39 protein-coding genes and 2 pseudogenes are annotated in these 56,469 nt (G+C 74.2%); 22 read left to right on the plus strand and 19 right to left on the minus strand.

The window, feature by feature from the left end:
* The coding region (locus AB0O29_RS13210; protein ID WP_365150636.1) for a thiamine pyrophosphate-dependent enzyme at nucleotides 1-726 on the plus strand (726 nt) is incomplete at its 5' end.
* Between the two features lie 30 nt (nucleotides 727-756).
* On the opposite strand, the pseudogene AB0O29_RS13215 reads toward AB0O29_RS13210, so the two are convergent.
* Nucleotides 757-1,566 (minus strand): annotated as a pseudogene (locus AB0O29_RS13215) (helix-turn-helix transcriptional regulator); the annotation flags it as partial.
* A 171-nt stretch (nucleotides 1,567-1,737) separates the two neighbouring features.
* Between AB0O29_RS13215 and AB0O29_RS13220 the strand changes: the two are divergent.
* On the plus strand, nucleotides 1,738-2,082 hold the full coding sequence (locus AB0O29_RS13220) for a hypothetical protein (protein ID WP_365150639.1): 345 nt from the start codon (nucleotides 1,738-1,740) through the stop codon (nucleotides 2,080-2,082).
* A 250-nt stretch (nucleotides 2,083-2,332) separates the two neighbouring features.
* A complete protein-coding gene (locus tag AB0O29_RS13225) occupies nucleotides 2,333-2,644 on the plus strand; it encodes a putative quinol monooxygenase (protein ID WP_365150642.1) in 312 nt (103 codons plus the stop codon).
* A gap of 11 nt (nucleotides 2,645-2,655) precedes the next feature.
* Here AB0O29_RS13225 and AB0O29_RS13230 read toward each other — a convergent pair whose 3' ends face one another.
* From AB0O29_RS13230 to AB0O29_RS13255, 6 genes are all read right to left on the minus strand, one after another.
* Nucleotides 2,656-2,946: a hypothetical protein gene (locus tag AB0O29_RS13230; RefSeq protein WP_365150645.1), complete on the minus strand. Its 291-nt coding sequence runs from the start codon at nucleotides 2,944-2,946 to the stop codon at nucleotides 2,656-2,658.
* A 29-nt stretch (nucleotides 2,947-2,975) separates the two neighbouring features.
* Nucleotides 2,976-3,317 (minus strand): DUF6247 family protein, encoded by a 342-nt coding sequence (locus AB0O29_RS13235; RefSeq protein WP_365150648.1) that lies wholly within the window; start codon nucleotides 3,315-3,317, stop codon nucleotides 2,976-2,978.
* Complete coding sequence (locus AB0O29_RS13240) at nucleotides 3,314-3,583, minus strand: hypothetical protein (RefSeq protein WP_365150651.1); 270 nt, start codon at nucleotides 3,581-3,583, stop codon at nucleotides 3,314-3,316. The genes AB0O29_RS13235 and AB0O29_RS13240 overlap by 4 nt, the downstream gene beginning before the upstream one ends.
* Before the next feature lie 49 nt (nucleotides 3,584-3,632).
* Complete coding sequence (locus AB0O29_RS13245) at nucleotides 3,633-4,490, minus strand: alpha/beta hydrolase (protein WP_365150653.1); 858 nt, start codon at nucleotides 4,488-4,490, stop codon at nucleotides 3,633-3,635.
* The gene (locus tag AB0O29_RS13250; protein ID WP_365150656.1) at nucleotides 4,487-5,074 is read right to left on the minus strand and encodes a TetR-like C-terminal domain-containing protein; all 588 of its coding nucleotides are present in this window, start codon (nucleotides 5,072-5,074) and stop codon (nucleotides 4,487-4,489) included. Before AB0O29_RS13250 ends, AB0O29_RS13245 begins: the two co-directional genes overlap by 4 nt.
* A gap of 78 nt (nucleotides 5,075-5,152) precedes the next feature.
* On the minus strand, nucleotides 5,153-6,466 hold the full coding sequence (locus AB0O29_RS13255) for an FAD-dependent monooxygenase (RefSeq protein WP_365150659.1): 1,314 nt from the start codon (nucleotides 6,464-6,466) through the stop codon (nucleotides 5,153-5,155).
* 132 nt (nucleotides 6,467-6,598) lie between these two features.
* On the opposite strand from AB0O29_RS13255, the gene AB0O29_RS13260 reads away from it, so the two are divergent.
* The 3 genes from AB0O29_RS13260 to AB0O29_RS13270 all read left to right on the plus strand — a co-directional run bounded on the left by AB0O29_RS13260 (nucleotide 6,599) and on the right by AB0O29_RS13270 (nucleotide 8,984).
* On the plus strand, nucleotides 6,599-7,120 hold the full coding sequence (locus AB0O29_RS13260; protein WP_365150662.1) for a toxin-antitoxin system HicB family antitoxin: 522 nt from the start codon (nucleotides 6,599-6,601) through the stop codon (nucleotides 7,118-7,120).
* Nucleotides 7,121-7,226: 106 nt separating this feature from the next.
* The gene (locus AB0O29_RS13265; RefSeq protein ID WP_365150665.1) at nucleotides 7,227-8,066 is read left to right on the plus strand and encodes a DUF4097 family beta strand repeat-containing protein; all 840 of its coding nucleotides are present in this window, start codon (nucleotides 7,227-7,229) and stop codon (nucleotides 8,064-8,066) included.
* A 159-nt stretch (nucleotides 8,067-8,225) separates the two neighbouring features.
* Nucleotides 8,226-8,984: an LmbU family transcriptional regulator gene (locus tag AB0O29_RS13270; RefSeq protein ID WP_365150668.1), complete on the plus strand. Its 759-nt coding sequence runs from the start codon at nucleotides 8,226-8,228 to the stop codon at nucleotides 8,982-8,984.
* Here the strand turns inward: AB0O29_RS13270 and AB0O29_RS13275 are convergent.
* The 4 genes from AB0O29_RS13275 to AB0O29_RS13290 form a co-directional block, all read right to left on the minus strand.
* Nucleotides 8,981-9,781, minus strand: coding sequence for an arginine deiminase-related protein (locus tag AB0O29_RS13275; RefSeq protein ID WP_365150671.1), 801 nt, complete (start codon nucleotides 9,779-9,781; stop codon nucleotides 8,981-8,983). The two genes, AB0O29_RS13270 and AB0O29_RS13275, sit on opposite strands and share 4 nt — an antisense overlap.
* A 376-nt stretch (nucleotides 9,782-10,157) precedes the next feature.
* Nucleotides 10,158-10,604 (minus strand): hypothetical protein, encoded by a 447-nt coding sequence (locus AB0O29_RS13280; protein ID WP_365150674.1) that lies wholly within the window; start codon nucleotides 10,602-10,604, stop codon nucleotides 10,158-10,160.
* A 106-nt stretch (nucleotides 10,605-10,710) separates the two neighbouring features.
* Nucleotides 10,711-13,719 carry a BTAD domain-containing putative transcriptional regulator gene (locus AB0O29_RS13285; RefSeq protein WP_365150677.1) on the minus strand — a complete coding sequence of 1,003 codons (3,009 nt, stop codon included), beginning with the start codon at nucleotides 13,717-13,719 and terminating at the stop codon, nucleotides 10,711-10,713.
* A gap of 35 nt (nucleotides 13,720-13,754) precedes the next feature.
* Nucleotides 13,755-14,519 (minus strand): SDR family oxidoreductase, encoded by a 765-nt coding sequence (locus AB0O29_RS13290; protein ID WP_365150680.1) that lies wholly within the window; start codon nucleotides 14,517-14,519, stop codon nucleotides 13,755-13,757.
* Nucleotides 14,520-14,897: 378 nt separating this feature from the next.
* On the opposite strand from AB0O29_RS13290, the gene AB0O29_RS13295 reads away from it, so the two are divergent.
* Entirely contained in the window at nucleotides 14,898-17,162 is a 2,265-nt protein-coding gene (locus AB0O29_RS13295) for an MMPL family transporter (RefSeq protein ID WP_365150683.1), read from the plus strand.
* 148 nt (nucleotides 17,163-17,310) lie between these two features.
* The gene (locus AB0O29_RS13300) at nucleotides 17,311-18,219 is read left to right on the plus strand and encodes an aminoglycoside phosphotransferase family protein (protein WP_365150686.1); all 909 of its coding nucleotides are present in this window, start codon (nucleotides 17,311-17,313) and stop codon (nucleotides 18,217-18,219) included.
* Nucleotides 18,220-18,280: 61 nt separating this feature from the next.
* Here AB0O29_RS13300 and AB0O29_RS13305 read toward each other — a convergent pair whose 3' ends face one another.
* From AB0O29_RS13305 to AB0O29_RS13315, 3 genes are all read right to left on the minus strand, one after another.
* A complete protein-coding gene (locus AB0O29_RS13305; RefSeq protein WP_365150689.1) occupies nucleotides 18,281-19,123 on the minus strand; it encodes a tyrosinase family protein in 843 nt (280 codons plus the stop codon).
* Complete coding sequence (locus AB0O29_RS13310; RefSeq protein WP_365150692.1) at nucleotides 19,120-19,536, minus strand: tyrosinase family oxidase copper chaperone; 417 nt, start codon at nucleotides 19,534-19,536, stop codon at nucleotides 19,120-19,122. Before AB0O29_RS13310 ends, AB0O29_RS13305 begins: the two co-directional genes overlap by 4 nt.
* A gap of 75 nt (nucleotides 19,537-19,611) precedes the next feature.
* Nucleotides 19,612-21,507, minus strand: a complete 1,896-nt coding sequence (locus tag AB0O29_RS13315; protein ID WP_365150695.1) for a serine/threonine protein kinase — start codon at nucleotides 21,505-21,507, stop codon at nucleotides 19,612-19,614.
* Between the two features lie 238 nt (nucleotides 21,508-21,745).
* Here AB0O29_RS13315 and AB0O29_RS13320 point away from each other — a divergent pair, with 238 nt between their 5' ends.
* On the plus strand, nucleotides 21,746-22,564 hold the full coding sequence (locus tag AB0O29_RS13320; RefSeq protein WP_365150698.1) for an endonuclease/exonuclease/phosphatase family protein: 819 nt from the start codon (nucleotides 21,746-21,748) through the stop codon (nucleotides 22,562-22,564).
* 124 nt (nucleotides 22,565-22,688) lie between these two features.
* Here the strand turns inward: AB0O29_RS13320 and AB0O29_RS13325 are convergent, their stop codons facing one another.
* Complete coding sequence (locus AB0O29_RS13325) at nucleotides 22,689-24,035, minus strand: SidA/IucD/PvdA family monooxygenase (protein ID WP_365150701.1); 1,347 nt, start codon at nucleotides 24,033-24,035, stop codon at nucleotides 22,689-22,691.
* Between the two features lie 170 nt (nucleotides 24,036-24,205).
* On the opposite strand from AB0O29_RS13325, the gene AB0O29_RS13330 reads away from it, so the two are divergent.
* The gene (locus AB0O29_RS13330) at nucleotides 24,206-24,910 is read left to right on the plus strand and encodes an FMN-binding negative transcriptional regulator (protein ID WP_365150704.1); all 705 of its coding nucleotides are present in this window, start codon (nucleotides 24,206-24,208) and stop codon (nucleotides 24,908-24,910) included.
* A 63-nt stretch (nucleotides 24,911-24,973) separates the two neighbouring features.
* Here AB0O29_RS13330 and AB0O29_RS13335 read toward each other — a convergent pair whose 3' ends face one another.
* Nucleotides 24,974-25,561: an LmbU family transcriptional regulator gene (locus AB0O29_RS13335; RefSeq protein WP_365150707.1), complete on the minus strand. Its 588-nt coding sequence runs from the start codon at nucleotides 25,559-25,561 to the stop codon at nucleotides 24,974-24,976.
* Nucleotides 25,562-25,980: 419 nt separating this feature from the next.
* Between AB0O29_RS13335 and AB0O29_RS13340 the strand changes: the two genes are divergently transcribed.
* Nucleotides 25,981-27,096, plus strand: coding sequence for a serine hydrolase domain-containing protein (locus tag AB0O29_RS13340; RefSeq protein WP_365150710.1), 1,116 nt, complete (start codon nucleotides 25,981-25,983; stop codon nucleotides 27,094-27,096).
* On the opposite strand, the gene AB0O29_RS13345 is transcribed toward AB0O29_RS13340, so the two are convergent.
* Both AB0O29_RS13345 and AB0O29_RS13350 read right to left on the minus strand, forming a co-directional pair.
* Nucleotides 27,065-28,120 (minus strand): AfsR/SARP family transcriptional regulator, encoded by a 1,056-nt coding sequence (locus tag AB0O29_RS13345; protein WP_365150713.1) that lies wholly within the window; start codon nucleotides 28,118-28,120, stop codon nucleotides 27,065-27,067. The genes AB0O29_RS13340 and AB0O29_RS13345 overlap by 32 nt on opposite strands.
* Before the next feature lie 33 nt (nucleotides 28,121-28,153).
* Complete coding sequence (locus tag AB0O29_RS13350) at nucleotides 28,154-28,879, minus strand: alpha/beta fold hydrolase (RefSeq protein WP_365150716.1); 726 nt, start codon at nucleotides 28,877-28,879, stop codon at nucleotides 28,154-28,156.
* Nucleotides 28,880-29,315: 436 nt separating this feature from the next.
* On the opposite strand from AB0O29_RS13350, the gene AB0O29_RS13355 reads away from it, so the two are divergent.
* From AB0O29_RS13355 to AB0O29_RS13405, 11 genes are all read left to right on the plus strand, one after another.
* Nucleotides 29,316-29,531 (plus strand): MbtH family protein, encoded by a 216-nt coding sequence (locus AB0O29_RS13355; RefSeq protein ID WP_365150719.1) that lies wholly within the window; start codon nucleotides 29,316-29,318, stop codon nucleotides 29,529-29,531.
* A 100-nt stretch (nucleotides 29,532-29,631) separates the two neighbouring features.
* A complete protein-coding gene (locus tag AB0O29_RS13360) occupies nucleotides 29,632-30,360 on the plus strand; it encodes an LmbU family transcriptional regulator (RefSeq protein WP_365150722.1) in 729 nt (242 codons plus the stop codon).
* 83 nt (nucleotides 30,361-30,443) lie between these two features.
* Complete coding sequence (locus tag AB0O29_RS13365; protein ID WP_365150725.1) at nucleotides 30,444-32,009, plus strand: amino acid adenylation domain-containing protein; 1,566 nt, start codon at nucleotides 30,444-30,446, stop codon at nucleotides 32,007-32,009.
* Entirely contained in the window at nucleotides 32,009-32,227 is a 219-nt protein-coding gene (locus tag AB0O29_RS13370; protein WP_344161215.1) for a phosphopantetheine-binding protein, read from the plus strand. The genes AB0O29_RS13365 and AB0O29_RS13370 overlap by 1 nt, the downstream gene beginning before the upstream one ends.
* A 12-nt stretch (nucleotides 32,228-32,239) precedes the next feature.
* A complete protein-coding gene (locus AB0O29_RS13375; RefSeq protein ID WP_365150729.1) occupies nucleotides 32,240-33,433 on the plus strand; it encodes an NAD(P)/FAD-dependent oxidoreductase in 1,194 nt (397 codons plus the stop codon).
* A gap of 41 nt (nucleotides 33,434-33,474) precedes the next feature.
* A complete protein-coding gene (locus tag AB0O29_RS13380) occupies nucleotides 33,475-41,271 on the plus strand; it encodes an amino acid adenylation domain-containing protein (protein ID WP_365150732.1) in 7,797 nt (2,598 codons plus the stop codon).
* Nucleotides 41,268-50,033, plus strand: a complete 8,766-nt coding sequence (locus tag AB0O29_RS13385; protein ID WP_365150735.1) for an amino acid adenylation domain-containing protein — start codon at nucleotides 41,268-41,270, stop codon at nucleotides 50,031-50,033. The genes AB0O29_RS13380 and AB0O29_RS13385 overlap by 4 nt, the downstream gene beginning before the upstream one ends.
* A gap of 11 nt (nucleotides 50,034-50,044) precedes the next feature.
* A complete protein-coding gene (locus tag AB0O29_RS13390) occupies nucleotides 50,045-53,854 on the plus strand; it encodes an amino acid adenylation domain-containing protein (RefSeq protein WP_365150738.1) in 3,810 nt (1,269 codons plus the stop codon).
* 43 nt (nucleotides 53,855-53,897) lie between these two features.
* Entirely contained in the window at nucleotides 53,898-54,587 is a 690-nt protein-coding gene (locus tag AB0O29_RS13395; RefSeq protein ID WP_365150741.1) for an alpha/beta fold hydrolase, read from the plus strand.
* A gap of 81 nt (nucleotides 54,588-54,668) precedes the next feature.
* Nucleotides 54,669-55,625 carry an ATP-binding cassette domain-containing protein gene (locus tag AB0O29_RS13400; protein WP_365150744.1) on the plus strand — a complete coding sequence of 319 codons (957 nt, stop codon included), beginning with the start codon at nucleotides 54,669-54,671 and terminating at the stop codon, nucleotides 55,623-55,625.
* Nucleotides 55,622-56,383: an ABC transporter permease gene (locus AB0O29_RS13405; protein ID WP_365150747.1), complete on the plus strand. Its 762-nt coding sequence runs from the start codon at nucleotides 55,622-55,624 to the stop codon at nucleotides 56,381-56,383. Before AB0O29_RS13400 ends, AB0O29_RS13405 begins: the two co-directional genes overlap by 4 nt.
* 5 nt (nucleotides 56,384-56,388) lie before the next feature.
* On the opposite strand, the pseudogene AB0O29_RS13410 reads toward AB0O29_RS13405, so the two are convergent.
* A pseudogene (locus tag AB0O29_RS13410) lies at nucleotides 56,389-56,469 on the minus strand (response regulator transcription factor); the annotation flags it as partial.

A 56,469-nucleotide genomic window follows, 5' to 3' on the forward strand; every position in this document is an offset into this window, starting at 1 on the left:
CTCTCCATCGGCGGCAACCACCTCATCCACGCCCTCCGCCGCAACGTCAACCTCAAGATCCTCCTCTTCAACAACCGGATCTACGGCCTCACCAAAGGCCAGTACTCACCCACCTCCGAACTCGGCAAGATCACCAAATCCACCCCCATGGGCTCCCTCGACGCCCCCTTCAACCCCGTCTCCCTCGCCCTCGGAGCCGAGGCCTCCTTCGTCGCCCGCACCGTCGACTCCGACCGCAAACACCTCACCGAGGTCCTGCGCCAGGCAGCCGACCACCCCGGCACCGCCCTCGTCGAGATCTACCAGAACTGCAACATCTTCAACGACGGCGCCTTCGAAGCCCTCAAGGACAAGGACCAGGCCGAGGAAGCGGTCATCCGCCTCGAACACGGCCACCCGATCCGCTTCGGCGCCGACCGCGCCAAGGGGGTCATCCGCAACGCACGCACCGGAGACCTGGAGATGGTCACCGTCACTCCGGAGAACGAGTCGCGCATCCTCGTCCACGACGCCCACGCCACCACCCCCACCACCGCCTTCGCGCTCTCACGCCTCGCCGACCCCGACACCCTCCACCACACCCCGGTCGGCGTCTTCCGCGACGTCGAGCGGCCCGTCTACGACACCCTCATGGCCGAGCAGCTCGACACCGCCGTCGAGCGCCACGGCAAGGCCGACCTGGTAGCCCTCCTCACCGGCCCCGACACCTGGACCGTCGCCGGCTGACGACGACGCGCGGGCGGCCAGCGTGCGCAGGGCGGCCTCGGAGGGCGAGCCCGGTTCGGCGGTGTAGGCGATCAGGCTGATGTCCGGATCGGCGGCGGACCGGAAGCTCTCGAAGGCGAGGCTGAGCTCGCCGACGGCCGGATGCCACATGACGTACTCGCCGGTGATCCGGTCGGCGACCTCCCGCTCCGCCCACAGCGCGCGGAACTCCGGGCTGCGGTCCTCCAGTTCGGCGATCAGGGCGGCGAAGGCCGGGTCGTCCGGGTGCCGGCCGTGGTCGCGGCGCAGGTAGGCGACGGCGTTGCGGGCCTTGGCCTCCCAGTTCACGTAGCGGGCGCGCACGTCCGCGTCGAGGAAGGCCAGCCACGCCGTGTTCCGGTGCCGTGGTGCCACGGTGGTGAGGGAGGGGCCGAGCAGTTCGGCGTAGAGCCCGTTCCAGGCGAGCAGGTCGGTGCGCCGCCCGACCAGGTAGGCGGGGACGCCGGACATGGCGTCGAGCAGCCGGAGCTGCCCGGCGCTCGGCGTCTGCGCGGCGGGCCCCGCCGACGTCCGGCGGCGCACCGCGCGGGCCAGGTCGTGCAGGTGCGCGCGTTCGGGCCCGGTCAGGAACAGGGCGTCGGCCACGGCGTCGACGACCCCGTCGGAGACCTTCTCGTTGCGGCCCTGCTCGAACCGGACGTAGTAGTCGACGCTCACCCCGGCCAACTGCGCCAACTCCTCACGCCGCAGCCCCGGCACCCGCCGCCGCCCCCCGAACCCGGCCCCCAGCCGCGTCTCCTCGGGCCGCACACGGGCCCGCCGCGAGCGGAGGTACGCACTGAGTTCGGCCTTGGCGTTCATCAGCCCATCCTAGGAGGGCGTTCCGCGCCCCGAGGAATGAATGCGCCGGGGCGAAACGGTTGGCACCGAGGGCCTCCGGCTGGTGAAACTGCACGGGTGAACCACCCCGTACCGCGCCCTCTGCCCGTACCGGACCCACGTGCCGGTGACGTCGCTCCCGACTACGGGGGCATGGACGCCCCGCTGGCCGGCATGGCCGTGCCGCGTCCGCAGGAGGAGCGGCTCGCCAGGCTGTGGGAGGAGCACCGGTGCGCCCCGTACCCCGCCGGCTTCCGCGGTGTCGGCATCGCGGGGGTGGAGCTGATCCTCCTGGACGCGGATACCGCCGGCCTCGTACAGACGGAGCTGAACGGCGGGCTCGACGACCTTGGCGTTGCCGGCCTCTGGTCGTGCATCGCCCGGCTCGACAAGGTCGTTCCCCTGATCGACTCGGAGTACTGCGCCTCCTACTTCGCGAAACTCCGGACGATGGCCAGGCTCGCGGCAGCACGTTACGTACCCGCCGCCGAGATCTGACCGAGGGACCGGGCTCGGGCGTTCCGTCAGGGCGCCGGGTCCTCGGCCGGGCGTTCCCCCGTAGACCCACACCGTGAGCCGGTCGGGCGATCCTCACACGCATGACCTCCCGCCCTGAAAGGGGGTACCGCCAGACCCCCGGTCCGCCGGTTCCCGGGGAGAGCTTCGCCCTGGGTATCCGTGCGCCGTGGCGGAAGGATCTCCCTTGTCACCGGAACAACGAGATCGACCGCCTGAGGAGGCACCCCCCATGACCCTGACCGTCATCGCCGCGTTCGAGGCCAAGCCCGGCCGCGAGGACGACCTGCGCACCGCGCTCGAAGCCATGATCGAGCCGTCCGTCGAGGAGGAGGGCTGCCTGGCCTACGAGCCGTACGCCGACCCGAACCGGCCGGAGCGGATGGTGATCATCGAGGAGTGGACCGGCCCCGAGGCCCTGGAATTCCACTTCACCACCCCGCACTTCCGCCAGGTGGCCGGCCTCTTCGACGACCTGCTCACCCGCCCCGTCTCCATCCGCTACCTGTCCGCCGCGGCCCCGGTGCCCCTCCCGGCCCCGTGACCGCCGGCCGGCTACTGCCAGAAGACCTCTTCGACGACGATCTGCGGGTCGGCGGTGCGGCTGACGAACGTGTAGTGGAGCCATCCTCTGCCGTGGTCGAAGTGGCAGACGTGCAGGCCGTTCGGCACGGTCGACAGGAGTGGGGTGATCCGGCAGCCTGCCGGCAGGTCGGGCAGGTTGTCGATGCCTCGGAAGTAGGGGTCCTTGACCGTGACGAGTTCGGCGCGGACGGCGTCGATCAGATCGCGGACGTGCCCGGGCAGGGAGTCCCTGGCGGTGCGGGCCGTATCGACCCAGTCCATTTGCCAGGGCGGCCCCATGAACGCACCGCTCACCGGCCGGGCTCCGCCTTTCCCGCCTCGCGGCGGAGGTGCGCGGCCCGTGTGAGCAGCTGTCTGGCTTCGCCGCCGGTCGTCGCCTCGGCCGCACGGGACTCCAGGTCGTGCACGGTCCGGGCCAGCGCGGGGTCGCGGGCCAGGGCGAATTCGGTCCACCACTGGGCCATGAACGCAGGGACGGGTGCGAGGTCGTACGTCTCGGCGATGGCCCACTTCCAGTGGGCGTCGAAGTCCGGCAGCAGGGCCGGCGCGTATTCGGCGATCGCGGCGCGCAGGGCCTTCGGGTTCCGTTCGGGCATGGGCGGGATGCCCGAGGGTTCGGGGGCGGTCGTCATGCTGCGGCCTCCTCGTCCCGCTCGGGCACGGCGGTCCGCTGGGCCCGGTAGGCGAGGGCGAGGCTGGAGACGTGCTGGGGGGTGACGTCCAGATGTCTCGCCACGGCGGAGTTCCCGCCCCGGCCGAGCTCGACGGCGATGCGCCCCGCGGCCTCCGCGAACGCCTGCTTCGCCCCGGTGACGGCGGCCTGCAGCCGGTCCAGCTCGCGCCGCTGGGCCGGCGTGAGCTCGGCCTGCCTGGCGCGGGGGCGTGGTGTCTCGCTCATGCGTCGAGTGTGCCCGCCCCCGCACGTTAACTGCAACCTCTCCTTGCCATTAGGGCCTGGCCAGGGTTTCGAGGAGGCGGGTGGCGAAGGGGGTCGGGTGTTCGGCGCAGCCGACGTGGCCGCCCGGGAATTCCGTGAAGGGGGCGTTCGTCAGGGACGACAGGCGGGTTGCGGGGCCGTGCAGGGCGGGGATGCCGCGGGAGTCCTCGCCCGCCGCCAGGACGAGGCGGGCGGCGTGGGTGCGCAGGGCCGGTACGTCGGGGGTGTCCGACGTGAAGGGGACCAGGACGTGTTCCAGGAAGAACGGCTGGTTGGCGTACATGCGCGGGGCCATCTCCAGGATCTCCGGCGGAAGTTCGACGGGTTCCTCGCGCTCCGGGGTCCCGCCCAGGCCCTGGGCCATGTGGGCCATCGCCGCCGCCGGGTCCTGGGCGCGGGCCAGGTCGCGGACCTCGGTGAAGAGGGTGCGGTACGGCGCCGGGTCCTCCAGGACCTCCACCAGCGGCGGTTCGTGCGCCACCACCCGGCGGACCCGCTCCGGATGGCGGGCCAGCAGGCCGAGCGCGGCGACCGCGCCCGCGCTGCACCCGAGGACGTCCGCCGGTTCGCCGGGGGAGACCAGGTCCAGGATCCGGCGGGCGTCGTCGGCCCAGTCCGGCACCCGCTGGTCGGCGGCCGGGCCGTCGAGGGTGCTGCGGGACTGGCCACGGGGGTCGTACGAGACCACGGTGCGTCCGGCGGCGGCCAGGGCCGGGGCCATCCCCGCGTACAGGCCGGCGTCCGCCCCGCCGCCGGGGATGAGGAGCAGGACGGGGCCGGTGCCGCGCCGCTCGTAGTACAGGGTGGCGCCGGGGACGTCGAGCGTTCCGGCGGTGGGTGTGGATTCGGGTGTGGGTGTGGTCGTCATCGCGGGTCCCCCTCGGTGTTCGGCGGCCAGTTCTCCAGGGCGACGTGCAGTGCGTCGAGGCCGCGCGCCCAGGACGTCCGGACCTCGCGGGAGTGGCCGAAGGCCCCGCTCAGCTCCAGGTGGACGTAGCCGTGGAAGGTGGCGCGCAGCAGCCGGGCCGCGTCCGTCAGGTCCGGGTCCGCCAGGCCGTAGCCGCGCAGCATCCCGTAGGTCAGCTCCACGCTGCGCAGGAGCCCGGCCGAACCGGCCACCTCCTCCGGTTCGAACCGCATCTGCGAGGCGGCGTAACGGCCCGGGCGTTCCAGGGCGTACTCCCGGTAGGCGTCGGCGAACGCGACCAGCGCGTCCTTGCCGGACCGTCCGGCGACGGCGACCGCGATCCGCCCGGTCATCTCCTCACCGGCCAGCAGCGCCACCCGCACCCGCAGGTCGCGCAGACCGCGCACGTGCGAGTAGAGGCTCGCGTCCTTGACGCCGAACCGCCGCGCCAGCGCGGACAGGGACACCTTCTCGATCCCCGCCTCGTCCGCCATCTCGGCGGCCGCCTCCGTGAGGCGTGCGGCGTTGAGTCCTGCGCGCACCATGCGACGTCTCCTTGCTGGATGTCCTAGGGCAAAACCTAGAGGGTCTAGGTTCTGCTGTCCAGCCGGTTCCGGAGCGGGCTAACGGGCGGAACGGGCGGAACGGGCGGCCGGGGCCGCGGAGTAGTCGCGCAGGGTGATGTTCTCGGCCGCCTTGCGGGCCATCCTCGCGGCCATGTCCTTGCCCGGCAGGTACGGCATGACCTTGTAGTAGCGGTCGAGGAGCCCCGCCAGGAGCCGGCTCCCGGGGACCATCAGCCGGGCCACCCCGTCGCCCATCTTCTGGCAGCCCTCCGCGTACGCCCGCATCTCCCGCTCGTAGCGGGCGAAGGCGGTGCGGTGGTCGCCGTGCGCGGCGGCGAGTTCACCGGCGAGGACGTACGCGCCCACCAGCGCGAGCCCCGAGCCCATCCCCGACAGGGACGAGGGGCAGTACGCGGCGTCGCCGAGCAGGGCGACCCGGCCGCGCGACCAGCCGTCCATGCGGACCTGGCCGACGGAGTCGAAGTAGAAGTCCGGGGCCTCGCGCATCCGCTCCAGCAGCCGGTCGCTCTCCCAGCCGTTGCCCGCGAACCGCTCGCCGAGCAGCGCCTGCTGGCGCGCCACGTCGCGCCGGTCCAGGTCGAGCCGCGGGGAGCCGAAGTAGAAGACGGCCTTGGCCTCGGTGTTCTCGCGGGCGCTGTAGACGGCCACCAGCCGGCCGGCGGTGCGGTAGGCGTGCCCGGTGCGGTCGAGGCCGAGGTGGTTGTCCGTGGTGAAGACCGCGCAGTAGACGCCGAGGTGCTTGACGAAGCGCTCCTCCGGCCCGAAGACCAGGCCTCGGGTGCGCGAGTGCAGGCCGTCGGCGCCGATGACCAGGTCGAAGCGGCGGGGCGCGCCGCGCTCGAAGGTGACGTGGACGCCGTCGGCGTCCTCGGCGAGGGAGGCGACCGAGTCCCCGAAGACGTACTCGGTGTGCTCCTTCGTCGCCTCGTACAGGATCCGGGCCAGGTCCCCCCGGAGCACCTCCAGGTCCCCGGCGAACAGGTCGGCGGGCAGCTTCGCCCGCGGCCTGCCCGAGGCGTCGACGTACGACATGGAGCCGGTGCCGGTACGGGCGGCCCGGAGCTCGTCCAGGATGCCCATGCGGCGCAGCACCGTGAGGTGGGCCTCGCCTCGGAAGTCGACGGCGTAGCCGCCCTGGCGCAGGGCGGGGGCGCGCTCGACGATCGTGGGGGCGAAGCCGTGGCGGTGGAGCCAGAAGGCGAGCGCGGGGCCGGCCACGGAGGCGCCGGAGATCAGCACGGTCCGGGCGGGGCGGGCGCCGGCGGAGGTGCTCGCGGCGGCGTCGGCGGAGGTGTTCGCGGCGGTGTTCGCCGTGGTGTTCGCCGTGGTGTTCGTGGTGGTGTTCGTCATGGGGCACAGCCTGCGCGGGGGTGCTCACCGTGCGCTCACCGCCGGCTCACCGTCCGCCCGCGACCCCGTCCGCGCAGGACGTGGCACACGTCGAATCTGGTCATGGTGCCACATATGTGCCATAGTGGCGCCATGGATCTGAGGCCGTACGTAGAGAACCTCCGGCACGAGCTCGCCGTCGCCGCCGACGCGGGCGGGGACGAGGCCCGCGCCCTGGCCGGCCGGCTCACGGCCCCGCTGGAGTCGGCCGCCCGGCTGACCCTCCTGAACGCGCTGTCCGACGCGATGGACGAGGTCACGCGGGACCTGGCGCCGGGATCGGTCTCGGTCCGGCTGCGGGGCCTGGACCCCGAGTTCGTCGTCAGCGTCCCGGAGGCCGAGCCCCCGTACGAGGAGCGTCCGGCCGCCCCCGCCGCACCGCCGGCCGCCGTCCTCCCCGAGGGCGAGGAGGGCGGCACGGCGCGCATCAACCTCCGCCTGCCCTCCCACCTCAAGGCCCGCGCCGAGGAGGCGGCCGTCCGCGAGGGGATCTCCGTCAACTCCTGGGTGGTCCGCACCCTGTCCGCCGCCCTGGCCGGGTCCGCCGCCGAGCAGCAGCCCGCCGGGCTGCGCCGCACCCGGACCGGGCAGAGCTACACCGGCTGGGTGCGCTGACCCGCGCCCCTCGGGCCGACCCGCCGCCCGCGCCCCGCCCCCCGCACTTCCCCCTCGCCCGCCCGACCGGCGGGAACCCGCACCCCGTCATGAGGATCGGACCGTCATGCCCAGCTTCGAGACCCCCGCACCGATCGCCGTCTCCGTCGAGATCGAGGTGGGATCCGTCCTGCTCACGGCCGGCGGGCGGCCGGACACCGTCGTCGAGGTGCTGCCCGCCGACCCCGCGGACCCGGAGGACGAGCGGGCGGCCCGGGAGAGCAGGGTCGACCACACCGACGGCACGCTGACCGTACGCGGCCCGAGGAAGCGCCTCCCGTTCGGCCGGATCGGCTCGGTCGAGGTGCACATCGAGCTGCCGGCCGGCTCCCGCGTCCGCGCCTCCACCGGAGTCGGCGCCCTCGTCCTGGACGGGGCCTTCGGCGCGTGCGTCCTCAAGTCCGGCGCCGGTGACCTCCGGGTCGGCGAGGCCGGGCCGGTCACCCTGCGCACCGGCCACGGCGACGTCCTCCTGGACCGCTGCTCCGGCGACGCCGAGGTGCACGGCGCGGGCCGGATCGCCCTCGGCCGCGTCGACGGCGCGGCCACCGTGAAGAACCTCAACGGCGAGACCGAGATCGGCGAGGTCACCGGAGACGTACGGGCGAACAGCTCCAACGGCTCCATCACCGTCGAACGGGCGCACGGCTCCGTCGTCGCCAAGTCCGCCAGCGGCGCCATCCGGGTCGGCGGGCTGGCCCGGGGCAAGGCCGACCTCCAGACCGCCGCCGGCCGGATCGACATCGCCATCCGCGGCTCCGTGGCCGCCTGGCTCGACGTCACCTCCCGCCTGGGCAAGGTCCACAACTCCCTCGGCCCCTCCGAGGGCCCCGAGGGATCCGAGGGGGTCGTCGAGGTCAGGGCCCGTACCGCCATGGGCGACATCGTGATCACCCGCGCCGCCTGACGGGGCCCCCGCCTCCTCCGCAGGATCGCCCGGGTTGCTCAGATCGCCGTCAACTCCGTCTCAACCCCCGCGCCGGCCCGCTCCCGCGTGCCTAGTCTGGCCAGCCGGAGGGCCATGAGATGCCGAGTGGCCGGTCGAGCCGCAAGGGGATGATGCGAGATGTCCGGCATCCGCGCACGAGGAGAGCTGACCACCGTCCCGGGCCGGCGCGCCCCCGGCCACCGCAGGGTGACCCTCAGCCAGCTGCCCTGCCTGGAGACGCTGACCAAGTCGGGCATGACCTTCTCGCCGGCCATGCCGCAGCGCTCCTGGGAGGAGATCGGCAGCCAGCTCCGGGACCTGGCCAGCTCCTCCGCGTGGTGGCTGGGCGACTGGCTCCTGTTCGGGGAGACCGCCTACAGCGGCCGCTACCGCGAGGCGGTGGGCCGTACCGGGCTCGACTACCAGACCCTGCGCAACTACGCCTGGGTGGCCCGCAGGTTCGAGCACGGCCGGCGCCGCGACGCCCTCAGCTTCGCCCACCACGCCGAGGTGGCCCGCCTGGCCCGGCCCGAGCAGGACTACTGGCTGCGCCGTGCCGAGGAACAGGGCTGGTCGCGCAACGAACTCCGCAGGCAGCTCCGGGCCGGCCTCGCCGAACAGCGCGGTGACGCGCTGGAGTCCGCCGGGACGGGGCCGGGGGAGCAGGACGACGAGGCGGCCACGCTGCGGATCGCCCTGCCGAAACCGGACGTCGACCGGCTCCTCGCGGTGGCGGCCTCCTGCGGGCTGAGCCTGAACGACTGGGCGGCGCACGTCCTGCAGTCCGCCGTCACCGCCCAGGCCCCCGGACCCGGCACCCCCCAGGACTCCCCGGCCTCCCAGGACTCCCCGGCCTCCCAGGACTCCCGGGACTCCCCGGCCTCCCGCGCCTCCTAGGCCGGGAGGCGGTTGTCGAGGGTGAGGGCGGTGCAGCGGACCCCGCCGCCGCCCTTGCGCAGCTGCGCCGTGTCCAGCTCGACCACCGTGGAGCCCCGCTCGCGCAGGGTCGCGGCCAGCCGGGGCGCGCCGGTGGTCATCGTCACGGTGCTGCCGTCGCTGATCAGGTTGAGGGCGAAGGCCCGCGCCTCCTCGGTGCTCACCTCGATGAGCTCCAGTCCGAGGGAGTGCAGCACGCCGACGCTCTCCGGCTCCAGCGCGCCCGGGTAGTAGGCGAGCGTGTCCTCGTCGATCACCGCCACGGCCAGGTCCAGGTCGTACCACTCCTCCCCGGCGGTGCGCAGCGCCACCACCTCGTGGCCGGTCAGGTCCGCCAGCACCTCGTGCATCCGGCGGTCCGTGCGCTGGCCGTGGCCCGCCAGCAGCAGGTTGCCGCAGGCCAGGGCGTCGCCCTGGCCGCTGAAGGCGTACGGGGCGTCGAACACGTCGATGCCGTTCTCCTTCAGCCAGGACCGGAAGTACGGGATCTCCGCGGCGCGGGCGGCCGGCGGGTCGCCGAGCACGGCCCGGTCGCCGCACACCCAGGCCCCGTTGGCCGTGTACACCATGTCGGGGCACTCCGGCGCGGACGCCATCCGGTGGACCGTGCGGCCGGCCGCGACGTGCGCGGCGGCGATCGCGGCGTGCTCGCTGACGGCGGCCCGCGCGTCCGGCTGCACGCTCGTGTCCATGTACGGGTTGATGACGTAGTCGATGCGGAAGTGGGCGGCATCGGACATCAGCAGTTCGGTGTTCATCCGTGGGCTCCAGGGGCGGGGTTGGGGGCCTGGGGTGGCGGGGCTGGTCCGGACGGTGGCAGAGCCGGGCGGACCCGAGCGGAACGGAAGGCGACCACCGGGTGGTGTGCGCCCGGCGCCCGGACGGGCCGCCCGGGGCGGCGGGGCGCGGGCGCGCCTCCACGGCCGCACCGGGCCCGGTCCGCCGCCGTGCCCGGACGACCCGGGCTCCCGCGGGACCGGTTGGAGCGCCCGCCGGCCGGCGGTCCGGAAGCGGCCGGGGGCGGGCGCCGTCGCCGCGTTCGAGCATGGCAAGCACGGCCTCGATCGGGCAATGCCCCCGCCCCCGACCCGCCTCCCCCGCTGTCCCGCCGGCGGGACAGCCCCTGTGGACCCGCTAGCCGACCGGCAGGCCCAGGAACCTCGCCGGAGCCAGCGCGAGGAACCGCGACGTCGCGGCCGCGAGGCGGGCCGCCCCGGGGCCGGCGGGGTCGCCCTCCACGCTGCGGAAGGTCAGCATCGTCCAGGCGGCACATTCGGTGTACACCCGCCGCATGTCGGACATCCAGGTCACGGCGGCCCCCGGAGCCCGCTCCGAGACCCCCTCGTCCACGAGGACCGACCCGTCGGCGTCCATGAACGAGGTCCGGACCTCCCGCGCGGCCTTGTCGTTGAACGCCCGGTTCAGCAGGGCCGTGAGCTCCGGGGTCGCGGCGGTCATCGGCGGCGGGTCCTCGTCCGACGAGGGCGACGGCGGCTCGCCGAACCCGTCGAGGCCCGCGGGGGCGAGATCCACCGCGGTGACCAGCAGCTCCCGGAGCGAGTCGGAGGAAGGCATGCTCACGAAGTGGCCTTTCGTCAAGCGGTGATGGTGACCCGGAGAGCATCACGGGGCGACCGCTCGCGGCTCCAGCACGATCCCGGAGTCTGTCAACCAGGCCGTTCCCCCGTCAGGACGCGTGCGCCGCCACCCTGTCGACGACGTCCTGCGGCAGGCCCAGCAGCCGCAGCGCGTCGGGGTCCGCGCCGCCCACCACGGCCGTCGCCGACGCGGCGGCCTCCGCGTAGCGGGCCCGGGCCGCCGCCCGGTCCCCGCGCGACTCCGCGACCCGGCCCAGCCCGGCCAGGGCCCGCAGCCGGCTGCCCGCGCTCTTGACCCAGTGCGGGTCGATCCGCTCCAGCGCCTCCCGGTACAGCCGTTCGGCCCGCGCCGGGTCGCCCTCGCGCAGGGCCAGGTCGCCGAGGCCGCGCAGGGCCGCCGCCAGGGCGGCGGAGCCGCCGGCCCGGCGGGCGAGGGACTCCGCCCGGGCGTAGTCGGCGCCGGCCCGCGCCGCGTCGGCGTCCACCAGGTGGTCGGCCCGGTTGACCAGCAGGTCGGCGCTGTCCTCCAGGGCGCCGAGCCGCTCGGTCAGCGCCAGCGCCTCGTCGGTCAGGGCCACCGCCCCCGCCCGGTCCCCGCGCGCCGCCGCCATACCGGCCAGCACGTCCAGGACCAGCGCGCCGCCCCAGCCGTCGCCGACCGCCCGGAACCCGTCGGCGGCCTCGGCGAAGGCCCGTTCGGCGGCGGCCGGATCGCCCGCCCCGAGCGGCCCGAACCCGGACACGTACGCCGCCACCGCCCGCACCCACGGCTCGGGGCGCCCGCGCTGCGCCGACACCAGGGCGAACGCGTCCAGCGGATCGGGCTCCGTCGCGTTGCGCAGCATCCACAGCAGCAGCACCACCGGATACCGGCCGCCCGGACCGTCCCCGTCCCAGGCGGCGGCCAGCAGCTCCCCGGCCCGCGCCCGGTGGCGCCGCCACGGCGCGAGCCCGCCGGGCCCGCCCGCCGCCAGCAGCACGCATGCCGCGTACGCCTCGCCCAGCCCGGCCGGGGGAGCGTCCCCGACGGCTTCGAGCACCGCCGCGGCCCGCTCCGCCACCGACCCGGAGACCCCGCGGATCCACAGGTACGCCGAGGTGGCGGCCAGCAGTTCCAGGGCCGTCTCCCAGTCGCCGTCCCCGACCGCGCGGCCGAGCGCGGACAGCAGGTCGCCGTGGCCGGCCGCCAGCCGCTCCAGCCACTCCGGCTGCCCGGCGCCCCGCAGCAGCGGATCGGCCGTACGGGCCAGCTCCAGCACGTACCGCGTGTGGGCCCGTCCGGCGGACGCGGTCTCGCCGGCCTCCTCCAGCCGCTCGGCGCCGTACGCCCGTACCGTCTCCAGCATCCGCAGGCGCCCGCCGACGAGCTCCAGCAGCGACTTGTCCACGAGGGACTCCAGCACCTCGGAGTCCAGCACCTCGGAACCGGGCGCCCCGGCGCCCGGCACCCCGGACTCCAGCACCCCGGCCCCTGGCACGCGGGCGCCCGGCACCCCGGCCCCCGCCGCCACGCCCCCGCCCCGGCACACCGTCAGGGCCGCCCCGGCCGTCGCGCCGCCGGGGAACACCGTGAAGCGCCGGGCGGCCCGCTGTTCCTCCCCGGACAGCAGGTCCCAGCTCCAGGCGACCACCGCGCGCAGGGTGCGGTGGCGTTCGTCGGCGCCGCGGTTGGCCCGGGCGGCGGCCAGCCCGAGCCGGTCGTCCAGCCGTTCCGCCAGATCCGCCACGTCCATCGTGCGCAGCCGGGCCGCCGCCAGCTCGATGGCCAGCGGCAGGTTGTCGAGCGCCGCGCAGATCCGCTCCACCGGCCCCGGCGCGGCCGTGAACCCGCGCCGCACCGCCGAGGCCCGCTCGGTGAACAGCCGTACCGCCGCCTCGTCGTCGAGCGGCCTCACCTGCCACAGGTGCTCCCCGGTGACGGCGAGGGGCTCCCGGCTGGTGGCCAGGATCCGCAGCCGCGGGCAGACCGCCAGCAGCCGCCCCGCCAGCGCGGCGGCCTCCCCGGCCAGGTGCTCGCAGTTGTCCAGGACCAGCAGCAGCACCCGGTCGGCCAGGGCCGTCGCCAGCCGGTCCACGGGGCCCTGCCCGCCGCCCGGCCGCAGCCCGCTCTCGCGCAGCCCGAGCGCCGTCAGCACCGCCTGCGGCAGGCCGGAGCCCTCGCGCAGCGAGGCCAGTTCGACGAAGCACACGTCATCGGCGGCGGCCCCCGCCGCCTCCACCGACAGCCGGGTCTTGCCCACCCCGCCCGGGCCCACCAGCGTCACCAGCCGGGCCACCCGCAGCATCCCGGCCACCTCGGCGGCCTCACCGTCGCGGCCCACGAAGGAGGTCAGCTGGGCGGGCGGGCGGACCTGCGCGGGGGCGGGGTCGGACTCCAGCAACTCCCGGTGCAGGGAGACCAGTTCGGCCGAGGGGTCGCTGCCGAGCTGATCGGCCAGCCGGCCGCGGGTCTCCTCGTACGCGGCGAGGGCCTCCGCCTGCCCGCCCCCGGCGGCCAGGGCCCGGATCAGCAGGGCCGAGAGGCGCTCGCGCAGCGGATGGAGGCCGGTCAGCTCCCGCAGCTCCGCCACGGCCTCCCGGTGGCCGCCGAGCCGCAGCCCGGCCTCGATCCGGTCCTCGACCGCCCCGAGCCGCAGCTCCTCCAGCCGCACCCGGACCGCCCGCGCGGTGTCGCCGCCGGGCAGGTGCGCCAGGTCGGCCAGTGCCGGTCCGCGCCACAACTCCAGTGCCTCGCACAGGAGTTCACGGGCCCGCTCGGGTTCCGCGGCGGCCAGCGCGGCCCGTCCCTCGCGGGCCAGCCGCTCGAACCGGCCCGCGTCCACGTCCTGCGGGTCCACCGCCACCCGGTAGCCCGCCCCGGCCCGCTCGATCACGTCCGTCCCCAGGGCCGCGCGCAGCCGGGACACCTGGGACTGCAGCGCGTGCGCCGACAGCGAGCCGTCCGGGGCCATCTCGTCCGCCAGCCGCTCGGCCGTGACCACCTCCCGGGGGCGCACCAGCAGCAGGGTCAGCAGCGCCCGCCGGGCGGGTCCCCCGAGGGGGACCGCGGTGCCGTCGTCGTGCCGGGCCAGAGTCTCGCCGAGGATGGAGAACCGCATGCCGTGATTATCCACGGGAGTCGATCATTCGAAGATCAGCCCAGGGGGCCGAGCCAGGTGCCCCCGGAGACGTCCACGGTCTGCCCGGTCATCCACCGTCCCTGCGGCCCCGCCAGGAAGCCGACCACGTCGGCGACGTCCTCCGGCTCGCCCAGCCGCCCGAGCGCGGTGATCCCCTCCAGCGCGGCCACCACCTCCGGGACGGCCGTGTAGCCGGCGGTCATGTCGGTGCGGACGGCGCCCGGCGCGACCGTGTTCACGGTGATGCCGCGCCGCCCGAGCTCGTTGGCCAGTGAGGGGGCCATCGCCTCCAGGGCCGCCTTGGTGACGGTGTAGCCGATCTGGCTGGTCACCGCGAAGCGGCTGGCCGTCGAGCCGATGTTGACGATCCGCCCGCCGTCGTTGAGCAGCGCCAGCGCGCGCTGGATCACGAAGAACGGGGCGGTGACGTTGACCGCCAGCAGCCGGGCGAACTCCTCCTCCGTGACCTGGCCGATCGAACTGCCCGAGCCGATGCCCGCGTTGTTGACGAGGACGTCCAGCCCGCGCCCGCCCAGCCCGGCGGTCAGCCCCTCGAACAGGGCGTCCACCGCGCCCTCCTCGCCGAACCGGGCCCGCACCGCGAAGGCGAGGCCGCCCGCGTCCTCGATCCGCGCCACCGTCTCCCGGGCCGCCTCCTCGCCGCCGCCGTAGTGGACGGCCACCAGGGCGCCCTCGGCCGCCAGCCGCAGCGCCACCGCCCGGCCGATCCCCCGGGAGGCGCCCGTCACCAGTGCCGTCTTGCCGTTCAGCGTGCCCATGACCTGCTCCTCGTGCCGGGCCGGACCCTCGTGGTCCGGCGACGTGAACCACGGTCGCCCGGCCCGCTCACCGCGCGCTCACCGTGCGCTCACCGCTCCCGGTGGAGTCGTGGTGGTGCCACGGTGGCGCCTGCGTGGAGTCACCTTGATCAACTGGTTATTCGGGGCTACCACGGGAAACATCTGCCCGGATTCGAGGGTTTTTGGCGCCATCCGGGCGCCTGAGTGACATCAGGAAGTGTGCTCTCGTGGCTCCCTATAGCGCCACTCGTGTGCCATAGTGGTGCCATCGATCGGGCCGGTGCCGTACGGGACCGCCCCCTTTCTCCGCCGCTTGCTCTCCTTGCTCGCCGCACCCCGACGGGAGTCTGTTTCGCCATGGCCACCTTCCTCTACAAGACGGGCCGCTTCGCCTTCCGGCGGCGGGGTCTGGTGACCCTGCTGTGGCTCGCCGTCCTGGTCGCCGTCGGTCTCGCGGCCTCCACCGCCCCGCCCCCGCCCGCCGACACGTTCTCCATGCCGGGCACGGAATCCCAGCGGGCCTTCGACGTGCTCAAGGAGAAGTTCCCGGCCGCGAGCGCGGACGGTGCCACCGCCCGCGTGGTGGTCCGGGCGCCGGCCGGACAGAAGCTCTCCGACCCGGCCCAGAAGGCCAAGGTCGAGGGCCTCGTCGCCGCCCTCGCCAAGGCCCCCGACGTGGTCTCGGCCTCTGACCCCTTCACCACCGGCACCGTCAGCAAGGACGGCACCACGGCCTACGCCGTGGCCGGGTACAAGGTGTCCGCCCTCAAGCTGACCGACGCGGCGCACGACGGACTCGACGCCGTACTGGAGAAGGGCCGGGCCGACGGCCTGACCGTCGAGGCCGGCGGTGACGCCGTCAAGGTCGAGGCGCCCATGGGCGGTGCCGAGGGCATCGGCATCCTCGTCTCCGCCGTGGTCCTGCTGCTCACCTTCGGCTCCCTGGTCGCCGCCGGCATGCCGCTGCTCACCGCCGTGATCGGCGTCGCCGTCGGCAGCGCCGCCGTCACCGCCCTCGGCAGCACCCTCGGCCTGTCCGCCACCACGGCCACGCTGGCCATGATGATCGGCCTCGCGGTCGGCATCGACTACGCCCTCTTCATCATCTCCCGCTACCGCGCCGAGGTGTCCGAGGGCCGCGACCGCGCCGACGCCGCCGGCCGCGCCGTCGGGACCGCCGGCTCGGCCGTGGTCTTCGCCGGCCTCACCGTCATCATCGCCCTGGCCGGACTCGCCGTCGTCAACGTCCCGATGCTCACCAAGATGGGCCTCACCGCCGCCGGCACCGTGGCGATCGCCGTGCTCATCGCGGTCACCCTCGTCCCCGCGCTCCTCGGCTTCGTACCCGTCAAGGTCATGCCCCGCCTGGAGCGCAAGGTCATCTACGGCAAGCCGCTCACCCCGCGCCTCCAGCGCCGGGCCGACAAGCTCGCGGCCCGCACCAAGCCCAACCTCGGCACCCGCTGGGCGCGGTTCGTCGTACGCCGCCCCCTGCTGGTCCTCGCCGTCGGCGTCCTCGGCCTCGGCGCCCTCGCCGTGCCCGCCGCCAGCCTCCAGCTCGGCCTGCCGGGCGAGGGCACCATGGCGCCGGACACCACCCAGCGCAAGGCCTACGACATGCTGTCCGAGTCCTTCGGGCCCGGCTTCAACGGCCCGCTGACCGTCACCGTCCAGGCCAAGGACGCGGCCGCCGCGGCCGGCGCCGTCGGCAAGGAGCTCGCACAGGTCCCGGGCGTCGCCACGGTGACCCCCGCGACGCCGAACGCCGCCGGGGACACCGCCGTCCTGAGTGTCGTCCCGTCCTCCGGTCCCACCGAGCACCGCACCGAGGAACTGGTCGCCGCCATCCGCTCCAGGGCGGGCGCCATCGGGGCGGACACCGGGGCCACGATCCTGGTCACCGGCCAGACCGCCCTGTTCATCGACTTCTCCCGGACCCTCGACGACGCGATGCTGCCCTACCTGGGCCTGGTCGTCGGCCTCGCCTTCCTGCTCCTGGTCCTGATCTTCCGTTCGCTGCTCGTCCCGCTCAAGGCGGCCCTCGGCTTCCTCCTGTCGGTCTCCGCCGCCCTCGGCGCGGTCGTGGCCGTCTTCCAGTGGGGCTGGCTCGCCGACGTCCTCGGCATCGAGCAGCCCGGCCCGGTCATGAGCACCCTCCCGATCTTCATGATCGGCGTGGTGTTCGGCCTCGCGATGGACTACGAGGTCTTCCTCGTGACCCGGATGCGCGAGGCGTACGTCCACGGCGCCCCGCCCACCGAGGCCGTCGTCACCGGGTTCCGCTACGGCGGACGGGTCGTCAGCGCCGCCGCGATCATCATGACCAGCGTCTTCTCCGGCTTCATCCTGGAGACGAACGACTTCGTGAAGATGGTCGGCTTCAGCCTCGCCACCGCCGTCCTCTTCGACGCCTTCGTGGTCCGCATGGCCCTGGTCCCGGCCCTGTTCACGCTCCTCGGCAAGTCCGCCTGGTGGCTGCCGCGCTGGCTCGACCGGGTGCTGCCGAACATGGACGTCGAGGGCGAGAAGCTGAACCGGTCGCACTCCGTCCCCGTCGCCCAGGGCGGCCCGGCCCCGCAGCCCGCCCGCGAGCGCGAGGCCGCGCACGACTACTCCGCCTGACCCGCGCACCCGCACCGCCCACGCGCCCGTACACCGGGGGATCCGACCCCCGGCGTACGGGCCGCGGCGTGAAAAGCCCTGGCCCCGGGCCTGCGCCGCCGCCTAGGCTCCCGGGCGTCCGTACCCCCGCCCCACCCCGAGGAGCCCCATGGCAGCCGGTGCGAAGATGCACGCCGACGAGGCCGACACCGACGAGGCCCTGGTCGGCGCGCTGATCCGCGCCCGGTTCCCCCGGTGGGCGGGGCTGCCCGTCACCCGGGTCGACTCCGCCGGCACGGACAACGCCATGTACCGGCTGGGCGACGCCATGGTGGTGCGCCTGCCCCGGATCGAGGGCGCCGCCGCCGACGTGGCCAAGGAGCACCGCTGGCTGCCGCGCCTCGCGCCGCACCTGCCGCTGGCCGTGCCGGAGCCGCTGGGCCGGGGCTCCGCCGGCGAGGGCTTCCCGTACCCGTGGTCGGTGTACCGCTGGCTGGAGGGGGAGAACCTCTTCGACGGGCCCGTCACCGACCTCCACGACACCGCCGTCCGGCTCGGCCGCTTCGTGGCGGCCCTGCGGGGCGCCGACGCCGCCGGCGCGCCGGCGTCCTTCCGCGGCGGACCGGTCGCCACCCGCGACGAGGGCGTCCGTGCCGCGATCCGCGACCTCGGCGCCGACGGGACGCACGACGCGGACGCGGCGACCGCCCTGTGGGAGGAGACCCTCGCCCTCCCGCAGTGGCGGGGCGCCCCCGTCTGGCTCCACGGCGACCTCCTTCCGGGCAACCTGCTGGCCCGGGACGGCCGGCTGGCGGCCGTCATCGACTTCGGCGGGCTGGGCGCCGGTGACCCCGCCTGCGACACGATGGCCGCCTGGACCCTCCTGACGGCGGGCACCCGCGGCGCGTTCCGCGAGGCGGCCGGGGCGGACGAGGCCACCTGGGCGCGCGGGCGGGGCTGGGCCCTGTGCTTCGGCCTCACCGCCGAGCACTACTACCGGGAGACCAACCCCGTCCTGGCCGCCGTCGCGCACCGCACGACGGCGGAGGTCCTCGCCGAGTACCGCCGCGACGGCTGAGCGGGCCCCGCGCGCACCAGCCCCGCGCACCAGCCCCGCGCGCCCGCCCCGCGCGCACGCCTCAGTAGCGCTGCGCGCCCTTCTCCGTGTCGAACGTGTAGAACCTGTGGTGGTCGAGCATGTCGGCCGGGGTCACGTTGTTCCACGGGCTCAGCACGGACCGCAGGTCGACCACGTTCGGCGTCCGGCCGGCGGGCAGGTAGCCCGACTTCGGGTTCTTCGCCTGCCACTCCGCCCACAGCTTGTCGATGAAGGCGTGGTGCAGCCAGAACACCGGGTCGTTGGGGGAGGCCGCGGAGGTCATCTGGCCGCCGACCCACATGTGCACCCGGTTGTGCAGGTTGACGCCCCGCCAGCCCTCCAGGGCGTTGCGGAAGCCGCCGGAGGCGCTGTTCCAGGGGGCGGTGTCGTACACCGGTATGGCGATCACGGAGTCCACGTCCGCCCGCGTCGGCAGCTGCGGGGTCCCCGAGCCCAGGCCGCGCCGCAGGTAGGTGCGGCGGTCCACGCCCACCGACAGCACCCACTTGCCGTTCTGCGCGCCGAAGGGGCCGTCGAGCACCTGGCCGTCGCGCCCCCGGCGGGTGCCGCCCATGAAGTCCGAGGCCCACAGGGAGGCGTCGGCCGTGCGGTCCTGCGTCCAGTCCCAGTAGGGGAGCGAGACGTTCCGGTCGATCCGCTGGAGCGCCGCCTCGAAGTCCAGCAGGAACCGGCGGTGCCAGGGCAGGAAGGACGGGGAGCGGTGGCCCACCCGGTCCCCGAAGTCGGAGTCGTTCAGCAGGTACCAGTTGTGGGCGTTGACGTAGCGGTCGTAGACCCCCGTCCGCTTCAGCTCGAGCACCGCGTTGACGAAGGCCCGCTTCTCGTCCGGGGTGAGGGTGGCCTGGTTCTTGCGGACGGTCACAGCTTGGCTTCCTTGGCGATGAAGGGGACGAGGTCGGCGCCCTGGAGCTCGCGGACGGCGGCGCGGGCGGCCGAGATGGGGTCCGGGAAGGTCTGGTAGTGGTTGACGACGGTGACCCAGGTGCCGTCGGCGTTGGGCATGATGTGCAGGTCGTTGCCGTCGATCTTGACGACGGGCATCGGCATGCCGTGGTGGCCGCCGGGGCCCACGGTGATCTGGATGCGGTGGCCCTCGAACGTCTCGTCGATGGTGCCGGTCGGTATGGACATCGGCGCGCCCGACGCCGCCGCCTTCCCGGACGGGCCGGCCGCCGGGGCGGCGGGGTCCTTCTTGGACGAGCAGGCGGCCAGTCCCAGGGCTGCGGCGGCACCGGCGCTGAGCCCCAGCGCCTGCCGTCGAGTGATCATGTTCATGGCTTGAATTGGTATCAGAGACGCCTGAACGGCCGATCGGTGCCCCGCGCATCCACTTCTCTCGCGGGGCGTTCCTCAGGCCTGGCGCGTCCAGCGCTGCGAGGCGTCGCCGTCGCAGGCGGAGGTCGCCAGGCCGCCGCCGAAGCCCAGGTCGAGGCAGTACCCGGCGGTGTCGCGCAGGCTGCCGTTCGCCCCCGCGCGCCACAGCCGGCCGATGTCCTGGGCGCAGTCGCCCACGAACACCGCCTGGTTGGGGCCGTTGGAGTACAGGCACTGGCCGCTCTGCTCGTTGACCAGTTTGAAGCTGCCGTCCGGGCGGGAGCGCACGGCCCACCGCGCGGAGCCGTTCCCGCAGTCGCCGGAGTCCGAGGAGCCGAAGACCTGGACGACGCACTCGCCGTTGTTCCCGTTGCGGTAGCGCCCGGCCCCGGCGGGCGCGGGCGGGGGCGGCGGGGCGGCCGTCGCGGGCCCGCCGCCGCCCGAGGGGTTCGACCCGCCCGCGGAGTTGCCCGCGCCGTTGCCCGTACCGGGAGCCGGACCGGTGCCCGTCCCGGGTCCCGTCCCCGTCCCGGGACCGGTGCCGGTGCCGCCGGCGCCCTGGGGGGCGCCCGCCGCGCCCTGCCCCGTACCGGCGGGGGCCTGTCCGGCGCCGGGGGAGGGCGCGCCCGCCTGCGACGGCGCGCCCGAGGGGGCGGAGGCGGAGGGCGAGGGGGCCGACGGGGACGGGGCCGGGGACGAGGCGCCGCCGGGCGGCGCGGACGGGGCGGGTCCGCTCTCCCGGGGCGTGGCCCCGGCCTCCGCCTTCGTCTGCGGGGAGGAGCCGAACGGCAGGTTCTGGATGGCGAGCGTCGTACCGCTCGCGACCACGACCACGGGGAGGACGGCGAGCAGCACCCGGGCGCGCCGGCCCCGCCCGGCCGGCTCGGCCGGTCCCGTCGGCGAGGGAGCGTCCCCGGGCGCCGCGCCCGCCGGGCCGTCGGCCTTCCCGGCACCGTCCCCGGCGTCCTCCCCGCCGTCCTTCCCGCCCAGCGGCAGGGTCGGCAGGTCGATCTCCTGCACCCGCGCCGCGAACGCGGCCCGCTCCGCCAGCCGCTCGGTGACGCCCTCCGGCCACAGGGGGCCCTCGTCCGGGACGTGCCGGGAGGCCCGTTCGAGGAGTTCGGCGGCGCCGGGCCGGTCCGCGGGATCCTTGGCGAGGCAGGCCCCGACCAGCTCGGCGAGTTCCGCGTCCAGCTCCCGCAGCGGCTCCAGGCCGGGCTCCTCGTGCACGATCCGGTACAGCACCCCGTGCCCGGACTCGTCGCCGAACGGCGGCTGCCCGCAGGCCGCGTACGCGAGGACGGACCCCAGCGCGAACACGTCGGTGGCGCCGCTCAGGGCCCGCGCCCCGGAGGCCTGCTCGGGCGCCATGTACGCGGGCGTGCCCACGACCATGCCGGTGAGGGTCAGCCGGCTCTGCTCGGCGGCCCGGGCGACGCCGAAGTCGATGAGGGTGAGCCCGTCCAGGGTCAGCATGACGTTGGACGGCTTCAGGTCCCGGTGCACCATGTCCAGGGCGTGCACCGGCGCCAGGCCCGCGGCCGCCTCCCGCAGCAGCCGCCACAGCGAGGGCGCGGGCAGCGGCCCGCCGTGCGCCTCCACGGCCTCGCGGAGGGTGAGCCCGGGTATGTAGGCGGTGGCGAACCACGGGGGCCGCGCGGTGCGGTCGCTCGCGAGCAGCGGCGCGGTAGCCTCGGCGGGCAGCCGGGCGAGGTTGTCCAGTTCGTGCCCGAACCGCCGTACGAAGTCCTCGTCCTCGCCGACCACGGAGGCCAGCAGCTGCTTGACCGCGACGTACCGGCCCTCCGAGACCCCCAGGAACACCCGGCCCATGCCCCCGGCCCCGAGCCGGCCGGCCAGCGCGATCGCCCCGATCCGGCGCGGGTCGTCCGCCTCCAGCGGCTCGGCCCCGCTCCCGTCCAGCTCCACCACGTCAGCCCCAATGGGATCGAGATCAGTTCCCGGAAAAGTACCTGACACCCCCACCGGGGCGACAGGCGCTCCCCCGCCTACTCCGCCTGGCGCTCCGCCGTCTACTCCCGCCCGGCGCACGGCCGTTGGCCCCGCGCCGGGGGCGCGCACCGGCCGGTGCGCGTATGCGCGCCGGTGCCGGGGACCTGACCGGTGACAGTCCCGCCCGACCGCCGTCAGCCCGACCGGGAGCCCCGCCATGCGCTGTCGCCCTCCGCGCCCCCTCCGCGCCGCCCTCCTCCTCCTCCTGCCGCTGTTCGCCCCGGCCCTGTCCGCCCCGGCCGCCCACGCCGCCGAGGCGCCGCCCCTGCGCGTCGTCACCTACAACATCTGCGGCAACATGTGCGGCGCCGCCCCGTACGACAACGGCAAACGCCTCGACAGCGTGGTGGCCCAGGCGTCGGCCTCCGGCTGGAACGCCGACCGGCTCTTCCTCCAGGAGGTGTGCGAGCCGCAGTACGACGCGATCCTCGCCCGGCTGGCCCCGTCGGGCTTCCACGGGCACTACGGCCCCACCCTCTCCGGCCTGCCGAAGGTCTGCGGCGGCCACCCCTACGGGAACGCCGTCCTGGTGCGGGGGACGGTCGACGCCACGGCCGACCTGGACCTGACCGTCGGCGGGGAGTCCGAGCCGATCCGCGTGCCCTGCGTACGGGCCGCGGTGAACGGCCTCACCAGCTGGTCCTGCTCCGTGCACCTCTACTGGGACGACGGCACCCGAGGCGCCCCGGAGGCGCGCCGGCTCGCCGAGCGGGCCGCGGCCTGGCGGGACGAGGGGATCCCGGTCCTGCTGGCCGGGGACTTCAACCACTCGCCCCACACGGACTCCACGGCCCCCTTCTACGACGCCGGCTTCGTCGAGGCCGACCCCGCGAACACGCCCACCTTCAACGAGAAGAAGATCGACTACGTGTTCTTCGGCCTCCCCGACCTCACCTGGCGCGAGGCCGAGGTCCTCCCGCTCGACCCGGCCGTCTCCGACCACCGCATGCTGCGCGCCGTCGGCGGCAGGGCCTGACCGACGGGAACCGCCCCGAACGGCCGGGAACCGCCCCGGAACGGCCGGGGGCGGGCCCGCAACGGCCGGGGGCGGGCCCGGTACCGCCGCCGCGGTACCGGACCCGCCCCCGGGGCGTGCCGTATCAGGCGGCCCTGGACGCCTCCTCCGCGTGGCGGCCCAGCTCCCGCTCGGTGCGCCGCAGCACGATCGAGTCGGCGATCTCACCGCTGCGGATGGCGATGTTCGACAGCAGCGCCGAGGTCAGGCCGTGGCTGTGCTCGGTGCCGCCCTGGAGGTAGACCCCGCAGCTCAGCCCCGAGGTGGCGACGAGCCGGTAGTCGCGCTCCACCCGGTGGCGGCCCGCCGCGTCGCGCTGGAAGTGCCGGTCGAAGTCCTCGCCGAGCAGCCGGGCCGGGTCCAGACCGTCGTAGCCGCTGGCGAACACCAGCGCGTCGACGGCCAGTTCCTCCCGGCTGTCGTCGAGCAGCGAGCGCAGGACCAGCCGCGCCCCGTCGGCGGACCCCTCGACCGCGTCGACCCGGGTGAGGTTGCGGAAGTGCAGCCGCTGGACCCCGCGCACCTGCTCGTCGTACGAGCGCTGGTACAGGGAGCGGATGACGTCGGCGTCGACCACCGAGTAGTTGGTGTTGCGGTGGTAGCGCCAGAACGCGTCCCGCGCCCCCTGCGTGCCGAAGTAGTACTCGTCGACGGTGTCGGGGTCGAACACCTGGTTGGCGAAGGGGGTGTCGTCGGCGACGGAGTAGCCGTACGAGGGGATGACCGCGGACACCTCGGCGTGCGGCAGCGAGTCGTAGAGGAACCGGGTGACCTCGGCCGCGCTCTGCCCGGCGCCGACCACCACCACGCGCTTGAGGTCGCGCGGGTCCTGGGCGTTGAACCGGCTCAGGAACTCCGAGCTGTGCCACACCCGCTCGCCGGCGCTCACGCCCTCCGGCAGGCGCGGCACCAGCCCCGTCGAGACGACCACGTTGCGGGCGGTGACCGTGCTGACGGTGCCGCCGGAGCGGACCTCCACCTCCAGCAGGTCGGGGGTGCGGGCCCCGGGCCCGGTGACGGGGCGGATCGAGGTGACCTCGGCCCCGTAGGTGACCTGGTCGCTCAGGCCCGCGGCCGCCCACTCCAGGTACTGGTGGAATTCCTGCCGGGTCGGGATGAAGCTCTGGTTGTTGACGAACTGCACCAGCCGGTTCGAGGCGTGCAGGTACGAGACGAAGCTGAACCGGGACATCGGGTTCCTGAAGGTCGCCAGGTCCTTGAGGAACGAGATCTGCATGGTCGCCGACGGGAGCAGCATGTTCCGGTGCCAGCCGAACGTGGGCTGCCGCTCGAAGAAATGGGACTTGACCGGGTGCTGAGGAGCGCCCGCTCCATGCTCCTTCAAGGCGATCGCGAGTGACATGTTCGACGGGCCGAACCCGATGCCGACCACGTCGTAGATCTCTTGGTCGCGCCTGCCCGTTATGCCCATAGGATTTCTCCCCCTTGCGTCTGGAAAACTCGGCCGGTGGCCCGAGAGACCTTTCAGAAGTGTTGCCCGGAGGGTGCTCCGAGGCAACTCGAAAACTGCATGAAGAGCATGCGAAGACTTATCGGGAGCTGCTGCACCGGGAATCATTGTCCTGTCGCCGGGACGCCGGTATGGTCGGCGCAGATTTCAGGAGCCAATTGTCGAAAGGGGGAATCCCGGTGTTCGTCCCCAGCTTTTACCGTGAACCGGACAGTTCGTGGATGATCGACCTGATCCGCGGTAATCCGATGGCGCTCGCGGTGGCCAACGGCAGCCCCGAGGACGGTCCGTTCGCCACGCACCTCCCGGTCATCCTCGATCCCGAGAGCTCCGGCGAGAGCTCCGGCGGAGCCGCCGGCGAGCTGCCGGGGACCGTGCTGCTCGGCCACATGAACCGGGCGAACCCGCACTGGGACGCCCTGGAGACGGGCGGCCTCCTGCTGCTGACCTTCACCGGCCCGCACTCCTACGTGTCGCCCACCGTCTACGCGAAGAGCCCGGCCGCTCCGACCTGGAACTTCACCTCGGTGCACGTCCGCGGCATCGTGGAGAAGATCGAGTCCGTCGAGGAGACGCTGGAGGTGGTGCAGTCCACCGTGCGCGCCTTCGAGGGGGCGTTCGGCGAGGGCTGGGACATGACCGGGTCGCTCGACTACTTCCGGAAGATCGTCCCCGACGTGGGCGCCTTCCGGTTCACGGTGACCGGAGCCGAGGGCATGTTCAAGCTCAGCCAGGAGCAGCCCGAGGAGGTCCGCGACCGGGTGCGCGAGTCGTTCGGGCAGAGCGGGTGCACGTACAAGCGGGAGACCGCCGGACTGATGAGCCGGCTGCCCTGACCCGCCCGTGCCCCGGCCCGCCCGCCGCCGGCCGCGCCGGGGCCGGGCACCCGCGCCGGGGCCTCAGGCGCTGACGGCCTCCTTGTGCTCCTCCCGCTCGCCGCGGTCCTCCAGCGCGTTCGCCGCCGCGCTGTCCAGGGTGGTCATCACCCACTGCTCGAAGTCGACGCCCTCCTGTTCGGCGGCCTTGTGCCAGCGCTGCACGCGGCTGCCCGGGACCTCCAGGCGCCGGCTCGGCTCCAGCGGAGGGCGGGCCGGCTCCCCGCCGCCCTGGCGCGCGGCGCGCAGGGCGGCGCGCAGCTGCTTGGTGGTCCACTGCCGCCGCTCGGCCCGGTCCAGCCAGACCTCCTGCTCCCCGGTCGGCATGGAGGCCAGCTCGGCGTGGTGCTGGAAGCTCAGGGCGGACCGGCGCCGGGCCAGGTCGAAGCGTCTGGAGACCCACGCGTAGTTGCGCAGGGTCTGGTACGAGAGCCCGGCGGCGCGGATCCCGCGCTGGTACCGGTCGGTGTAGTGGTCCTTGCCGTACTTGAGCCAGTCGCCCAGCCACCAGCAGGACGAGTCGAGGACGCCGACGAGCTGGTGCCCGGCCCGCTCCCACTCGTCGTAGGCCATCTGCGGCGGCATCTGCAGGCCCACCTTGGTCGTCAGCACCTGGCCCCTGCGCGGGCCGGTCCCCGCGGTCTGCGGCTGCCACGTCGGGGGCCCCGGGGGGCCGGCTGCCGGGCCGCCCTGCGACGCCGCGGTGTGACCGTCCTGACGTGCCATCGTGCCTCCAGGAGAAGGGGCGTACACAACCGGCGAGAACTGTTGCGGGGCGGGCTGGAGCGTTGCCGGAGCAGCGTTCGAACGGCCGCGCGCCGAGAAGCGCAGGGGCTGTCCCGTCGACGGGACGGCCCCTTCCGCCGTTCCGGGTGCAATTCGGCCTCCCGTTGCGTCTGGAATTCGGCCTCCAGGACCTCGAAAAGAACCTATGGGCAGGTATTTTTTGGCCAGATGAATTTCCGGAGAGGGGTATGAGGATGCGGAAAAGACCGAGAACCGGAGTGATCGCCGCGGCGGCGGTCGTGCTCATGGCCACCGCTTTCACGGGCCCCGCCCGGGCGGCCTGGGAGAAGCCCCGTCCGGTGGCCGCCCACCAGGCGACGCAGCGCGCGGTCGAGGCGGCCGTCGCGGCCGGCGTCCCCGGCGTCGCGGCCGAGGCGAGGGACGCCGCGGGCGTCTGGAAGACGGCGGCGGGCGTGGCGGACCGGACGACGGGGGCCCCGCGCACCAAGAACGACAGGTTCCGCATCGGCGGGATGACCAACACCTTCGTGGCCACGGTCCTCCTCCAGATGGAGGCCGAGGGCAGGCTGAGCCTCGACGACAGCGTGGACCGCTACCTGCCCGGCCTGGTCACGGGCAACGGCAACGACGGCCGCGCGATCACCGTGCGCCAGCTCCTCAACCACACCAGCGGGCTCTTCGACTACTTCGCCGACCCGCAGTACGCGGCGACGTACCTGACGGGCCAGGCGTACCTCGACCACCGCTTCGACACCGTCACGGCCGAGCAGCGCGTGAAGGTGGCCCTCGCCCACGAGCCGCCCTTCCGGCCCGGCGTGCGGCACTGGTACTCCAACACCAACGACGTACTGGCCGCCATGGTCCTGGAGAAGGCCGCCGGGAAGCCGTACGCGTACGAGGTGCGCAAGCGCGTCATCGAGCCCCTGGAGCTCAAGTCCACCTCCAACCCCGGCACCGCCGTCGGCCTGCCCCAGCCGAGCGGCCGCGGCTACTCCCGGCTGTTCGCCGCCCAGCCCGACCGGATCGACGACGTCACCGAGGCGAACCCGTCGCAGAGCTGGGGCAACGCCGACCTCATCTCCAGCACGGCCGACCTCAACCGGTTCTACGAGGCCCTGATGGGCGGCCGACTGCTGCCGCCGAAGCAGCTGGCGGAGATGAAGACGACCGTGGACAACCCGGACTGGCCGGGCTCCTCCTACGGCCTGGGCATCGAACGGCTCACGCTCGGCTGCGGCACCGTCCTCTGGTACCACGACGGGGGCGCCCTGGGCTGGATCTCCCTGGCCGCCTTCACCGAGGACGCCCGCCACCAGCTCACCTTCAGCTACAACGCGAACTGGGGGGCGGAGACCATCCTCCCCCTGGTCAACGCCGAGTTCTGCCCCCAGACGCCCTGACGCCCGGGCCGTCCGCGGAAGCGACGGCCCAGGGCACCGCCGACCCGGCCGCCACCGGACGGGCGGTGCCCGCCGTCAGCTCGTTGAACCGGCACAGGAGCTGGTTCTGCTCCTGCTGGAGCCGCTCGATGCGGCCCTGGAGCCGGGCGATCTCCTCGAAGAGGGGCAGCACCGACCCCTCGGCCTCCACCGCCGCCGGCCCGGTCCGCGGCGCGGCCGCCGGGAGCGCGCCCGGCGCCGTGACCAGGGCCGGGTCATGGTGGAGGATGGCCTGCATCAGCCCGCGCAGGACGGGGCCCGGCTCCACGCCGAGGTCGTGCACCATGCGGTTGCGCGCCCGCTCGTACACGCCGAGCGCCTCCGCCTGCCGGCCGCAGCGGTAGTAGGCGACCATCAGCAGGTCGTAGAACCTCTCCCGCATCGGGTGGTCCGTGGTGAGCACCATCAGCTCGCCGGTGATCTCACCGTGCCGCCCGGCGCGCAGGTACGCGTCGTACATCGTCTCCAGCGCGGTCAGCCGGTGCTCCTCCAGCTGGGCGGCCCGGCCCGCGCAGATCCCGCCCAGCACACTGCCCTCCAGGGCCGGGCCGCGCCACAGCGACAGGGCCCGGCGCAGCAGTTCGCCGGCCTGCCCCGGATCCTCGGGCAGGATCCGCCGCGCCGTGTCGGTGAGCTGCTGGAAGCGGGCGGCGTCCGTCTCCACGGGGGAGGGCCGCAGGGTGTAGCCCCGCGAGGTGGTCGTGATCCACGGCGGGTACGCCCGCGCCCGCCCGGCGGCGCGGCCGCCGTCCGGGCCGGACAGCAGCCGGCGCAGCCGGCCCACGTGCACCTGGAGCGCGTTCGCCGCGTTCGCGGGCGGCTGCTCGCCCCACAGCTCGTCGACGAGCTGCCGCACGGAGACGCTCTGCCCGGCCTTCACCACCAGGCACCCCAGCAGCGCGCGCTGCTTGGCACCCGTGGGAAGGAGGTGCAGGCCCGCCTCGTCGTCGCGCGCCTCCACCAGACCGAGAATGCGGAACTGCATGTCTTCTCCTCGCACGGACCGGCAACGCAAGGGTCAGGACGACCGCGCCGCGCCCGCCGCGTCGAGCGCCGCGGTCGCGTCCCGTTCGATCCGCCGCAGCAGCGGCCGGGGATCGTCCTGGAAGTAGAAGTGGCCGCCGTCGAGGACCCGCAGGCCCAGGAAGCGCTCGGTGTGCGCCGCCCAGCCGGCCATCCGTTCCGCCGAGGCGTGCCGGTCGCCGGCGCCCGCGTACGCGGACAGCGCCACCGGCAGCGGACCGGCCCCCGGAGCCGGCCGCCACTCCTCCACCAGGCGCAGGTCGGCCCGGATGACCGGCTCGAACACGGACCACAGCTCGGGGTCGTCGAAGATCCCGTCGGGCGTGCCGCCCAGCAGGTTCAACGCTCTGCGCAACTCGGCGTCGGGCAGCTCGTGGTACGGCTCCGCGGGCCCCGCCGGCTGCGGCGCGGTGCGTGCCGAGACCCCGATCCACACGGGCAGCGGCAGGCCCCGGGCGGCGGCCCGCCGGGTCATCTCGTAAGCGACGAGAGCACCCATGCTGTGGCCGAAAAGGGCATACGGGCACGTGAGTTCGGCCTCGACTGAGCTCAGCAGGAAGTCGGCGAGCCGGGCCGCGTCCGTGAACGGCGGCTGGTCGAGGAGGAAGCCGTGCCCCGGGGCGTCGAGCAGCCGCACGTCCCAGGTGTCCGGCAGCCCAGCGGGCCAGTGCCGGTACGGCAGGTGCGATCCGCCCGCGTGGTGCAGGACGAACAAGCGCAAGGCAGGACGTGTGCTGTCCATCTCTCTCCCTCGGATCGGGCCGCGCACCCTCGCACCATAGAGCCGCCCCCGGCCGGCGGCGCGCACGCATCAGGTGACCTGTGCCGAGGGTCTGGCGGGGCTCCAACGATCCTCAGGCGGCGCCGCGCGTACGCCCCGCCCCGGCCCCCGGCGGGCTCGCGAGCGGGACTCGACCGTGTCTCAAAAGGGCCGTGGGTACAGTGGGCGCCGAGCCGGGCCGGTCACCCGGGCAGCCCAGCCCGGACGACCCGCGATCCGGCCCGCCAGGCCGGGCACCGCACCACCGCTCGAACCGGGGCGCCCGCACCCGCCGCACGACGCCGATCGGCGCCCGGCGGTCCCGCGCCCCGCTTCCCCTGCCGGCCCCGGCGATCCACCTTCCCGGTCACCCCAATGACAGTTAAGGAAGTGTCACGTGAGCACGAACCCCTTCGACGACGGGGACGGTCGCTTCCACGTCCTGGCCAACGACGAGGACCAGCACTCCCTGTGGCCCGTGTTCGCCGACGTGCCCGCCGGCTGGCGGGTCGTCTTCGGCGAGGCGGACCGGGCCGCGTGCCTGGAGTACGTCGAGCGGAACTGGACCGACCTGCGCCCCCGGAGCCTGCGCGAGGCGATGGCCTCCGACTGACGCCGCCGCCCGCCGCCACGGGCCCGCACCACCGCGTCCCGCCGGCGCTCGCTCGGACGAGTGGCCGGCCGGCGCGCAGGCAGACACTCTGAGTTGGGGGATGAAGATGGTCAGCGGCGCTGCGAGAACCGCGGGCGGGCACCGGGCCCGGCCGGCCGGCACCGGCGGCGAGGCGGTGCGGGGCGACGTGGTCCTGTCCTTCGTGGGACCACAGGCCGAGGTGCGCAAGTCGGGGATGATCCTCCCGGCGAACCTGCCGGAGCGGTCCTGGGAGCAGATCGGGACCAACCTGCGCGAGCTCGGGAACTCCTCCGCCTGGTGGCTCGCCGACTGGCTCCGCTTCGGCGAGGCCACCTACGGGTGGCGCCGCTACAAGGAGGCGATCGAGCGCACCGGGCTCGACTACCAGACCCTGCGCAACTACGCCTGGGTGGCCCGCCGGTTCGACCACCACCGCAGGCGCGACGGCCTCAGCTTCGCCCACCACGCCGAGGTGGCCCGCCTGGCCCCGCCCGAGCAGGACTACTGGCTGCGCAAGGCCGAACAGCAGAAGTGGTCGCGCAACGAACTGCGCAGGGCCGTCCGCGCCAGCCTGGCCGTGCAGAACGACACGGCGGCCCTCCCCGAGGGCACGGCCGGCGAGGAGCCCGGGGTGTCCCGGCTGCCCGGAGCCGCCGGCACCGGCCGGAGCCGCCCGGTCACGAAGCTCACCATCGAGCTCTCCGCCGACCAGCTGGACCACCTCTCGCAGGCGGCCGCCGCCCACGGCCTGCCCGTGGACAAGTGGGTGGCCCGGCTCCTGGAGACCGCCGACCGGAAGACCGCCTAGCGGCGCACCGCCGACCGCGCGGGGCGATCCCGTGGCGCGCCGGCGGCCGTCCCGCCGGACACCTCTCACACCGGAGCCAGTTGATGATCCTTCAGGGAAAGCGGGTCGCCCTGCCCTCGGCGCCCGTCGTCCACCGACAGTTCGAGGCGCACGCCCGGGCCACCCCCGACGCCGTCGCCGTCTCCTGCGCCGGCCGGCGGACGACCTACGCGGAGCTGGACGCGCGGGCGAACCGGTTCGCGCGGTACCTCACCGCACGCGGAGCCGGCCGGGGCGCCAAGGTCGGCGTGTGCCTGGACTACTCCGCCGACCTGCTCGTGGCCATCCTCGGCACGCTGAAGGCGGGCGCCGCCTACGTCCCCTTCGACCCGGCCTACCCGCCGGCCCGGCTGGGGCTGCTGCTGGACCGGGTCCCCGGCCTCGCCCTGATCGTCGCCTCCCCGGCGACCTCCGGGCTGATCGGGTCCGCGCCCGTGGACGTCGTCGGCTTCGAGGAGCTGTCCGGGCAGCTGGACGCCCTCCCGGCGACCGCTCCCGCCGTCGAGGTCACGGGCGACGACCTGTGCTACGCGGTCTTCACCTCCGGCTCCACCGGTACGCCGAAGCTGACCGCCGTCCGGCACGCGGGCTGGTTCAACCTGATGAACTGGCTGAGGCTCGAATACGGCCTGGACCGGGGCTCGCACAACCTGGTCGTCAGCGCCTTCGGCTTCGACCTCTCCCAGCGGGCCCTGATGACCCCGCTGTTCTGCGGCGCCACCCAGCACCTCATGGCCAGCCGGAACTTCGACCCCATGCTGGCCTACCGGACGCTGAACGAGAACGACGTCCGCACCGTGCACTGCGCCTCCAGCACCCTGTACCTGCTGGTCGACTGGGAGACCGCGCGCGGCGGCGACGCCCTCACCCGCCTGGACTACGTCCTCTTCGGCGGTGAGCCCCTCAAGGCCGAGCGGCTCGCGGACTGGGCCCGGCGCGAGGGCAACGGCTGCACCCTCCTGCACCAGTACGGCGTCGCCGAGTGCACCGACGTCGCGACCTCCTTCGACCTCGCCGGATACCGGCCCGGCGAGCACGAGGTCCCGCCGGTCGGCAGGCCGGCCCACAACACGGACGTCCACCTCCTCGACGAGGGGCTGCGCCACGTCGCGCCGGGGGAGCAGGGCGAGATCTGCATCGCCGGGACCGGCGTCGGCGCCGGCTACCTGGGCGCCGACGGCCCCGAGAACCAGAAGTTCACCACGGTCGACTCCGGCGGGGTACCGCTGCGGCTCTACCGCACGGGCGACCGCGGCTACGTCAACGAGGACGGTGACCTCGTCGTCCTCGGCCGGATCGACGCACAGGTGAAGGTGCGCGGCATGCGCATCGACCCCTCCGACGTCGAACGCGCCCTCGGCCGGCTCGCCGGGGTCCGGGAGGCCGCCGTCGCGGTCACCCACGACGCCTCCGGCGACGCCGAGCTGGCCGCGTTCGTCGTCCCGGCGGGCGCCGACCTCGCCGCGGACGACCTGCGCACCCGCCTCCTGGAGACCCTGCCGCGGAACATGGTGCCGGCCCGGTTCACCAACGTCCCGCGGATCCCGCTGAGCCCGCACGGAAAGGTCGACCGCGCGGCGCTGGTCGACGCAGAAGCGAGAGGACAGTGATGATTGCCGACGGTGTGCGCGCCATCTGGTGCCGGGAGTTCGAGCGCGACGACATAGCCCCCGACGACGACTTCTTCGCCCTGGGCGGCCAGTCCCTGATCATGACCAAGATCCAGGGCGCCTACATCGAGGAACTGGGCGTCGAGGTCCCGATGGACCAGATGTTCCTCAACCCGACGGTCGCGTCGATCTCCGCCTACATCGAAGCCAACCGGTAGAGGGGGGACGCCGTGGAAGACTACGACGTCATCGTCATCGGTGCCCGCTGCGCGGGTTCGCCGACGGCCATGCTCTTCGCCCGGCAGGGCTACCGCGTCCTGCTCCTGGAGAAGGCCCGCTTCCCGCAGGACACCCTGTCCTCGCACTACATCCACATGCAGGGCGTGGCCCTCCTCAACCGGTGGGGCCTGCTGGAGCGGATCCGCGACACCGGCTGCCAGCCGATCACCCACGAACGCTACGAGGGCCCCGGCGTCCGCATCGACGGGTTCTCCCTGCCGATCGACGGCCTGACGACCACGTACGCCCCGAGGCGCTACGTGCTCGACCCGATCCTCGCCGAGGGCGCCGTGGCCGCCGGAGCGGAGTTCCGCGAGGGCTGCGCCGTGGCCGACCTGCTGTGGGAGGACGACCGGGTCACCGGGGTGCGCTACACCACCCCCGGCGGCGCCGAGGCGACCGCCCGCGCCCGCCTGGTCGTCGGCGCCGACGGCATGCGCTCGCTGGTGGCCCGCAAGGCCGGCGCCCCCTACGTCATCGAGCACCCGCGCGCGACCTGCGTCTACTACAGCTACTGGTCCGGGGTCCCCTCCAGCTTCGAGCTGTACGAGCGGCCGGGCCGCTGGGTCGCCGCCGTCCCCACCAACGACGACCTCAAGCTGATCATGACCTACTTCCCGCAGGCCGACTACAACCAGGTCCGCAAGGACGTGGAGCCGGCCTACCTGGAGGCCGTCCGCACCACCGCCCCCGACCTGTACGAGCGGATGGGCGCGGGCAGCCGCGAGGAGCAGATGTACGGCACGGGCCACCAGGAGAACTTCTTCCGCAAGGCCTACGGCCCCGGCTGGGTCCTGGTCGGCGACGCGGTCAACCACAAGGACTCCATCACCGCCCGCGGCATCACCGAGGCCTTCGTCCAGGCCCAGTCCCTCACCGGCCTCATCGGGGAGCGGCTGCACGACGAGTCCGCGCTGAAGTCCGCCCTGCGCCGCTACGAGAACAACCTGGGCAACGAGGCGCACAGCCAGTACCAGGGCGCCCTCAACGTCGCCGAGCTCAAGCCCGAGGGCCGCACCGACATGCTGCGCAAGCTGGTCGGCCACCAGGACCACATCGACCGGTACTTCTCCACGCTGTCCGGGGCGATCTCGATCGACGACTTCTACAACGAAGAACTCTTGACCTTGCTCGACCAGAGCTGAGCCGACGACCTGCTCCCTGGTTCGCCGAATTTGGAGACACAATGATCCCGTTGTCGTTCGCGCAGCGCCGGCTGTGGTTCGTGGACCGGTTCGAAGGTCCTTCGCCGACCTACAACGGCGCTTTCGCCCTGCGGCTGACCGGTGAGCTGGACGCGGACGCGCTGGAAGCGGCGCTCCGCGACGTCGTCGACCGGCACGAGGTCCTCCGCACGGTGATCGCCGAGGGCGACGACGGCATCCCGCACCAGCGGGTGCTGGCGTCCGGGGAGCGCCCGCCGGTCCTGCCGGTCCTGGACACCGCCCCGCAGGACCTGGCGGCGGCGGTGGACCGGGAGGCGAAGGCCACCTTCGACCTGGCCGCCGACGTGCCGATCCGCGCCACGCTCCTGCGGACCGGCCCGGACGCGCACACCCTCGTGCTCGTCGTGCACCACATCGCCCTGGACGGGGAGTCCCTCGGCCCGCTGCTGCGCGACCTCGCCGAGGCGTACGCGGCGCGCAAGGGGGGCTCGGCCCCGGAGTGGGAGCCGCTGCCCGTCCAGTACGCGGACTACACGCTGTGGCAGCAGGACGTGCTCGGCGACGAGTCCGACCCGGAGAGCCTGGCCGCCGGACAGCTGGCCTACTGGCGCGAGGCCCTGGCCGACATGGCGCAGCCGCTGGCCCTGCCGACGGACCGCCCGCGCCCCCAGCGCACCGGCCCCGAGGGCGGCCTGGTCCGCTTCCCGATCGAGCCCGGGCTGCTCGCCGCCGTGGAGAAGCTGGCCGCCGAGCGGGACCTCACCGTCTCCATGGTCATGCACTCGGCGCTGGCGGTGCTCCTGCACCACCTCGGCTGCGGCGACGACATACCGATCGGCGCCCCCATCGCGGGCCGCACCGACGAGGAACTGCGCGACCTCGTCGGCTTCTTCGTCAACACCTGGGTGCTGCGCGTCGACCTCTCCGGCAACCCCACCTTCCACGAGCTGCTCCAGCGGGTACGGGACCGGGCGCTCGCCGCCTACGACAACCAGGACATCCCCTTCGAGCGGCTGGTGGAACTGCTCAACCCGGACCGGTCCATCGCCTACCACCCCTTCTTCCAGGTGATGCTGGCCTGGCAGGAGCCCCTGGGGAGGCTGGAGTTCGCCGGCCTCGACGCCGAGTCGCAGACCCTGGAGACCGGCACGGCCAAGTTCGACCTGTTCTTCAACATGATCCCGGACGCCTCGGGCGGCGCGGAGGTCCGGCTGGAGTACGCCGTCGACCTGTTCGACGCCGGCACCGTCGAGACCCTCGCGGCCCGGTTCGTCCGCGTCCTGGACGCCCTCGCCGCCGACGCGGACCGCACCGTCGGCGGCGTCGACGTGCTCGACGCGGCCGAGCGCGAGCTGCTGCTCCACCGGTACAACGACACCGCCGCCGAGGTGCCCGCCGGGCTGACGGTCCCCGAGCTGTTCGAGGCGCAGGCGGCCAGGACCCCGGACGCCCCGGCGCTGGTGTGCGACGGCCGGACGCTGAGCTACCGGGAGCTCGACGAGCGGGCCGAGACCCTCGCGCGGGAGCTGAACCGGCGCGGGGCCGGACCCGAGGACCTCGTGGTGCTGGCGCTGCCGCGCACGGAGGAGCTCGTCGTCGGCCTGCTCGGCATCCTCAAGTCCGGCGCCGGCTACGTGCCGCTGGACCCCCAGTACCTCGCCGGACGGGCCCGCACCGTGCTCACCGAGGCCCGGCCCCGGTTCGTGCTGACCGACACCGCGACCGCCCGCGAGCTGCCGGAGCACGGCGTCCCGGTCGTCAACACCGACGACCGCGCCGCCTGGGCGGCCCCCGAGGGGCCGCGGGACGCGGCCGTGCGGCCCGCGCCGGACAACCTGGCGTACGTGATGTACACCTCGGGCTCCACCGGCAAGCCGAAGGGCGCCGCGATCACCCACCGCGGCGTGGTCAACGGCGTCCGGGAGCTCGTGCGCGTCCTCGACGCCCCGGCCGGCTGGAAGATGCTCTCCGGCACCTCCGTCAACTTCGACGTCTCCGTCTTCGAACTGCTGACCACCCTGTCCACCGGCGGCACCGCCGAGGTGGTCGACAACGTGCTGGCCCTCGCCGAACGGGACGCCTGGGACGGCCACGTCCTCAGCGGCGTCCCCTCGGTGCTCGGGGAGCTCGTGGGCCACCTGGACAAGGCGCCCGACGTGCGCACCGTGGTCTTCGCGGGCGACGTGCTCCCGGCCCGGCTGGTGCGCCAGGTGCGCGAGGCCCTGCCCGGCGCGCAGATCGTCAACTCCTACGGGCAGAGCGAGAGCTTCTACGCCACCGCCTTCCCCCTCGCCGCCTCCGAGGAGTGGACGCGGGGCGAGGTCGCGCCCATCGGCACCCCGCTCGGGAACATGCGCGCCTACGTGCTGGGCCCGGGCCTCGCCCCGGTCCCGCAGGGGGTCATCGGCGAGCTGTACGTGGTCGGCACCTGCCTGGGCCGCGGCTACCACGACCGCCCGGCCCTGACCGCCGAGCGGTTCGTCGCCAACCCCTTCGGCCCCGCGGGCGAGCGGATGTACCGCACGGGCGACCTGGCCCGCTGGAACGCCGACGGCCGGCTGGAGTGCGTCGGCCGCGGCGACGGCCAGGTCAAGGTGCGCGGCTTCCGCATCGAGACCGCCGAGGTCGAGGCGGCGCTCACCGCGCACCCCGGCATCAGCGAGGCCGTGGTCATCGGCCGCGAGGCGCCCACGGGCGGCAAGCGGCTCGTCGCCTACGTGGTCCACACCGGGGACGGGGCCGTCGGCGACGACGGGGCCGGCGGCATCGGCGACGTCGACGTCCAGGCCGGCGCGTCGGCCGCCGAACTGCGCAAGTTCACCGCGGCCCGGCTGCCCGACTACATGGTGCCCTCCGCCTTCGTCGCCGTCGGCCGGCTGCCGCTGGGCCCGACCGGCAAACTGGACCGCTCGGCGCTGCCCGAACCGGAGTTCCAGGGCGGCGCCTACCGCGAGCCGCGCACCGAGGCCGAGAAGATCATCACCGCGGCCTACGCGGACGTGCTCGGCGTCGACCGCGTCGGCGTCGACGACGACTTCTTCGCCGTCGGCGGCGACAGCCTGCGCTCGATCCAGGTCGTGGCCCGGGCCCGGGCCCGGGGCCTGGACCTCACCACGCGGGAGATCTTCGAGTGCCGCACGGCGGCCCGGCTGGCCGAGGCGGCCGCCGACCGCGGGGACCGGGCGCCCGTGCTCGCCGAGCTGGAGGGCGGCGGCGTCGGCCCGATGCCGCTCCAGCCGGTGGCGCGGCACGTGTTCGAGCACGGCGGCGGGCTGAACCGTTTCGCCATGTCGATCGTGCTGGAACTCCCCGAGGGCATCGACGAGGCCGGGCTGGCCGCCACCCTCGACTCCGTCCTCGACCGGCACGACCTGCTGCGCGCACGGCTCGTGCACGGCTCCGGCGAACCCTCCCTCGACGTGCGCCCGCGCGGCGCCGTCCGGGCCGCGGACCTGATCCACCGCGTCCCCGTCCCCGGCGGCTGGGAGGACCCCGAGGCGCTCCGCACGGCCAAGGCCGAACTGGAGGCCTCCGCCGGCCGGCTCGACCCCGCCGCCGGGACCATGGCGGACTTCGTCTGGTTCACCGCCGGCTCCGGCGCGGGCCGGCTCCTCGTCGTGCTCCACCACCTCGTCGTGGACGGGGTCTCCTGGCGCATCCTCATGTCGGACCTCGCCGAGGCCTGGCAGGACGTCCGCTCCGGCCGCACCCCCGAGCTGCCCGCCACCGGCACCTCCGCCCGCCGCTGGGCGGCCGCCCTGGAGGACGAGGCCTTCTCCCCGGAGCGGGAGGCGGAGCTCGACCACTGGCGCGACGTCCTGGAATCGCCCAACCTCCCCCTCGGGGAGCGGGCGTTCGACCCGGCCGCCGACACCATGGGCACCCTCGACACCGTACGGGTGCAGCTGCCCGCCGAGGTCACCGAGGCGGTCCTCACCCGGCTGCCCGCCGCGTTCAAGGGCACCGGCACCGACGTGCTGCTCGCCGCCCTCGCCCTCGCCGTGAACCGCTGGCGCGGCACGGACCGCTCGGCCCTGGTCCGGCTGGAGGGCCACGGCCGCGAGGAGGACGCCGTCCCCGGCGCCGACCTCTCCCGCACCGTCGGCTGGTTCACCGCCATGTACCCCGCCAAGGTCGACGTACGGGGCGTGGACCTGGACGAGGTCCTGGCCGGCGGCCCCGCCGCCGGACGGGCGGTCAAGCTGGTCAAGGAGCAGCTGCGCGCCGTCCCGGACAAGGGCCTCGGCTACGGGCTGCTGCGCTGGCTCAACCCGGAGACCGCCGTCCAGCTGGAGGAGTACGCCGACCCGCAGATCGGCTTCAACTACCTCGGCCGGATCTCCGACTCCGACGTGCCCGAGCACCTGCGCGGCCACGGCTGGATCCCCTCCGACTGGTCCTCCGAGCTCGTCCCCATGCCCGACCCGGACCTGCCCGCGCTCTCCGCGCTGGAGGTCAACTCGGTCGTCACCGACACCGCCGACGGGGCCCGGCTCCAGACCGTCTTCATGTTCCCCACCGGAGCCCTGTCCCGCGAGCGGGCCGCCGAGCTGGCCGCCCTGTGGGTCGAGGTGCTGCACGGCATGGCCGCCTACGCCGCCCGCCCCCGGATCGGCGGGCTCACCCCCTCCGACGCCCCCCTGGTCACCGTCGGACAGGGCGAGATCGAGGAGTGGGAGGAGCGCTACGGCCGGCTGGTCCAGGTGTGGCCGCAGGCCCCCGGACAGTCCGGCATCCAGTTCCAGGCGGCGCTCGCCGACGGCACCTTCGACGTCTACCACATGCAGTTCGTGCTGCACCTGACCGGACGGGTGGACCCCGCGCGCATGCGGGCCGCCGGGCAGGCCCTCCTGGACCGCTACCCCAACCTGCGCTCCGCGTTCCTCGCCGCCGACGGAGGCGACCCCGTCCAGGTCGTCGCCGAACACGTCGACGTGCCCTGGCGCCACCTCGACCTGACCGGCCGCACCGAGCCCGAGCAGGACGCGGCGCTCGACGCGGCCCTCGCCGCCGACCGGGCCGACCAGCTCGACCCCGCGCGGCCGCCGCTGTTCCGCCTGGCCCTGCTCACCTGCGGACCCGAGCGGTCCAAGCTCATCGTCACCGCGCACCACACCCTCTTCGACGGCTGGTCCTCGCCGCTGGTCATCAAGGACCTGGTCCGGCTCTACGCCGGCGACGAGGAACTCGCCCCCGTGCGCGGCTACGGCGACTACCTGGCCTGGCTCTCCCGCCAGGACCGGGACGCCTCCGCCGCCCGCTGGCGCGAGGAGCTCGACGGCTTCGAGCAGCCGACCCTGCTGGCCGCCGAGCGCACCGCCGAGGGGGAGGCCACGGCCCTCGGCCGCGTCGAGGTCCCGCTCTCCATCGACAAGGGCCGCGAACTCGCCCGCCGCGCCGCCGAACTCGGCGTCACGCTCAACACCCTGCTCCAGGGCGCCTGGGCGGTCCTGCTCTCGAAGCTGACCGGCCGGCCCGACGTGGTCTTCGGCGCCGCCGTCAACGGCCGCCCGGCCGACCTGGCCGGCTCGGACGAGATGGTCGGCCTGTTCATCAACACCCTGCCCACCCGCGTCCGCTGCCGGCCGGGCGACACCCTGGGCCAGGTCATCACCGACCTCCAGGACCGCCAGGTCTCCCTGCTCGACCACCACTACTACGGCCTGGCCGACATCCAGCGCGGCGTCGCGCTGCCCTCGCTGTTCGACACCATCGTCGTCTTCGAGAACTACCCCATCGACCGCGAGGGCATCGTCGAGGCCAACGAGTCCGCCGGCTTCACCATCGACGCCATCCGCCCCTTCGCCGGCTCGCACTACCCGCTCACCCTCAACTCCTCCGACCCCTACCTGCGGCTCTCCCTCGACTACCAGACCACCCTCTTCGACCGGGGCGCGGCCGAGGAGACCGCCGCCCGGCTCGTCCGGGTCCTGGACCGGGTCCTGGAGGATCCGGCCACCCCCGTCGGCTCCGTCGACGTGCTCTCGGAGCAGGAGCGCCACCTGCTGGTCGAGGGGGTCAACGACACGGCCCGCCCGCTGGCGGACGACACCCTGCCGGGCGCCTTCGAGGCCCAGGTGCGGCGCACCCCCGACCGGACGGCCCTCATCGGCGAGGACGAGACCCTGACCTACGCCGAGTTCAACCGCCGCGCCAACCGGCTCGCGCACTGGCTCATCGAGCGCGGCGCGGGACCCGAGCGGCTGATCGCCGTCAAGGTGCCCCGCTCCGTGGACCTGATGGTCGCGATCTACGCCGTGGTGAAGGCCGGAGCCGCCTACGTGCCCGTCGACACCGAACTGCCTGAGGACCGGGTACGGCTCGTCCTGGACGGCGCGAAGCCGCTGCTCGTCCTCGACGCGGACCTCCCCGACGTCTCCGGACACCCGGACACCGACCCCGTCCGCGACCTCTCCCCGGACCACGCCGCCTACGTCATCTTCACCTCCGGCTCCACCGGCCGCCCCAAGGGCGTCCAGGTCGCCCACCGGGCCATCATGAACCGGCTGGCCTGGGGCCTGTCCCACTTCGACGTCACCCCCGAGGACCGCGTCCTGCTCAGCACCACCGCGAGCTTCGACGTCTCGGTGCCCGAGATCTTCGCCCCCCTGCAGACCGGCGCCGCCGTGGTCATCGCCCGGCCCGACGGCCGCCGCGACCCCGCCTACCTCGCCGACCTGATCCGGCGCGAGCGCGTCACCGGCGCGGACTTCGTCCCCTCCCTGCTGGAGGCCTTCGCGGCCGAACCCGCCGCCAAGGACTGCGACAGCCTGCGCTGGATCGAGGTGGCCGGCGAGGCCTTCCCGCCCGCCCTCGCCAACAAGGTCTCCGCCCTCCTGCCCGGCCTCGGCGTCCACAACCTCTACGGGCCCACCGAGGCCTCCGTCGAGGTCACCGCCCACCGGCACGTCCCCGGCGCGGACCGGGTGCCCATCGGCGCACCCGTGTGGAACACGCAGGTGTACGTGCTCGACTCCGCGCTGCGCCCGGTCGCCCCGGGCGTCGCCGGCGAGCTGTACCTGGCCGGCACCGGCCTCGCCCGCGGCTACCTCGGCCAGACCGGCCTCACCTCGGAACGCTTCGTAGCCTGCCCCTTCGGCGGGCCCGGCAGCCGGATGTACCGCACCGGCGACGTCGTCCGCTGGAACGCAGACGGCCAGGTCGAGTACATCGGCCGCTCCGACTTCCAGGTCAAGCTCCGCGGCTTCCGCATCGAGCTCGGCGAGATCGAGCAGGTCATCGCCGGTCACCCGGACGTCGAAAGCGCCGTGGCCCTGGTCCGCGAGGACCGCCCCGGCGACCAGCGCCTCGTCGTGTACGCGGTCCCGGCCGCCGGCCGGACCCCCGAGCGGCTGGACCCGACGGCCCTGACGGACCTGGCCCGCGAGCACCTGCCCGAGTACATGGTCCCCTCGGCGGTCGTCCCGCTCGCCGGACTCCCCTCCACCCCCAGCGGCAAGCTCGACCGCAAGGCGCTGCCCGCACCGGACCTCCCCGCCCTGACCGAGCCCGGCCGGGGCCCGCGCAACGCCACCGAGGAAACCCTCTGCGGGCTCTTCGCCGACCTGCTCGGCGTGGACGAGATCGGCATCGACGTCGACTTCTTCGACCACGGCGGCCACTCGCTGCTGGCCACCCGGCTCACCGGCCGCATCCGCAACGCCCTCGACGTCGACGTGAAGGTCACGACCGTGTTCCGCAACCCGACCGTCGCCCAGCTGGCGGAGCAGATCGCGGAACTGGCCGGGTCGACGTCGAACCGCCCCCAGCTGCGGCCCCGACTGGGCCGGATGACCGTATCGGAGCAGGCCCGATGATCCCCCTGTCCTTCGCGCAACGCCGGATGTGGTTCCTCCACCGCCTGGAGGGCCCCACCGCGACCTACAACATCCCCTTCGTGCTGCGCCTGGACGGGCCGCTGGACACCGACGCCCTGGCCGCGGCGGTGCGCGACGTCGTCACCCGGCACGAGAGCCTGCGCACCCTCATCACGGAGGACGCGGACGGCACGCCCGAGCAGCTGATCCTCTCCCCGCAGGAGGCGGACGTCCGGCTGCGCGTCGCCGACGCGGCCGCGGACGCGGTGGACGCCGTACTGCGGGAGGCCGTCGCCGAGCCCTTCGACCTGGACACCGAACTCCCCCTGCGGGCGACCGCCTTCCGGATCGCCCCGCAGGAGCACGTCCTGGCGTTCGTCTTCCACCACATCGCGGCCGACGGCGCCTCGATGGGGCCGTTCCTGCGCGACCTGATGGAGGCCTACGCGGCCCGCCACGCCGGACACGGGCCCGACTGGGAGCCGCTCCCCGTCCAGTACAAGGACTACACGCTGTGGCAGCAGCAGCTGCTCGGCGACGAGGACGACCCGGGGAGCATCGCGGCGGGCCAGCTGGACTACTGGCGCCGGGAACTGGCCGACGTGCCGCAGCCGGTCAACCTGCCGCTGGACCGCCCCCGCCCGGCGGTCGCCGGCCACCGGGGCGGCCACGTCTCCTTCGAGCTGGAACCGGAACTCGTCGCCCGCCTCGGGAAACTGGCCGCCGAGCACGGGGCCACCGCCCCCATGGTCGCCCAGGCCGCGCTCGCCGTCCTGCTGCAGAAGCTGGGCGGCGGCGAGGACGTCACGATCGGCAGCCCCATCGAGGGACGCACCGAGGAGGCCCTGGGCGACCTCATCGGCTTCTTCGTCAACACCTGGGTGCTGCGCGCCGACCTGTCGGGCGACCCCTCCTTCGGCGACCTGCTCGACCAGGCCCGCGACAAGGCCCTCGCCGCCTACGACAACCAGGACGTCCCGTTCGAGCGGCTGGTCGAGCTGATCGGCCTGGACCGCTCCACCTCCTACCAGCCGCTGTTCCAGGTGATGCTCGCCTGGCAGTTCGTCTGGCCGGAGATCCGGATGCCCGGCCTGCGGGCCACCCCCGTGGCCCTGGGCACCGACACCGCCAAGTTCGACCTGTTCTTCAACATCGTCCCCGACGCCACCGGGCGCGCGCACGGCCGCCTGGAGTACGCGGCCGAACTGTTCGACCACACCACGGCCGCCGCCGTCGTCGACCGGTTCGTCCGCATCCTGGAGCAGGCCGTCGCCGACCCCGCCCGGCGCGTCGCCGAGCTCGACGTCCTCGACCCGGACGAGCGCGCCTGGCTGCTGGACACCGCCAACGACACCGCCGGGCCGACCCTGGAGCCCGGCCTGGTGGAGGCCGTGGCCCGGCAGGCCCGCGAACTCCCCGACGCCCTCGCCGTCATCGCCGAGGACCGGTCGCTGACCTACGCGGAACTCGACGCGCGGGCCGGCCGGCTGGCGCACTGGCTGGCCGGACGCGGGGTGCGCCCCGAATCCCTCGTCGCCGTCCGCCTGCCCCGCTCGGCGGACCTCGTCGTCGCCCTGCTCGCCGTCCTCAAGGCCGGCGCCGCCTACATCCCCGTCGACCCGGAGCACCCGCAGTCCCGGATCGACTACATCCTCGCCGACTCGAACCCGGCCCTCGTCCTCGACGCCGACACGCTGGCCGAGGCGGCCCGGGAGGACGCCGGCGGCCCCCTCCCGGTCCCCGCCCCGCGCGTCTCCACGGACAACACCGCGTACGTCATCTACACCTCCGGCTCCACCGGCAACCCCAAGGGCGTCAGCGTCCCGCGCGGCGCCCTGGACAACTTCCTGGCCACGATGGGCCGCACCGTCCCGCTGTCACCCGCCGACCGGTGGCTCGCCGTGACCACGGTCTCCTTCGACATCGCGGCACTGGAGCTCTACCTCCCCCTGGTCCACGGCGCGGCCGTCGTCCTCGCGGGCAAGGACACCCTCTCCGACCCGTCCGAGGTCGCGGCCGTCCTGCGCCGCCACGAGGTCTCCGTGGTCCAGGCCACCCCGGCGTTCTGGCAGATGCTCCTCCAGCACGAGCCCGACGCCGCCAAGGGGCTGCGGGTCCTGACCGGCGGCGAGGCCCTCCCGGCCCGGCTCGCCGGGACGCTGGCCGGCGCCGCCGCCGAGGTCTTCAACGTATACGGCCCGACCGAGACCACCATCTGGTCCACCCTGTCCCGCGTCGAGGCCGGGACCGGCGTGGCCATCGGCTCCCCGATCGGCAACACGCGGGTGTACGTCCTCGACGCGCGGCTGGCCCCGGTCCCGCGCGGGGTCCAGGGCGAGCTGTACATCGCGGGCGAAGGCCTGGCGCGCGGCTACCAGGGCCGGCCCGGACTGACCTCCGAGCGGTTCACGGCCTGCCCCTTCGGCCCCGCCGGCGCCCGCATGTACCGGACCGGCGACCTCGTGCGCTGGTCCGCCGACGGCCGCCTGGAGTACCTCGGACGCACCGACTTCCAGGTCAAGGTGCGCGGCTTCCGCATCGAACTCGGCGAGATCGAGAACGTCCTGGCCGCACACCCCGGAGTGGCCCAGGCCGTGGTCGTGGTCCGCGAGGACCGGGAGGACGACAAGCGCCTCGTCGCCTACGTGGTCCCCGACCCGGAGGCCGCGGCCGCCGACGCCGACGGCCAGGTCGACGAGTGGCGCCAGGTCTACGACGAGAGCTACACCGACTCCGCGGACGAGGCCCTCGGCGAGGACTTCGAACTGTGGACCTCCTCCTACGACGGCGAGCCCATCCCCTGCGAGCAGATGCGCGAGTGGCGGGACGCGGCGGTCGCGCAGATCCTGCGGTACGCGCCGCGCCGGGTCCTGGAGATCGGCGTCGGCTCCGGACTGCTGCTGGCGAAGATCGTCGGCGAGGTCGAGGAGTACTGGGGCACCGACATCTCGGCCACCGTCGTCGACCGCGTCCGCCGCCAGGCCGACCAGGCCGGCCACGGCGACCGGGTCCGGCTCACCGCCCAGCCCGCCGACGACGTCTCCGGGCTGCCCCGGGGCGCCTTCGACACGATCGTCCTCAACTCGGTCGTGCAGTACTTCCCGAACGCCGCCTACCTCGACCGGGTGCTGGGCGAGGCCCTCGACCTGCTCGCGCCCGGCGGCCGGATCGTCATCGGCGACGTCCGCAACGCCGCGACCCTGCGGCTGCTGCTCACCGCGACGCAGCGCGCCGCCCACCCGTACGCGGCGCCCGAGGAACTGCGCTGCCTGGTCGAGAAGGCCCTGTTCGCCGAACGGGAACTCGTCCTCGCCCCCGAATGGTTCACGGACTGGGCGCAGGGCCGCCCCGTCGGCGTCGACATCCGGCTCAAGGCGGCGGACGCGCACAACGAGCTGACCCGGCACCGCTACGAGGTCGTCCTGCACAAGGATCCCGCCGACGCGCTCGACCTGGCCGGCGTCCCGGCCGTGCCCTGGCGGGGCGACGCCTCCGACCTGGCCGTACTGGCCCTGCGGGCGGACCGGACGGGCCCCCTGCGGGTCACCGGCATCCCCAACGTACGACTGGCCGAGGAGTCCGCCGCCGCCGTCACGGCGGGCGTCCTCGACCCGGCGCCGGACGCCGCCGCGCCCGCCGACCCGGAGGAACTGCTCCGGGCGGTCCGCGCGCACGGCAGGGACGCGGTCGTCACCTGGTCCGGTGCGGACCCGCGCGGCTTCGACCTGATCCTGCTGCCCGCCCCGCAGCCCGCGGAGCGGATCGTCACCGGCGCCTTCGACGCCGCCGCCGGCGCCGGGCGGACCCGGACGAACAACCCCTGCATGGCCAAGTCGGTCGGCCCGCTGCTGGCCCGGCTCCCCGAGTACCTGCGCGGGCGCCTGCCGGACTACATGGTGCCCACCGCGATCGTGCCGCTCTCCGGGATCCCGCTCACCCCGAACGGGAAGCTCGACCGGCGGGCGCTCCCGGTACCGGACTACGCCCGGGTCTCCACCGGCCGGGCGCCGCGCACCCCGCGCGAGGAGGCCCTGTCCGCCCTCTTCGCCGAGGTCCTCGGCCTGGACCGGGTCGGCGTCGACGACGACTACTTCGCCCTCGGCGGGGACAGCATCCGCTCCATCCAGGTCGTCGCCCGCGCCAAGGCCCGCGGCACGCTGATCACCGTGCGGGAGATCTTCGAACACCGCACGGTCGCCCGGCTCGCGGAACTCGTGGACGGGCGGGACGAGGAGACCCCGGTCCTGCCCGAACTCCCCGGCGGCGCCGTCGGCCGGGCCCCGCTGCCCCCGGCCGCCGAACGCCTCCTCGCCCACGGCGGACCCGTCGGACGGCTGTGCACCGCCCGGCTGCTCACCCTGCCCGAGGGCACCGGCCGCCCGGAAGCGGCCGCGGCCGTACGGGCCCTGCTCGACCGCCACGACGTCCTGCGCGCCCGCCTCGACCGCGCGGAGCCGGCCCTGTTCGTGGAGGCGGCCGCCGCCGTGGACGCCGACGCCCTGCTGCGCGAGGCCGACGGCGACGACGTCCGGGCCGAGCTGGAGGCCGCCGCCGGCCGCCTCGACCCGGAAGCGGGCGTCATGGCCCAGTTCGTCCGGCTCACCCCCGCCACGGGCGGCGACCGGCTGCTGGTCGTCGTGCACCGCCTGGCCGCCGACGGACCCTCCTGGCGGATCCTCCTCGCGGACCTGGCCGACGCCTGCGCGCAGGCGCGCGAGGGCCGCACCCCCGAGCTGCCCCGCACCGGCACCTCCTACCGCCGCTGGGCCCACGCCCTGGCCGACCGGACCGCCGCCACCGCCCCGCCGGAGCAGCCGGAGGCCCCGTACGAGGAGGAGTTCCTCCTCGGAACCCGGCAGCCCGACCCGGCCCGCGACCTCGCCGCCACCACCGGGGCGGTGCGGGTCACGGTCCCCGCGGACGTCACGGCGGACCTGCTCGGCCCGCTGCCGGCGGCGTACCGGGCCGGCGCCGAGGACGGCCTGGTCACCGCGCTGGCCCTGGCCCTGGCCCGGTTCGCCGAGACGCGCGGCCTGCCCGCCGCACCGGTGTCGGTCCGGCTGGAGGGCCGCGACCGGGCCGAGCACGTGGTGCCCGGCGCCGACCTGTCCCGCACGGTCGGCCGGTTCACCGCCGAGTTCCCGGCCCGCCTCGACCTGTCCGGCATCGACCTCGCGGACGCCCTCGACGGCGGTCCCGCCGCCGGCCGCGCCCTGAAGGCCGTCAAGGAGCAGGTGCGGGCGGTCCCCGACCACGGCGTGGGACACCGCGTCCCCGCCGGGCGGCCCGCACCGCGGATCGGGTTCACCTACCTCGACCGCACCCCCGGCGCCGGCCTGCCCGGGGAACCCGTCCACCCGGACCCCGCACCCGACGCGGACCTGCCCGCGGCCTCGGCCCTGGAGATCGAGGCGGCCGCCGTCCCGGTCCCCGGCGGAACCGGGCTCACCGCCTCCTTCGCCTTCCCCGCCGGGGTCCTCTCCCCCGAGGAGGCCACCGAGCTGGCCGGGCTCTGGGTCCGGGCGCTGACCGCCCTCGCCCGGCACGCCCACACCCCCGGAGCCGGCGGACTGACCCCGTCCGACGCGCCCCTGGCCGGCGTCGCCCAGCAGGAGATCGACACCTGGGAGGCCCGGTACGGCAGGCTCGCCGAGATCTGGCCGGCCACCCCGACCCAGTCCGGGATGCTCTTCCACACGCAGCTCGCGGGAGCCTCCTTCGACCCGTACCACAACCAGCTGGTGTTCCACCTCTCCGGCGAGGTCGACCCGGACCGCATGCGCCGGGCCGGACAGGCCCTGCTGGAACGCCACCCGGGCCTCCGCGCCGCGTACGCCGACCGGGCCGACGGCGACCTCGTCCAGGTGGTCCCGGCCGAAGGCGTCGTCCTGCCCTGGCGCCACCTCGACCTGACCGCCGCCGGGCTGCAGGAGCGGACCGAGGCGTTCGAGCGGTTCCTCGCCGAGGACCGGGCCGACCACTTCGACAGGGACGTCCCGCCGCTCATCCGGCTCGCCCTCGTCGTCATGGAGCCCGGCCGCGCCGAACTCGTCATGACCTCCCACCACGTCCTGTTCGACGGCTGGTCCACGCCCCTGATCATGCGGGACCTGCTGCTGCTCTACGGCTCCCGCGGCGACGGCGCCGCCCTGCCCGGGGCCCCGGACCTCGGCGCCTTCCTGACCTGGCGGGCCCGCCAGGACGAGGAGGAGTCCGCCCGCGCCTGGACGGCCGAGCTCGAAGGGGTCGAGGACCCCACCCTGCTCGCCCCCGGCTCCGAGGGCATCGGCGACGAGGGCGTCGCCCAGCTCGACGTGCCGTTCCCCGCCGAGGAGGCCCGCGCCCTCGCCGCGCGCGCCGCCGAACTGGGCGTCACCGTCAACACCCTGGTCCAGGGGGCCTGGGGACTGCTCCTCGGCCGGCTCACCGGCCGCCGGGACGTGGTCTTCGGCGCCACCGTCTCCGGCCGCCCCCCGGCGGTGGCGGACGTCGGCGAGATGGTCGGGATGTTCATCAACACCCTTCCCGTACGCCTCGCGTACGCCCCCGGCGACACCCTCGCCGAGATCCTCACCCGGCTCCAGGACCGGCAGGCCGGACTGCTGGAGCACCACCACCGGGGCCTCACCGAGATCCAGCGGGCCGTCGGCCGCCAGTCCCTCTTCGACACCCTGTTCGTCTTCGAGTCCTACCCGGTCGACCGGGAGGGCCTCGAAGCGGCCGGCGCCGCCGCCGACGGGATCGAGTTCACGGGCCTGCGCCCCGCCACCGCCACCAACTACCCGCTGGCCCTGATGGCGGCGGCCGACCCGCACCTCCAGCTGATCTTCCAGTACGCGCCCGGCGTCTTCGGCCGGGAGGCCGTGGAGCTGATCGCGGACCGCCTGGTACGCGTCCTGCGCCAGCTGACGGCCACCCCGGAGCTCAAGGCCGCGCAGCTGGAGGTCCTGGAGCCGGCCGAACGCCTCCGGCTGCTCGCCGCCTTCAACGACACGGCCGCCCCCACCCCCGCCACCACCGTGGGCGGGCTCGTCGAGGCACAGGCCGCCCGCACCCCGGACGCCCCCGCCCTCACCGCCGGGGACGAGACCCTCAGCTACCGCGAACTGAACGCCCGGGCCGACCGCCTGGCGGGCGAACTGGCCGCGCGCGGAGTGGGCCGCGAGTCCCTGGTCGCCCTCGCCCTGCCCCGGTCGGCCGAACTGGTCGTCGCCCTGCTCGCGATCCTGAAGGCGGGCGGCGCCTACCTCCCCGTCGACCCCAGGTACCCCAGCCACCGCCTGGCGGCCATCCTCGCCGAGGCCCGCCCGCTCCTGGTCCTGACCGACACCGCGACGGCCGGGACGCTGCCCGCACACGACGCCCCGGACCTCCTCCTCGACACCCTCGACCCGTCCGGGCCCGCCACCGCCCCCGCGACCGCACCGCACCCGGACCAGCTGGCGTACGTCATGTACACCTCCGGCTCCTCCGGCAAGCCCAAGGGCGTCGCCATCACCCACGCGAACATCGTCAACGGCGTCCTGCGGCTCGCCCCCCGCGTGGGGATGGAACCCGGCAAGCGGCTCCTCGCGGGCACCTCCGTCAACTTCGACGTCTCCGTCTTCGAGATCTTCACGACCCTCGCCTCCGGCGGGACCGTCGAACTGGTCCGGGACGTCCTGGTGCTGGGCGAGCGCAAGGAGGGCTGGAGCGGCGCCGTCGTCTCCACCGTCCCGTCCGCCTTCGCCGAACTCGTCGACGCCATCGCCGGCCGCACCGAGGTGGAGACGGTCGTCTTCGCCGGCGAGGCCCTGCCCTCCTCGCTCGTCGAGAAGGTCCGCGGCGCCTTCCCCGGCGTCCGCGTCGTCAACGCCTACGGGCAGAGCGAGTCCTTCTACGCCACCGCCTTCACCGTCCCCGACGCGGGCCCGGTACGGGCCGGCAGCGCACCCGTCGGCACCCCCCTCGGCAACATGCGGGCCTACGTCCTCGGCCCCGACCTGGCGCCGGTGCCCCAGGGCGCGGTCGGCGAGCTGTACGTCGGCGGCAACCTGGGCCGCGGCTACCAGGGCCGCGCCGACCTCACGGCCGACCGCTTCACGGCCGACCCGTTCGGCCCGGCCGGCTCGCGGATGTACCGCACCGGCGACCTGGCCCGCTGGAACGCCGAGGGCCAGCTGGAGTACACCGGCCGCGGCGACTCCCAGGTCAAGGTGCGCGGCTTCCGCGTCGAACCCGGCGAGGTCGAGGCGGCGCTCACCGCCCACCCGGCCGTCGGCCAGGCGGTCGTCATCGCCCGGGAGGCCCCCGGCTCCGGCAAGCGGCTCGTCGCCTACGCCGTGCCGGACACCGCCGTCGGGGCGGAGGAGCTGCGCCGGTTCACCGCCGAGCGGCTGCCCGAGTTCATGGTGCCCTCCGCCGTCGTGCTCCTGGACCGGCTGCCGCTGATGCCCAACGGCAAGCTGGACCGGGCCGCGCTGCCCGAACCGGAGTTCACCGGCGCCCCCTACCGGGCACCCCGCAGCGCCCGCGAGGAGGCCCTGACCGCCCTGTTCGCCGAGGTCCTCGGCCTGGAGCGGGTCGGCATCGACGACGGCTTCTTCGAGCTCGGCGGGCACTCCCTGCTCGCCACCCGGCTCATCAGCCGCGCCCGCGCCGAGATGGGGGTGGAGATCCCCATCCGCAAGATCTTCGACCTGCCGACCGTGGCCGCGCTCGCACCGTGGCTCGAGGAGTCGGCCGTACCGCGCCGCCCGAGTCTGCGCCAGATGTTCGTATGAGGAGTGAAGCAATGATCCCGCTGTCCTTCGTGCAACGTCGCACATGGTTCCTGCACCAGCTGGAGGGTGCGGAGACCTGGAACATCTCCTCGGCGTTCCGGCTGACCGGGCCCCTGGACCGGGCCGCCCTCCACGCGGCCCTCGGCGACCTCGTCGACCGGCACGAGATCCTGCGCACCGTCTACCTGACGGACGACGACGGGGAGCCCCACCAGGTCATCCTGCCGCTGGAGCGGGCCTTGGAGCAGGTGGCGCTCCCGGTCGCCGACGTGGCGCCCGAGGACGAGGCCGCCGCCGTGGACGAGACCGTCGCCCACTGGTTCGACCTGGAGGCGGAGATCCCCCTGCGGGCCCGCCTGCTGCGCACCGGACCCGAGGAGCACGTCCTGGTCCTGGTCATCCACCACATCGCCTCCGACGGCAGCTCGGGCGCCCCCCTGGCCCGCGACCTGGCCGCCGCCTACAACGCCCGGCGGGCCGGCGGGGCCCCGCGGTGGGAGCCGCTGCCCGTCCAGTACAAGGACTTCACGATGTGGCAGCGCGAGGTCCTCGGCGACCTCGCGGACCCGGCGAGCCTGGGCGCGCAGCAGGTCGCGTACTGGCGCCGCGAACTGGACGGGGTGCCGCAGCCCCTCAACCTCCCGCTGGACCGCCCCCGTTCCGTCGAGGGCGGCACCGACGGGGACGCCGTGCCCATCCCCGTGCCGGCGCGGGTGATGGCCGGACTGCAGAAGCTCGCCGACGGGCGCGGGCTGACCATGTCCATGGTCATGCAGGCCGCGCTCGGCGTACTGCTGGGCAAGCTCGGCGGCGGCGAGGACATCCCGGTCGGCACGCCCATCGCCGGCCGCACCGACGAGGCCCTGAACGACCTCATCGGCTGCTTCGTCAACAACCTCGTCATCCGCATGGACCTCTCCGGCGACCCGACCCTCGCCGACCTCCTCGCCCAGGTGCGCGACAAGGCGCTGGCCGCCTACGAGCACCAGGACGTCCCCTTCGAGGTGCTGGTCGAGCAGCTCAACCCCGACCGCTCCGCCGCCTACCGGCCGATCTTCCAGGTCATGTGCGGCTGGCAGAACACCGAGAAGTGGTCCCTCGAACTCGACGGCCTCGACGTCGAATACCGCCAGGCCCTCCTCGCGACCACCCAGGTCGACGTGTTCTTCAGCATGACCACCGACGAGAGCGGCGCCCTGCGCGGCGACATCTCCTACGCCACCCACCTCTTCGACCGGGACACCGTCGAGGACATGGCCGCCCGCTACGCCCGCGTCCTGGAGCAGTTCGCCGCGGACCCGCAGACCCGCGTCGGGGACGTGGATGTCCTCGTCGAGGGCGAACGGGAACTGCTCCTCACCGAGGTCAACGACACCGCCGAGGCCACCCTCGAAGGCGGCCTGGCCGAGGCCGTGCGCCGCCGCGCCGAGGCCGCCCCGGACTCCCTCGCCCTGATCGCCGAGGAGGAGACGCTCACCTACCGCGAGCTGGAGGCCCGCTCGAACCGCCTCGCGCACTGGCTCGCCGGCCGCGGCGTGCGCGCCGAGTCGCTCGTCGCCGTGTGCCTGCCCCGGACCGCCGACCTGCCGGTGGCCCTGCTCGCCGTCCTCAAGGCCGGCGGCGCCTACGTCCCCGTCGACCCGGACCACCCCCGCTCCCGCATCGACTTCGTCCTCGAACAGGCGAAACCGACGCTCGTCCTCGACGCCGACACCCTCGCCGCCGCGGACTACGCCGGCCTCCCGGACACCCCGCCCGAGGCCGTCGTCCGCCCGGACAACACCCAGTACGTCATCTACACCTCCGGCTCCACCGGCACCCCCAAGGGCGTGACGATCCCGCGCGGCGCCGTGGCCAACTTCCTCGCCGCGGCCGGCCGCCGCTTCCCGCTCACCCCCGCCGACCGGATGCTGTTCAGCACGACCGTGTCCTTCGACATGGCCAACACCGAGCTGTACCTCCCCTTCGTCTCCGGCGCCACCATGGTCCTGGCGCGGAAGGAGACCGTCACCGACCCCTCGGCGATGACCGCCCTGCTGCGCCGCCACGGCGTCACCGTGGTCCAGGCCACCCCCGGCTTCTGGCAGATGCTCCTCACCCACGAGCCCGAGGCGGCCCGGGGCCTGCGGATCATCACCGGCGCGGAGGCCGTCCCCGTCCGCCTCGCCGAGACCCTGGCCGAACAGGCCGCCGAGGCCGGCAACTGGTACGGCCCCTCCGAGACCACCACCTGGTCCACCACCGCCCCCCTCAAGGCCGGGGCGGGCGTGGCCATCGGCACGCCGATCGGCAACACGCAGGTGTACGTGCTGGACGCGCGGCTGCGCCCGGTCCCGCGCGGGGTCCAGGGCGAGCTGTACATCGCCGGCGACGGACTCGCCCGCGGCTACCAGGACCGCCCCGAGCTGACCGCCGAACGGTTCGTGCCCTCCCCGTTCGGCCCCGCCGGCTCCCGGATGTACCGCACCGGCGACCTGGTGCGGTGGAACAAGGCGGGGCAGCTGGAGTACCTGGCCCGCACCGACCACCAGGTCAAGGTGCGCGGCTTCCGCATCGAGCTCGGCGAGATCGAGCACGTCCTGGCCGGACACCCCGACGTGTCGCGGGCGGCGGTCGTCGTCCGCGAGAACCGGCAGGGCGACCGGAACATCGTCGGCTACGTGGTGCCCGCGGCGGACGCCGGCGCGCCCGCCGCACTCCTCCCCGAGCTCACCGAGTACCTGCGCGGACGCCTCCCGGACTACATGGTGCCCTCCGCGCTGATCCCCCTCGACGAGATCCCGCTGACCCCCAACGGCAAGCTCGACCGGCAGGCCCTGCCCGACGGCAGCGCCGCCGCCCCGGCCGGCGGCGCGCCCCGCAACTCCCACGAGGAGAGGCTGGCCGCCGTCTTCCGCGAACTGCTGGACCGCGAGGACGTCGGCGTCGACGACGACTTCTTCGCCCTCGGCGGCCACTCGCTGCTCGCCACCCGGCTCAGCGTCCGCATCCGCAAGGACTTCGACGTCGAACTGCCGCTCAGGACGATCATCAAGTTCCCGACGGTGGCCGAGCTTGCCGCCCTGCTGCTCGCCGGAGCCGTCCCCGACGAGGTCGCCGACCCCTTCGGCGTCGTCCTGCCGCTCAACAGCGACCCCGGCACCGGCAGGAAGCCGCTGTGGTTCTTCCACGGCGGCGGCGGCCTGGGCTGGGCGTACTTCAGCTTCGTCACCCACGTGCAGGGCCGGCAGGCGTACGCCCTCCAGTCGCGCGGCGCCGACGGCCGGGCCCCGCTCGTGGAGTCCATCGACGAGATGGTCGACCACTTCATCGAGGAGATGCTCGCGGTCCAGCCGGAGGGCCCCTTCAACCTGGTCGGCTGGTCCTACGGCGGCACCCTCGTCCAGGCCGTCGCCGCGGGCCTGGACCGGCGCGGCCACGAGATCGCCCTCACCGCGATCCTGGACTCCCAGCCGGGCGGCCAGGGCTGGTCCGACATCCACCGGAACAAGACGGTAGACGACTACCGCGACGAGCTCGAGGACTTCTTCGGCCAGTACATCGGCACCGGGAACCAGCAGGACTTCCTCGACAACATGTCGAAGGTCCTCGCCAACAACACGAACCTGATGATGGATTGGGAGTCCCCGGTCTACGAGGGCGACGTCGTCTTCTTCCACGCCACCCTCAAGGACGAGATGTACGCCCACCTGTGGCGCCCCTACGTCCGCGGTGCGATCGAGGAGCACGACGTGGCCGCCACCCACCACGAGATGAACCTGCCCGGACCGGTGTCCGAGGTCTTCGAGGTGCTCAACCGCAAGCTGGCGGACCTGGCATGACGAACCCGGCGGACCGTCGGACGGATGATCGGAGTTGGTGTCGATGACGCAGACCACGCTGCTGTGCGTGCCGTTCGCGGGAGCGGGTCCCTCCTTCTTCCACCCCTGGCGCGAGCTCGCCGCCGGCCGGTGGCGGGTGGCCTCGGTGGAGCTGCCGGGCCGGGAGCGGCGGATCATGGAGGAGCCGTACCGCAACGTCTACGAGGCGGCCAAGGGCTCGATCGACGAGGTCGTGGCCGACCTCGGCGAAGGGGCGCGGACCGTCCTGTTCGGGCACAGCCTGGGCGCCGTGCTCGCGTACGAGCTGGCCCACCTGCTGGGCGAGCGCGGCGTCCACGTCGAAGGGCTGGTCGTCAGCGGCTCCCCGGGCCCCTGGACCCAGCGCGAGCGGCGCGCGGCGGGCCTGCCCGACGAGGAGTTCCTCGCCCGGGTCGAGGAGTTCGCCGGCTTCCGGCACGAGGCCCTGGACCACCCGGAGATGCGCGAGCTGATCCTGCCCGTCCTCCAGGCCGACTGCGAGATGCACGAGAGCTACGTACCGAGCACCGACGTACCGCTGGCCGTGCCGATCCGCTCGCTGCGCGGCGCCGACGACGGCCTGGTCACCGCAGAGGAGGCCCGCCAGTGGCAGGCGGCGACCACCGCCGGCTTCTCCTACGCGGAGTTCCCCGGCGACCACATGTACCTGGTCGACGCGGGCCGGGAGGTCCTCGACGCGATCGCCGAGCAGTAGCCCCGGACAGCGGATGCGCACTCCAGCGCCGTGTCAGGGGCGTGACAGGTCGATGACAGGCCCGGAGAGGAAAGTGGAGGCATGAGAAGTTCAGCGATCGCAGTTTCAGGGCTGCGTAAGGCATACGGTGACAAGGTCGTGCTCGACGGCATCGACTTCGACGTCGCCGCGGGATCGGTCTTCTCCCTGCTCGGCCCGAACGGGGCCGGCAAGACGACGACGGTCAACGTCCTCACGACGTTGATGAAGGCCGACGCCGGCACGGTGCGCGTCGCCGGGCACGACGTGGCGACCGAGACCAAGCGGGTGCGCGGGGCCATCGGCGTGACCGGCCAGTTCGCCGCGGTCGACGAGCTGCTGTCGGGCCGGGAGAACCTCACGCTGATGGCGGACCTGAAGCGCGTGCGCGACGGCGGCCGCGTGGTGACGGGGCTGCTGGAGCGGTTCGACCTGGTCGAGTCGGCGGACAAGCAGGCCTCGACCTACTCCGGCGGCATGCGCCGGAAGCTGGACCTGGCGATGACCCTGGTCGGCAACCCGCAGGTGATCTTCCTGGACGAGCCGACCACGGGTCTCGACCCGCGCAGCCGGCGCACCATGTGGGGGATCGTCCGCGAGCTGGTCGCCGAGGGCACCACCATCTTCCTCACCACCCAGTACCTGGAGGAGGCGGACCAGCTCGCCGACCGGATCGCGGTCCTCAACCAGGGCCGCCTGGTCGCCCAGGGCACCCCCGAGGAGCTCAAGCGCCAGATCCCCGGCACCCACGTCCGGTTCCGCTTCGCCGACCTCGTCGAACTCGACGCGGCGGCCCGGGTCCTGACCGAGGCCTCCCGGGACGAGGAGGAGCTCACCCTGCGGGTGCCCGGCGACGGCGAGACCCGGTCGGTGCGCGCCCTGCTGGACCGCCTCGACGCGCACGCGATCGACGCCCAGGAGTTCTCCGTGCAGCGCCCGGACCTCGACGACGTCTTCCTCGCCCTGACCGAGCAGACGGCGGCTACCCAGCAGACCAGCAAGGAGGCGATCGCACAGTGAGCACGGTCTCGACGCCGTTGGCCGATTCGGCGATCATGCTGCGCCGCAACCTGAAGCACACCGTGCGCAACCCCGTCACGGTCTTCAACGCGGTCCTGTTCCCCATCATCATCATGCTCATGTTCGTCGGGGTGTTCGGCGGCGCCTTCAGCGTCGGCGAGGACTACGTGGACTACGCCACGCCCGGCCTGCTCGTCATGGCCATCAGCTACGGGCTGGGCGCCACGGCCACCGCCGTCAACGACGACATGACCAAGGGCATCATCAACCGCTTCAAGGTCATGGACGTCTCCCGCGGCGCCATGCTCACCGGGCACGTCATCGTCACCTCGGTGCGCTGCCTGGTGGCCTGCGCGGCCATCGTCGGCGTGGCCTTCGCCATGGGCTTCGACCCGGGCGCGAGCGCCCTCGACTGGCTCGGCGTCGTCGGCGTCATCGTGCTGCTGAGCTTCGCGGCCGGCTGGCTCACCGTCGCCACCGGACTGGCCGCCAAGACCGTGGAATCGGCCGGCCTGGCCTCCGTACCGCTGATCATGCTGCCGTTCCTGAGCACCGCCTTCGTCCCGGCGGAGTCCATGGGCACGGGCATCCGGCAGTTCGCGGAGTACCAGCCCTTCACCCCGATCATCGAGACCCTGCGCGGACTGCTCCAGGGCCACCCGTCGGGCGGCGACGCCCTCGCCGCCGTCGCCTGGTGCCTCGGGCTCGCCCTCATCGGCTACCTGTGGGCGGTCTCCTCGTTCAACAAGCGGGCCTGAACCAGGGGTTTGGAGAGGAAGTCGTCGGCACCGGTGTCCAGTGCCTCCGCCTCGTCGTACTCGCCGTCCTTCGCGGTCTGCATCAG

This window comes from Streptomyces sp. NPDC089915 (genome assembly GCF_040684675.1).
GTDB lineage: Bacteria > Actinomycetota > Actinomycetes > Streptomycetales > Streptomycetaceae > Streptomyces.

Excerpts from the sequence above, each read along its gene's own strand:
- AB0O29_RS13275 (WP_365150671.1), bottom strand. The coding sequence starts at position 9,781 with ATGAACACCGAACTGCTGATGTCCGATGCCGCCCACTTCCGCATCGAC.
- AB0O29_RS13295 (WP_365150683.1), top strand. The coding sequence starts at position 14,898 with ATGGCCACCTTCCTCTACAAGACGGGCCGCTTCGCCTTCCGGCGGCGG.
- AB0O29_RS13260 (WP_365150662.1), top strand. The coding sequence starts at position 6,599 with ATGGATCTGAGGCCGTACGTAGAGAACCTCCGGCACGAGCTCGCCGTC.
- AB0O29_RS13255 (WP_365150659.1), bottom strand. The coding sequence starts at position 6,466 with ATGACGAACACCACCACGAACACCACGGCGAACACCACGGCGAACACC.
- AB0O29_RS13380 (WP_365150732.1), top strand. The coding sequence starts at position 33,475 with ATGATCCCGTTGTCGTTCGCGCAGCGCCGGCTGTGGTTCGTGGACCGG.
- AB0O29_RS13345 (WP_365150713.1), bottom strand. The coding sequence starts at position 28,120 with ATGCAGTTCCGCATTCTCGGTCTGGTGGAGGCGCGCGACGACGAGGCG.
- AB0O29_RS13220 (WP_365150639.1), top strand. The coding sequence starts at position 1,738 with ATGGACGCCCCGCTGGCCGGCATGGCCGTGCCGCGTCCGCAGGAGGAG.
- AB0O29_RS13325 (WP_365150701.1), bottom strand. The coding sequence starts at position 24,035 with ATGGGCATAACGGGCAGGCGCGACCAAGAGATCTACGACGTGGTCGGC.
- AB0O29_RS13395 (WP_365150741.1), top strand. The coding sequence starts at position 53,898 with ATGACGCAGACCACGCTGCTGTGCGTGCCGTTCGCGGGAGCGGGTCCC.
- AB0O29_RS13225 (WP_365150642.1), top strand. The coding sequence starts at position 2,333 with ATGACCCTGACCGTCATCGCCGCGTTCGAGGCCAAGCCCGGCCGCGAG.
- AB0O29_RS13365 (WP_365150725.1), top strand. The coding sequence starts at position 30,444 with ATGATCCTTCAGGGAAAGCGGGTCGCCCTGCCCTCGGCGCCCGTCGTC.
- AB0O29_RS13370 (WP_344161215.1), top strand. The coding sequence starts at position 32,009 with ATGATTGCCGACGGTGTGCGCGCCATCTGGTGCCGGGAGTTCGAGCGC.
- AB0O29_RS13265 (WP_365150665.1), top strand. The coding sequence starts at position 7,227 with ATGCCCAGCTTCGAGACCCCCGCACCGATCGCCGTCTCCGTCGAGATC.
- AB0O29_RS13290 (WP_365150680.1), bottom strand. The coding sequence starts at position 14,519 with ATGGGCACGCTGAACGGCAAGACGGCACTGGTGACGGGCGCCTCCCGG.
- AB0O29_RS13245 (WP_365150653.1), bottom strand. The coding sequence starts at position 4,490 with ATGACGACCACACCCACACCCGAATCCACACCCACCGCCGGAACGCTC.
- AB0O29_RS13230 (WP_365150645.1), bottom strand. The coding sequence starts at position 2,946 with ATGGACTGGGTCGATACGGCCCGCACCGCCAGGGACTCCCTGCCCGGG.
- AB0O29_RS13340 (WP_365150710.1), top strand. The coding sequence starts at position 25,981 with ATGGCCACCGCTTTCACGGGCCCCGCCCGGGCGGCCTGGGAGAAGCCC.
- AB0O29_RS13250 (WP_365150656.1), bottom strand. The coding sequence starts at position 5,074 with ATGGTGCGCGCAGGACTCAACGCCGCACGCCTCACGGAGGCGGCCGCC.
- AB0O29_RS13400 (WP_365150744.1), top strand. The coding sequence starts at position 54,669 with ATGAGAAGTTCAGCGATCGCAGTTTCAGGGCTGCGTAAGGCATACGGT.
- AB0O29_RS13235 (WP_365150648.1), bottom strand. The coding sequence starts at position 3,317 with ATGACGACCGCCCCCGAACCCTCGGGCATCCCGCCCATGCCCGAACGG.
- AB0O29_RS13270 (WP_365150668.1), top strand. The coding sequence starts at position 8,226 with ATGTCCGGCATCCGCGCACGAGGAGAGCTGACCACCGTCCCGGGCCGG.
- AB0O29_RS13285 (WP_365150677.1), bottom strand. The coding sequence starts at position 13,719 with ATGCGGTTCTCCATCCTCGGCGAGACTCTGGCCCGGCACGACGACGGC.
- AB0O29_RS13360 (WP_365150722.1), top strand. The coding sequence starts at position 29,632 with ATGAAGATGGTCAGCGGCGCTGCGAGAACCGCGGGCGGGCACCGGGCC.
- AB0O29_RS13390 (WP_365150738.1), top strand. The coding sequence starts at position 50,045 with ATGATCCCGCTGTCCTTCGTGCAACGTCGCACATGGTTCCTGCACCAG.
- AB0O29_RS13300 (WP_365150686.1), top strand. The coding sequence starts at position 17,311 with ATGGCAGCCGGTGCGAAGATGCACGCCGACGAGGCCGACACCGACGAG.
- AB0O29_RS13330 (WP_365150704.1), top strand. The coding sequence starts at position 24,206 with ATGGTCGGCGCAGATTTCAGGAGCCAATTGTCGAAAGGGGGAATCCCG.
- AB0O29_RS13240 (WP_365150651.1), bottom strand. The coding sequence starts at position 3,583 with ATGAGCGAGACACCACGCCCCCGCGCCAGGCAGGCCGAGCTCACGCCG.
- AB0O29_RS13385 (WP_365150735.1), top strand. The coding sequence starts at position 41,268 with ATGATCCCCCTGTCCTTCGCGCAACGCCGGATGTGGTTCCTCCACCGC.
- AB0O29_RS13320 (WP_365150698.1), top strand. The coding sequence starts at position 21,746 with ATGCGCTGTCGCCCTCCGCGCCCCCTCCGCGCCGCCCTCCTCCTCCTC.
- AB0O29_RS13310 (WP_365150692.1), bottom strand. The coding sequence starts at position 19,536 with ATGAACATGATCACTCGACGGCAGGCGCTGGGGCTCAGCGCCGGTGCC.